This is a genomic window from Oceanobacillus polygoni (assembly GCF_008304605.1).
Taxonomy (GTDB): Bacteria; Bacillota; Bacilli; order Bacillales; family Amphibacillaceae; genus Oceanobacillus; species Oceanobacillus polygoni.
Map to the genome: position 1 here is coordinate 1 of NZ_PIJY01000002.1, position 57,671 is coordinate 57,671.

50 protein-coding genes, 4 pseudogenes and 1 riboswitch (1 of these 55 running past the window's edge) are annotated in these 57,671 nt (G+C 38.4%); of the genes and pseudogenes, 44 read left to right on the forward strand and 10 right to left on the reverse strand.

Annotated elements, in window-relative coordinates; genetic code table 11:
- The first annotated feature begins 244 nt into the window (after positions 1-244).
- The 10 genes and pseudogenes from F1560_RS00720 to F1560_RS00765 form a co-directional block, all read left to right on the forward strand.
- Entirely contained in the window at positions 245-1,480 is a 1,236-nt protein-coding gene (locus F1560_RS00720; RefSeq protein WP_149472770.1) for a hemolysin family protein, read from the forward strand.
- 185 nt (positions 1,481-1,665) lie between these two features.
- Positions 1,666-1,773, forward strand: a riboswitch (SAM riboswitch).
- A 152-nt stretch (positions 1,774-1,925) separates the two neighbouring features.
- Positions 1,926-3,116, forward strand: a complete 1,191-nt coding sequence (locus tag F1560_RS00725) for an acyl-CoA dehydrogenase family protein (protein ID WP_149472771.1) — start codon at positions 1,926-1,928, stop codon at positions 3,114-3,116.
- Positions 3,117-3,128: 12 nt separating this feature from the next.
- Positions 3,129-4,463: an LLM class flavin-dependent oxidoreductase gene (locus F1560_RS00730; protein WP_245347856.1), complete on the forward strand. Its 1,335-nt coding sequence runs from the start codon at positions 3,129-3,131 to the stop codon at positions 4,461-4,463.
- Positions 4,464-4,506: 43 nt separating this feature from the next.
- Positions 4,507-5,319 (forward strand): MetQ/NlpA family ABC transporter substrate-binding protein, encoded by an 813-nt coding sequence (locus F1560_RS00735; protein ID WP_149472772.1) that lies wholly within the window; start codon positions 4,507-4,509, stop codon positions 5,317-5,319.
- 12 nt (positions 5,320-5,331) lie between these two features.
- A complete protein-coding gene (locus F1560_RS00740) occupies positions 5,332-6,384 on the forward strand; it encodes a methionine ABC transporter ATP-binding protein (RefSeq protein WP_149472773.1) in 1,053 nt (350 codons plus the stop codon).
- A complete protein-coding gene (locus tag F1560_RS00745; protein ID WP_149472837.1) occupies positions 6,384-7,046 on the forward strand; it encodes a methionine ABC transporter permease in 663 nt (220 codons plus the stop codon). The genes F1560_RS00740 and F1560_RS00745 overlap by 1 nt, the downstream gene beginning before the upstream one ends.
- A gap of 189 nt (positions 7,047-7,235) precedes the next feature.
- A complete protein-coding gene (locus F1560_RS00750; RefSeq protein WP_149472774.1) occupies positions 7,236-7,778 on the forward strand; it encodes a GNAT family N-acetyltransferase in 543 nt (180 codons plus the stop codon).
- Between the two features lie 497 nt (positions 7,779-8,275).
- Positions 8,276-8,647, forward strand: a complete 372-nt coding sequence (locus F1560_RS00755; RefSeq protein ID WP_149472775.1) for a PepSY domain-containing protein — start codon at positions 8,276-8,278, stop codon at positions 8,645-8,647.
- Between the two features lie 353 nt (positions 8,648-9,000).
- Positions 9,001-10,019 (forward strand): annotated as a pseudogene (locus tag F1560_RS00760) (RNA-guided endonuclease TnpB family protein).
- A 157-nt stretch (positions 10,020-10,176) separates the two neighbouring features.
- Positions 10,177-10,329: pseudogene (locus F1560_RS00765) on the forward strand (YdeI/OmpD-associated family protein); the annotation flags it as partial.
- Between the two features lie 23 nt (positions 10,330-10,352).
- On the opposite strand, the gene F1560_RS00770 reads toward F1560_RS00765, so the two are convergent.
- From F1560_RS00770 to F1560_RS00790, 5 genes are all read right to left on the reverse strand, one after another.
- Complete coding sequence (locus F1560_RS00770) at positions 10,353-10,676, reverse strand: nucleoside triphosphate pyrophosphohydrolase (protein WP_149472776.1); 324 nt, start codon at positions 10,674-10,676, stop codon at positions 10,353-10,355.
- 245 nt (positions 10,677-10,921) lie between these two features.
- Positions 10,922-12,217, reverse strand: coding sequence for a TRAP transporter large permease (locus F1560_RS00775; protein ID WP_149472777.1), 1,296 nt, complete (start codon positions 12,215-12,217; stop codon positions 10,922-10,924).
- Positions 12,217-12,702, reverse strand: coding sequence for a TRAP transporter small permease (locus F1560_RS00780; protein WP_149472778.1), 486 nt, complete (start codon positions 12,700-12,702; stop codon positions 12,217-12,219). Before F1560_RS00780 ends, F1560_RS00775 begins: the two co-directional genes overlap by 1 nt.
- Positions 12,695-13,702 (reverse strand): TRAP transporter substrate-binding protein, encoded by a 1,008-nt coding sequence (locus F1560_RS00785; RefSeq protein WP_149472779.1) that lies wholly within the window; start codon positions 13,700-13,702, stop codon positions 12,695-12,697. The genes F1560_RS00780 and F1560_RS00785 overlap by 8 nt, the downstream gene beginning before the upstream one ends.
- 350 nt (positions 13,703-14,052) lie before the next feature.
- Complete coding sequence (locus F1560_RS00790; RefSeq protein ID WP_149472780.1) at positions 14,053-15,225, reverse strand: DUF418 domain-containing protein; 1,173 nt, start codon at positions 15,223-15,225, stop codon at positions 14,053-14,055.
- Between the two features lie 152 nt (positions 15,226-15,377).
- Here F1560_RS00790 and F1560_RS00795 point away from each other — a divergent pair, with 152 nt between their 5' ends.
- From F1560_RS00795 to F1560_RS00805, 3 genes are read left to right on the forward strand one after another with little or no spacing between them, the layout of a single operon-like run.
- Positions 15,378-16,097: a response regulator transcription factor gene (locus F1560_RS00795; RefSeq protein ID WP_149472781.1), complete on the forward strand. Its 720-nt coding sequence runs from the start codon at positions 15,378-15,380 to the stop codon at positions 16,095-16,097.
- Positions 16,094-17,860 (forward strand): sensor histidine kinase, encoded by a 1,767-nt coding sequence (locus F1560_RS00800; RefSeq protein ID WP_149472782.1) that lies wholly within the window; start codon positions 16,094-16,096, stop codon positions 17,858-17,860. The genes F1560_RS00795 and F1560_RS00800 overlap by 4 nt, the downstream gene beginning before the upstream one ends.
- A 24-nt stretch (positions 17,861-17,884) precedes the next feature.
- Positions 17,885-18,400, forward strand: a complete 516-nt coding sequence (locus F1560_RS00805) for a sigma factor (RefSeq protein WP_149472783.1) — start codon at positions 17,885-17,887, stop codon at positions 18,398-18,400.
- Between the two features lie 74 nt (positions 18,401-18,474).
- Here F1560_RS00805 and cax read toward each other — a convergent pair whose 3' ends face one another.
- A complete protein-coding gene (gene cax, locus F1560_RS00810; protein WP_149472784.1) occupies positions 18,475-19,533 on the reverse strand; it encodes a calcium/proton exchanger in 1,059 nt (352 codons plus the stop codon).
- Between the two features lie 361 nt (positions 19,534-19,894).
- On the opposite strand from cax, the gene F1560_RS00815 reads away from it, so the two are divergent.
- Together F1560_RS00815 and F1560_RS00820 are read left to right on the forward strand one after the other, a co-directional pair.
- Positions 19,895-20,818: a LysR family transcriptional regulator gene (locus tag F1560_RS00815; RefSeq protein WP_149472785.1), complete on the forward strand. Its 924-nt coding sequence runs from the start codon at positions 19,895-19,897 to the stop codon at positions 20,816-20,818.
- 108 nt (positions 20,819-20,926) lie between these two features.
- Positions 20,927-21,349: pseudogene (locus F1560_RS00820) on the forward strand (uroporphyrinogen decarboxylase/cobalamine-independent methonine synthase family protein); the annotation flags it as partial.
- 147 nt (positions 21,350-21,496) lie between these two features.
- Here F1560_RS00820 and F1560_RS22705 read toward each other — a convergent pair.
- A pseudogene (locus tag F1560_RS22705) lies at positions 21,497-21,631 on the reverse strand (CysS/YqeB C-terminal domain-containing protein); the annotation flags it as partial.
- 272 nt (positions 21,632-21,903) lie between these two features.
- On the opposite strand from F1560_RS22705, the gene F1560_RS00825 reads away from it, so the two are divergent.
- From F1560_RS00825 to F1560_RS00940, 24 genes are all read left to right on the forward strand, one after another.
- Entirely contained in the window at positions 21,904-22,590 is a 687-nt protein-coding gene (locus tag F1560_RS00825; protein WP_149472786.1) for a YetF domain-containing protein, read from the forward strand.
- 62 nt (positions 22,591-22,652) lie between these two features.
- Positions 22,653-22,739: a hypothetical protein gene (locus F1560_RS22340; RefSeq protein WP_245347860.1), complete on the forward strand. Its 87-nt coding sequence runs from the start codon at positions 22,653-22,655 to the stop codon at positions 22,737-22,739.
- Positions 22,740-23,175: 436 nt separating this feature from the next.
- The gene (locus F1560_RS00835) at positions 23,176-23,835 is read left to right on the forward strand and encodes a cysteine hydrolase family protein (RefSeq protein ID WP_246811892.1); all 660 of its coding nucleotides are present in this window, start codon (positions 23,176-23,178) and stop codon (positions 23,833-23,835) included.
- A 28-nt stretch (positions 23,836-23,863) separates the two neighbouring features.
- Positions 23,864-25,288: a cytosine permease gene (locus tag F1560_RS00840; protein WP_246811890.1), complete on the forward strand. Its 1,425-nt coding sequence runs from the start codon at positions 23,864-23,866 to the stop codon at positions 25,286-25,288.
- Positions 25,289-25,718: 430 nt separating this feature from the next.
- A complete protein-coding gene (locus tag F1560_RS00845) occupies positions 25,719-26,858 on the forward strand; it encodes an ABC transporter ATP-binding protein (protein ID WP_149472788.1) in 1,140 nt (379 codons plus the stop codon).
- A complete protein-coding gene (locus F1560_RS00850; protein WP_149472789.1) occupies positions 26,855-28,327 on the forward strand; it encodes a CehA/McbA family metallohydrolase in 1,473 nt (490 codons plus the stop codon). The genes F1560_RS00845 and F1560_RS00850 overlap by 4 nt, the downstream gene beginning before the upstream one ends.
- 140 nt (positions 28,328-28,467) lie before the next feature.
- Positions 28,468-29,328, forward strand: coding sequence for an ABC transporter permease (locus F1560_RS00855; protein ID WP_149472841.1), 861 nt, complete (start codon positions 28,468-28,470; stop codon positions 29,326-29,328).
- A 16-nt stretch (positions 29,329-29,344) separates the two neighbouring features.
- Complete coding sequence (locus F1560_RS00860) at positions 29,345-31,045, forward strand: extracellular solute-binding protein (RefSeq protein ID WP_149472790.1); 1,701 nt, start codon at positions 29,345-29,347, stop codon at positions 31,043-31,045.
- A gap of 69 nt (positions 31,046-31,114) precedes the next feature.
- Positions 31,115-32,014: a carbohydrate ABC transporter permease gene (locus F1560_RS00865; protein WP_149472791.1), complete on the forward strand. Its 900-nt coding sequence runs from the start codon at positions 31,115-31,117 to the stop codon at positions 32,012-32,014.
- 17 nt (positions 32,015-32,031) lie between these two features.
- The gene (locus tag F1560_RS00870) at positions 32,032-32,913 is read left to right on the forward strand and encodes a metallophosphoesterase family protein (protein WP_149472792.1); all 882 of its coding nucleotides are present in this window, start codon (positions 32,032-32,034) and stop codon (positions 32,911-32,913) included.
- The gene (locus tag F1560_RS00875; RefSeq protein WP_149472793.1) at positions 32,894-34,297 is read left to right on the forward strand and encodes an MATE family efflux transporter; all 1,404 of its coding nucleotides are present in this window, start codon (positions 32,894-32,896) and stop codon (positions 34,295-34,297) included. Before F1560_RS00870 ends, F1560_RS00875 begins: the two co-directional genes overlap by 20 nt.
- The gene (gene hisJ / locus F1560_RS00880) at positions 34,294-35,160 is read left to right on the forward strand and encodes a histidinol-phosphatase HisJ (RefSeq protein ID WP_149472794.1); all 867 of its coding nucleotides are present in this window, start codon (positions 34,294-34,296) and stop codon (positions 35,158-35,160) included. Before F1560_RS00875 ends, hisJ begins: the two co-directional genes overlap by 4 nt.
- Positions 35,141-35,794: a YesL family protein gene (locus F1560_RS00885; protein WP_187773591.1), complete on the forward strand. Its 654-nt coding sequence runs from the start codon at positions 35,141-35,143 to the stop codon at positions 35,792-35,794. The genes hisJ and F1560_RS00885 overlap by 20 nt, the downstream gene beginning before the upstream one ends.
- Before the next feature lie 82 nt (positions 35,795-35,876).
- Positions 35,877-36,641 (forward strand): DeoR/GlpR family DNA-binding transcription regulator, encoded by a 765-nt coding sequence (locus F1560_RS00890; protein WP_246811891.1) that lies wholly within the window; start codon positions 35,877-35,879, stop codon positions 36,639-36,641.
- A 200-nt stretch (positions 36,642-36,841) separates the two neighbouring features.
- Positions 36,842-38,197, forward strand: coding sequence for a cyclic 2,3-diphosphoglycerate synthase (locus F1560_RS00895; protein WP_149472797.1), 1,356 nt, complete (start codon positions 36,842-36,844; stop codon positions 38,195-38,197).
- Positions 38,198-38,700: 503 nt separating this feature from the next.
- Positions 38,701-39,717, forward strand: a complete 1,017-nt coding sequence (locus tag F1560_RS00900) for a glycosyltransferase family 2 protein (protein ID WP_149472798.1) — start codon at positions 38,701-38,703, stop codon at positions 39,715-39,717.
- The gene (locus F1560_RS00905; RefSeq protein WP_187773592.1) at positions 39,714-40,076 is read left to right on the forward strand and encodes a GtrA family protein; all 363 of its coding nucleotides are present in this window, start codon (positions 39,714-39,716) and stop codon (positions 40,074-40,076) included. Before F1560_RS00900 ends, F1560_RS00905 begins: the two co-directional genes overlap by 4 nt.
- Positions 40,076-42,670, forward strand: coding sequence for a YfhO family protein (locus F1560_RS00910; RefSeq protein WP_149472800.1), 2,595 nt, complete (start codon positions 40,076-40,078; stop codon positions 42,668-42,670). Before F1560_RS00905 ends, F1560_RS00910 begins: the two co-directional genes overlap by 1 nt.
- A 22-nt stretch (positions 42,671-42,692) precedes the next feature.
- Positions 42,693-43,283, forward strand: a complete 591-nt coding sequence (locus F1560_RS00915) for a glycerol-3-phosphate responsive antiterminator (protein WP_149472801.1) — start codon at positions 42,693-42,695, stop codon at positions 43,281-43,283.
- 329 nt (positions 43,284-43,612) lie between these two features.
- On the forward strand, positions 43,613-44,425 hold the full coding sequence (locus tag F1560_RS00920; protein ID WP_149472802.1) for an HAD-IIA family hydrolase: 813 nt from the start codon (positions 43,613-43,615) through the stop codon (positions 44,423-44,425).
- A 391-nt stretch (positions 44,426-44,816) separates the two neighbouring features.
- Positions 44,817-46,121: an ABC transporter substrate-binding protein gene (locus F1560_RS00925; protein WP_245347858.1), complete on the forward strand. Its 1,305-nt coding sequence runs from the start codon at positions 44,817-44,819 to the stop codon at positions 46,119-46,121.
- A 72-nt stretch (positions 46,122-46,193) separates the two neighbouring features.
- Positions 46,194-47,285 carry an ABC transporter ATP-binding protein gene (locus tag F1560_RS00930; protein WP_149472804.1) on the forward strand — a complete coding sequence of 364 codons (1,092 nt, stop codon included), beginning with the start codon at positions 46,194-46,196 and terminating at the stop codon, positions 47,283-47,285.
- Positions 47,282-48,151 carry a carbohydrate ABC transporter permease gene (locus tag F1560_RS00935; protein WP_149472805.1) on the forward strand — a complete coding sequence of 290 codons (870 nt, stop codon included), beginning with the start codon at positions 47,282-47,284 and terminating at the stop codon, positions 48,149-48,151. The genes F1560_RS00930 and F1560_RS00935 overlap by 4 nt, the downstream gene beginning before the upstream one ends.
- A 6-nt stretch (positions 48,152-48,157) precedes the next feature.
- Positions 48,158-48,991 (forward strand): carbohydrate ABC transporter permease, encoded by an 834-nt coding sequence (locus F1560_RS00940; protein ID WP_149472806.1) that lies wholly within the window; start codon positions 48,158-48,160, stop codon positions 48,989-48,991.
- A 149-nt stretch (positions 48,992-49,140) separates the two neighbouring features.
- Here F1560_RS00940 and F1560_RS00945 read toward each other — a convergent pair whose 3' ends face one another.
- The gene (locus tag F1560_RS00945) at positions 49,141-49,977 is read right to left on the reverse strand and encodes a metallophosphoesterase family protein (RefSeq protein WP_149472807.1); all 837 of its coding nucleotides are present in this window, start codon (positions 49,975-49,977) and stop codon (positions 49,141-49,143) included.
- Positions 49,978-50,433: 456 nt separating this feature from the next.
- On the opposite strand from F1560_RS00945, the gene F1560_RS00950 reads away from it, so the two are divergent.
- The 5 genes from F1560_RS00950 to F1560_RS00970 all read left to right on the forward strand — a co-directional run bounded on the left by F1560_RS00950 (position 50,434) and on the right by F1560_RS00970 (position 55,931).
- A complete protein-coding gene (locus F1560_RS00950) occupies positions 50,434-51,417 on the forward strand; it encodes a LacI family DNA-binding transcriptional regulator (RefSeq protein WP_149472808.1) in 984 nt (327 codons plus the stop codon).
- A 138-nt stretch (positions 51,418-51,555) separates the two neighbouring features.
- Positions 51,556-52,956: a sucrose-specific PTS transporter subunit IIBC gene (locus tag F1560_RS00955; protein WP_149472809.1), complete on the forward strand. Its 1,401-nt coding sequence runs from the start codon at positions 51,556-51,558 to the stop codon at positions 52,954-52,956.
- A gap of 12 nt (positions 52,957-52,968) precedes the next feature.
- Positions 52,969-54,432, forward strand: a complete 1,464-nt coding sequence (locus F1560_RS00960) for a glycoside hydrolase family 32 protein (RefSeq protein WP_149472810.1) — start codon at positions 52,969-52,971, stop codon at positions 54,430-54,432.
- A 24-nt stretch (positions 54,433-54,456) separates the two neighbouring features.
- The gene (locus F1560_RS00965; protein WP_149472811.1) at positions 54,457-54,951 is read left to right on the forward strand and encodes a PTS sugar transporter subunit IIA; all 495 of its coding nucleotides are present in this window, start codon (positions 54,457-54,459) and stop codon (positions 54,949-54,951) included.
- 23 nt (positions 54,952-54,974) lie between these two features.
- Complete coding sequence (locus tag F1560_RS00970; protein WP_149472812.1) at positions 54,975-55,931, forward strand: carbohydrate kinase family protein; 957 nt, start codon at positions 54,975-54,977, stop codon at positions 55,929-55,931.
- 457 nt (positions 55,932-56,388) lie between these two features.
- Here F1560_RS00970 and F1560_RS00975 read toward each other — a convergent pair whose 3' ends face one another.
- Both F1560_RS00975 and F1560_RS00980 read right to left on the reverse strand, forming a co-directional pair.
- Positions 56,389-56,628 (reverse strand): hypothetical protein, encoded by a 240-nt coding sequence (locus tag F1560_RS00975; protein WP_149472813.1) that lies wholly within the window; start codon positions 56,626-56,628, stop codon positions 56,389-56,391.
- A gap of 350 nt (positions 56,629-56,978) precedes the next feature.
- Positions 56,979-57,671, reverse strand: the 3' portion of a protein-coding gene (locus tag F1560_RS00980; protein WP_149472814.1) for a diaminopimelate dehydrogenase. The gene runs 294 nt beyond the window's last position; only the last 693 of its 987 coding nucleotides appear in the window; its start codon lies beyond the right edge, outside the window; its stop codon occupies positions 56,979-56,981.

A 57,671-nucleotide genomic window follows, 5' to 3' on the forward strand; every position in this document is an offset into this window, starting at 1 on the left:
ATCGAAACTTTCGGTTACGAAGGTGTTCTTAGGAATCTCCATCTTCAAATTTCGTAGGAAATTAAGGTGGAGTAGTTCAAGTGGCTATAATCGATGAAAATAGAAAGTTTTATGGATTAAAAAGGCTGTTAATTCAAAAAGGTAGGATTCTTCTCATTCTGTTATGATAAATGTAAGTAAGGGGAACATAGGAATTAGGATTAAAACATAGAGAACAACAGAAGTAGAGAAGGGTGAAAAAGGTTTGAGCCTATTAATTATTTTCATCATTTTATTATTCATCGCCTCCAGTTATTTTTCTGGGAGCGAAACAGCGTTGACGGCAACAAATGAAATGAAGTTGCGACTAAAAGCAGCAAATGGTGATAAAAAATCAGCACGCTTATTAAAGCTAGTCGACAATCCTGACTTGTTTATTCCAGGTATATTAATTGCAAATAATGTGCCCAATATTGTGCTTCCTTCGTTGGTTACGATCGTAGCACTTGAGTATAGTTGGCCTATAGGCATAACTACAGCTGTGTTAACGGTATTGATTATTATTTTTGCGGAAGTGATGCCTAAGTCTATTGCAGCAGCATTTCCTGAAAGAATTGCGCATATCGTGTATTATCCAACCATGATTATCCTCTTAATCTTGAAGCCGTTTATCTTCTTATTGAATTTGTTGACAAGAACAGTCATTAAATTTTTAGGACAAGATCCAGATAACCAAATAACGATTTCAAAGGCAGAGATGCGAGCAATGGTGGATATTGCACATACGGAGGGGACGTTTAAAAATGATGATATGTACCGCTTAAAGTCGGTATTAGATTTCAAAAATTTAAATGTTGCGGACGTGCTGCAAACGCACCGTGTCGAGATGAAATCCATCCCTGTTGATATGTCATTTGATGAAGCACGCGAATTTTTATTAGCAAATCATTACACGCGCTATCCTATTTATGATGGGGACGTTGACCATATCGTCGGTGTATTTCACTCGAAATTTATATTAGCATGGGCAAATAATCCTGAGAAAGGCATTCGAGACTATTCAGACTTGGATCCATTGTATGTTCACGAATTTAATCCGATTGATACAGTTTTTAAACGGATGATGAAAGAAAAGAAACATATTGCAATTGTTTTAGATGAGTATGGGGGAACGGAAGGATTAATTACCCATGAAGACTTAATTGAAACGATGATAGGCCAAGATATTGAAGATGAGACAGACGAAGGAGATTTACTAATCCACCGTCAAACAGATACACAAATTATTTGTGATGCAAAGCTATCCTTGCATCGATTAAACAATGTTTTTCAAACGGATATTCCAGAGGAAGCTGATAACTTGGCTGGTTTTATTATCAATAGGTATAAGTTCTTGCCTGAAGCCGGCGAGACGTTCATCTATGATAACTTAGAATTTAAAGTGCTGGAAGTAAATGAACGAAGAGTCAATCGTGTGGAAATTAATAAGCTGGAAGATTGATTATATAATTTCACTTCATTACAGAGAAAGCCACATAAAAGATACCCACTAAATCATTTGTAATAATTGGTGAGGTATTTTAGTGGTTCTCAATCAAATCGCCCAATATAAAAAATTCTAAAAATTCACTTGACAATGAAAGTAAAATGATCTAAAGTTTACTTCAACAATTTAATCTGAAATTTTTCTTATCCAGAGAGGTGGAGGGACTGGCCCATTGATACCTCGGCAGTAGACTATTTAGTAGTACTATGCCAATTCCAGCAAGCTAACGAAGGCTTGAAAGATAAGAAGAGATACAACAAATTTGTAACCCTCTTCTTATTTTGAAGGGGGTTTTTTTATAGTTCTAAACCAAGTAATTTCATAGGGTAACTTATTTTGCTGATTCAAAAATGAAAGACTGCAATAATGCCAATAAAGTACAGAAATGAGGCGCTTATCCATGCATGAACAAGATTATTATATTCGAAATGCTAAAGACGAAAAGCTTATACAATACGGAAAAAGACTTTCTAATGAAATTCAATTAACTGCTGCGAAATACGATGAATCGGGTGACTTTCCTTTTGAGCATTTTGAGCTATTGGAAAAGGAAGGATATTTTAAGTTAACCATTCCCAAAGAATATGGTGGGGATGAGCTTTCCCTATATGAAATATTATTGGTTCAGGAACAATTGGCTAAAGGATCTGGTTCAACAGCTTTAGCTGTTGGGTGGCATTTAATGACTTTCTTTAGTCTAAGCAATTATCGCCCTTGGAAGGAGGAAGTTTTTCAGAGGCTATGCCAAGATGCCGTACAACGTGGGAGCTTGTTGAATGTTTTTGCCACAGAAAGCAGTGCTGGGAATATTGTGAGAGGTGGTAAGCCAACAACAATTGCCAAGAAAACGGCAGGTGGCTTTGTGATTAATGGCAGAAAATCATTCGCCACTCTATCACCGATCGTAAAACATTTTACTGTTTTAGCTTACGTGGAAGAGGAAGACAAAGTAGCTGAATTTCTAATCGAGAAGGATGAATCAGTAAGTGTTATTCACACGTGGAACGCATTAGGAATGAGGAGTACTGGCAGTCACGATGTGGAGATGAATCAAGTTTTTGTACCAGATGACGCACTTCTTTCCTATTCCGAAAAGGAAAATCGGTTTACCGGAAATAGCAGTGCCTATACCTTACAAATTCCAGCAATTTACCTTGGTGTCGCCACTGCTGCAAGGGACTTCATTATCGATTATGCGGAAAATAAATATTCGCCAAGTCTTGGAAATGTGATTTCCGAAGCTGCACATGTGAAGCAGAAAATTGGTGAAATCGATATTCATTTAAGTGTTGCACGTAGTTACCTTTACTCACTAGCGGAGAAGTGGGATAGCCCGCTGGGCTTGAGAAATAACTTATCCAATGAAGTGGCTATTGCAAAATATACGGTGTGCAATAACGCAATAAAAATTGTTAAGTTAGCCATGAATATTGCAGGCGGAAATGCGTTATCGAAAGACCTTCCATTGGAACGGTATTTTAGAGATGTGCAATGCGGGCTTTATAATCCGCCGCATCCAGATATGGTTATTAATCAAATTGCTGCACATGCCATCGAGGACTATCGAAAAAAACAAGTAGTTCATCAATAGGGGGAGATTTTAATGCGAAACGATCACATGCATTTAGGTTCTTTTTTTACAACTTACTTGGGGCATCACCTTGCCGCATGGCGCTATCCAGAAACGAAAACAGAAGAAGTGCTTGACTTGAGTTTATATAAAGAGGTCGCAGAACTATCGGAGAAAGGGAAGTTCGATATGCTTTTTATCGCAGATGTGCTTGCACACAACGAGGAGGATATCGAATATACACCGCAAATAAGGCTGGAAGGCCCTACGCTAATGGCAGCTCTTACTGCTGTAACAAATAAAATTGGTTTAGCATCGACCTTATCGACGACCTATCATCATCCATACAATGTCGCGCGGGAGTTTTCAACGCAGGATCACTTAAGTGGTGGACGTACCGCGTGGAATATTGTAACTTCAGCACATGATAATGAAGCGCAAAATTACGGGAAATCGCAGCATTTGGATCATTCATTAAGATACGAGAGATGTGAGGAATTCGTTCAAGTTACAAAGGAACTTTGGAATAGTTGGGAAGATGATACATTATTATTCGATCGAGAGAAGGGGAAGTTTTTGGATGGCAGTAAAATCAGCCCAATTCATTTTGAAGGAAATTACTATAACGTACGAGGACCTTTAAATATTCCTAGGTCACCTCAAGGAAATCCAGTGCTTATATCTGCTGGTGCCTCTCCAAGGGGGCAAGAATTTGCGGCAAAAGTAGCTGATGTATTTTTCACAATTGCATCTTCAACCGTTGAAGAAGGTAAAGCCTTTTATATAGAAATGAAGCAAAAAGTAAAAAGCTATGGGAGAGATCCCAATCAATTTAAAATTATGCCCGGTGTTGTACCTTTTGTAGGTCAAACGCAAAAAGAAGCAGAAGAAAAGCTGGAACACTTTCAGGAACTTATTTTACCAGAATTAGGTATTGGCATGTTATCAAGGTATCTCGGTATCGATTTAATTGAACATTCACCTGACACCCTGCTTCCTGAAGTACCAAGCTTAGATCAATATAACGGAGAAAAAGGCAGATTTAAAATCTTATCAGAGCTATCCCGCAAGGAAAATTTAACGATTAGACAAATCGCTCGATTGTTCGCTAGAGGGCAAGGTCATTTATTTGTTGTCGGATCAGGAGACCAGGTTGCAGACAAATTAAGCGAGTGGTTTCTCGGTGAGGCATGTGATGGTTTTAATGTGAAAATCCCTTATTTACCGGGTGGGGTTTCGGATTTTGTGGATTATGTAACACTTGAATTGCAAAATCGCGGACTTTTTAGAACAGATTATGAAGGAACAACACTGAGAGATCATCTTGGGTTGGAATATCCAAACGTAAAGTTAAAGACAAATGCTTAACATGCAATCAACAAACATTTTAAATGGGAAAGGAAGAAGTTGAATGAATAAAATCCTATTAAATCTATTGGTTTTATCAATTTTTATAATACTTGCTGGCTGTGCAAGCTCAGGTGCATCGGGAAATGAAACAATTAAAATAGGAGTAACTGGAGGCCCGCCTGAGGAAATTACGAATATCGTCCAAGAGGAAGCTAAAAAAGAAGGAATTGAGTTAGAAATTGTAAAATTTAATGATTACATTACGCCAAATCGTGCTCTGAATGGTGGGGAACTAGATTTAAATATGTTCCAAACCAAACAATTTCTAGCTCAATATGTGGAAGATCGTAATGACCCTCTTGTGGCACTAGGTACAACATATAACAGTACGACAGGCATCTACTCTGAAAAGTACGAGAGTGTGGATCAAATCCCTGATGGAGCGACATTAGGAGTAATAAATGATCCTGTTAATACAGGGCGCTCCCTGCTTCTCTATGAAGAAGCAGGTTTAATCACGGTAAAATCAAAGGACGGACTTTTAACCTTAAATGATATTGATGAAAATCCAAGAAACTTCAAGTTCACCGAAATAGAGGGGCCATTAATGCTCAGAACATTGGGGAGCATTGATGTTGGAACAGTGGCTAGTACACATGCTTTTGACCAAGGTATGGAACCAGCAAAGGACGCGATCTATTTAGAAACCGGAATGGAATTTCCGATGGTAGTAGCAGCTAAGGAAGAGGACAAAGATAACGCCGATTATAAACGAATTGTAGAATTGTATCATTCCGATGCAGTAAAAGAATTTATTGAAGAAAGATACAAGGACGTCATTATTGTCACAGATGATCCCTTTCAAATCGATTAGGAGGTGGCTTCGTTGATCGAATTAAAAAATATTAATAAGACGTTTAACGTTGGAAAAACGAAAGTAGAAGCTTTAAAAAATATAAATCTTAACGTATCAGAAGGAGAGATTTTCGGAGTTATTGGTTTTAGCGGAGCAGGAAAAAGCACGTTATTACGTATGATTAATCTTCTTGAAAAACCAACAAGTGGGGAAGTAAATGTTAAGGGGAAGAATCTATTGACATTGAATGAAAGGGAATTGCGAAACGTACGGAAAAAGATTGGCATCATTTTTCAGCAATTTAATCTCTTAGCTTCTCGTAATGTGTTTGATAATGTAGCGGAAATTCTTCGCATGAATCACGTTCCGAAAAAGGAAATCGGGCAGAAAGTGGAAGAATTGCTGTTGCTTGTTGGGCTAGAGGATAAAGCGAATCAATATCCTGCTAATCTATCTGGCGGACAAAAGCAGCGTGTTGGTATTGCTCGTGCTTTAGCAATGGATCCCGAAATTTTATTATGTGATGAAGCAACTTCTGCTTTAGATCCGCAAACGACAGATTCAATACTAGAATTGCTGTTAGATATTAATAAAAAGCTAGGATTAACGATTGTTCTCATTACGCATGAAATGGATGTCATCAAAAAAACATGTGATCGTGTAGCTGTTATGGAAAATGGAGAGGTAATTGAGCAGGGAACTGTGATCGACGTATTCAGTAATCCATTAGAAGCGACTACGAAGAGCTTCTTAAGGAATTTATATGATGATACGATTACGGAGGATATGCTGGTAAAATTACGAGAATCTGGTCATTCCTATATTTTGCGCTTAGCTTTCCGAGGTGAATCAGCTTTAGATCCTGTTTTAAACGTTATTTCATCCAGATATTCCGTCATTACAAATATTGTACATGGATCCATTACGTATTTAAAAGGGACGCCATTAGGTATTTTATTAGTCCATATTTCTGGTGATGAAGCTAATTTAAAACAGGCAATCTCTTATCTAAAGGATGCGGTATACCATGTGGATGTAAGCTTGGAATTAGATGAAAGGCATAAGGAGGTATTAGCTCAATGATGGAAAGATTTGATGAACTGCTCCCGTTATTTTCTATATCTTTATATGAAACGATTTTAATGGTAGCCATTTCACTTGTGATTGCGACAATCATTGGGGTACCTTTAGGAGTATTGCTTGTTATTACAAGAGCGGATCACCTTGCCCCGAATAGATGGGTGTTTCAACTATTAAATACAGTTGTTAATATTATCAGGTCGCTTCCATTTATTATTTTAATGTTAGCTATCATCCCTTTTACGGAATTAATTGTAGGTACATCAATCGGAATTCGAGGAGCGATTGTTCCGCTTATCGTTTATATTGCTCCCTTTATTGCAAGGCTTGTTGAAACGGCTTTACTCGAAGTGGATTACGGCATTATTGAAGCATATCGAGGTATGGGAGCATCGCGTGGCCAAATTGTTACACGTATTATTCTTAGGGAAGCACGTTCCGGAATTCTACTTTGTATGACGATTGCCTTGATTGGCTTAATTGGTGCGACAGCAATGGCAGGTGTCATTGGAGCAGGAGGTCTTGGTGACCTTGCTCTCCGATATGGGTATCAGCAATGGGATTTACCAGTAATGTTTGGCACGGTTATTATCTTAATTGTCCTCGTTCAAATCATTCAGTCTCTTGGGAATTATGGTGCGAAGAAGTTGAAGAAAACGGCTTAAGAGGAGCGCTGTTGAGTGGTGTATGAAGCTTAATACATGCACTAGAAAAATAGAAGTATTCACCTAGATATATTGAAGTCTTTCAAAGCAAGCCCTATAATAAGGCTATCTACTGTTGAAGGGACTGAATTATGCGCAGATGGCAATATTTTTTCATCCAGCTAATTTAAATTTTTGGAGGTAAAAGTATTGAAAAAAGAACTATTCACTAACAGACTGCATTTACGTAAAATGAAAGTGTCCGATTCACCAGCCTTATTTAACATCTGGTCTGACCCAGACGTTACAAAATTCATGAACATCTCTCGTTTTACAAACGAATCACAGGCAAAAGAAATGATTGAATTACTCGATGAATTGTCTCAGACAGGTAAAGCAATACGTTACAGTATGATAGATTTAAAAACCAATGAAATTATTGGAACGTGCGGCTTTAATTATATTGATTCTGAGAACGCCCGAGTAGAAATAGGATATGATATCGCTAAAAGCAAATGGGGTATGGGCTATGCTCCAGAAGGAATTCGGGCATTAATAAACCTTGCTTTTGAAAACTTACAGCTCAATAGAGTAGAAGCAAAGGTAGAAGCCGGAAACGTAAATTCCATACACGTACTGCAAAAATTGAACTTCACATTTGAGGGGACATTAAGACAATACGAAAAATCAAAAGGAAACTTTGTTGATATTAATATTTATTCGCTGTTAAAAACAGATTTAGTCTACACATAATTAGGGAAAAGTGGATTTGAACATGTTCAAATCCACTTTTTTGCGCTTATTAATAAGCTGGTCTATTTTATTGTGTCTACGTTCAAAGAAATCTTGTATGTTTTTCATATTTGTTACGTGCTGATTGCATTCCTGGCTATTTGCGCAAATGTAATTACTCTGATTTTGAAAGTGCCAGCGACTTGTCCTTTTACAGTTAACTTCGTTTGTTCTATGATATTTGCTGCTATTTAAAGTTGAATGCGCAACAAGAAAATCTACTACTCGATTTATAATACTTATCCGTTATCCTATTGAAATATCCTACCATCCTGAATTCCTGCCTTAAGCTTATATGTTGCTTCATTAATAGGAAATATGGCCACTTACACTAGTGGTTATACAATTAAAACAACTGTAATAATCTTTAATCGGATTAACATCGATAATTCAAACTCTCTTTACATTCATAGATTAGGATAGGGGTGTAACAAAATAAAACTTAGGAGGTATTCAAAATGAAAAAGTGGAAGAAGCATGCTATTCCATCAATCGCTGTTTTAATGATTGGAACTGCAACAACTGGTATGACTGTGTCGGCTGATTCGGATGATCGCTATGAGGAATTGCAGGAAGTCAATATAACGGTAGAGGAAAGTAAAGAGATTGCATTGGAAAGAATACCTGGAACGATTGATGAAGTTGAACTGGAAAATGAGGATGGCTACCTTTTCTATGAAGTGGAAGTAGATGCAGCAGGTGGCGATGAATATGAAATCTTAATTGATGCACAAACAGGAGAAGTCATTGATGTTGAGGGAGACGACGAAGATGATGATGACGACGGTGATGACAACGACGATGACGATAATGAGCGTGATGATGATTAACGAGCAGAGCTAAAATTAAAGCTCTTCAGAAGTCCCTTATGTAAATAGGGGGCTTCTTTGTTTCTGTACATATCTATTTTACATTACAGATTTTCCGAACGAGAAAGCCCACTGTCTTTAGACGTGGGATGAAAGTGAGGTCAAATACGGAGTGGTAATAAAAAGCGAAGGTTTGTACCACTTTAAGTATTTGAAAATGTTTTCTTAATCTTAACCTAAAAGCAACACTAAAACAGAACAAGAGTTCTAATTTGTGTTATAAATAGAAGCAGGAGGTGAACAACGTGCAAACGATCACACTGAAGCTGGAGCTTCAAAAACCGACAAAAGAGAAAATGGCAATATACTGAAAGATGACAGCGATTAATACTGCTTTTTCGAATTGGTTATTGCATTTTGAGGGACTTCAAACAGCTACTTCGAAAGTGTTTAAACGTTATTCGGATGAGCGATTTCCTGCAGCTGTCGTCAATCAAACAATTCAAACCGTAAAATCCAAAAAGAAAAAACAGAAAACGAAACTTTTTCGCCGTATGTGGTGTGGCTTCAATAATCAAAACTTTAAGGTGGAGAGAGAAAACGGATTATATAAAGTCTCTTTTCCAACACTAGAAAAGCGGATTGGTGTCCGAGTTGTCTGTACAGATCGCGGGAAGCCATGGCTGGACAAACTTTTGTCTAGTGAGGTTAAACAAGGCACGACAGAACTTTTTGAAAAAAGAGGGCGATGGTTTGTCGCAATCAGCTTGTCCTTTGAAGTAAAACAAAAGCAACCCGATCAAGCTAAAACCATGGGTATTGATATCGGTTTGCGCCAGCTTGCCGTCTGTTCTGTTGGGACGACTACCCTCTTCTTCTCTGGGAAAGAACTCGCATATCGAAGAAAAGGTTTCACTTCCCGTAGACGAAAGCTTGGCAGGTTGAAGAAGCTTGAAGCTATTCGTAAATCGAAAAACAAAGAATCCGACTGGATGAAGGAAGCAAACCATAAGATAAGCCGTCAAATTATCGAATTCGCATTGAAGAACGGTGTTCATCTCATTCGAATGGAAGATTTGACAGGTATCCGACATTCTAGGAATACAACAAAAGAAGCAGGGCGTAATTTGCATCGTTGGTCCCTTTATCAATTGCAACAGTTTATTGCATACAAGGCACAAATGGCAGGACTCATGGTTGAGTATGTGCATCCAACCTACACCTCCCAAATGTGCAAATGTGCAAATGTGGATATGTTGACAAGCGAAACCGGAACAGAGATGCTTTTTGTTGTAAGAAGTGTGGCTACCGAAGCCATGCAGATATAAATGCCGCCATAAATATTTCAAAAGCAGTGAGCGGGCTATCCGAGGAGAAGATGAAAAAGAATTAGTGTCGTGGTAACAGCGAAACAGGGTGGGGCAATGAGATGCTCCTTAACTTGCAGGCTGTTCAAAACAGAAATGGACTTCGAACGGTAAGTCATGCAAGAATCCCACTCGTTAAACCTTTAGGTTTCGAGCTAGCGGCTTTAGCCGTGGGAGTCTCAAAAGGGACTAACCCCGGGCTATCAAAAAGATTGGGCTCGCTATATCTTTTCTGAGAAACAACAGAAAACACGGGATAAACGCCAGGCGCAAATGGCTGATATATTATCTCAAGGATATAAGTCGATTTATTTATTTCGTTTGAAAAAGAAGTAGTGGGGGCAGATCTGTCCCCACTGTTAGTCTTCCACCTCGATTAGAAAGGTTTTTTCATCAAAACCTCCACGCTCAGCAGCTTTATGAGCTCGAATTTGTTCTAATTCTTCAAAAGAAGCCCCATGTACACGTAGAAGGGAATGCACTAATTCCAAAATATCTGCCAGTTCCTCCAACTCCTCTTCTTTCGTTGAAGCACTCTGATATTCTCCAACTTCCTCACTTAACTTTTTCTTGAGTTCAAGAATATAGCGATCATGATTTAGTGTTTCTGTTTTTAGATCCTTGCCAGCGTTTTTCAAGATTTCAGGGATTCGATCACGAACTAGTTTGTTATATGTTGGCATGTGAGCACTCCTTTTGTAATTTTTGTCCACTTACTCGTTAGAACTATTAAGTATCCGTTTCCCTTTCCTCTTAATGACGAAACTTTATGATAAGTTAAGTGAATTATGGTGGAAAGGTAAAAACATTCTAAAAATATACAAAGAAAAATTACATTTATAGAAGGAATTGAACATGAACAAAGGGGACAGGTAATATCCCTGTCCCCATCTCTCCTTAAAAATCACAGCGTTACAACCTGGAACAATTATAGATTGAACAGGTTTGGTAAGAACAATGACAGCTGTGGAAAGAACGTTACAAATAACAGTACTATAATAACAGCCGCAAAATATGGGAGTAGTGGCCTGATTACTTGTTCAATTCTTACGTTCGCTACTGTTGCACCAACAAATAAGGCACTACCAACAGGTGGTGTCATATTACCAATACATAGTCCGAAGCAAAGAATCATTCCAAAATGAACCGGATCCATTCCGAAGGTTTGTGCTACAGGTAAAAAGATTGGTGTAAAGATTAATACTGCTGGTGTAATATCCAAAAAGGTTCCAGCCAAGAGCAGGATCGTAATCATGATTAAAAGAAAACCAGTTTGACTCTCTGTAATCGATAATAATGATTCACTAATAGCTGCTGGTAAGCCTAAATACGACATCACTAAAGAGAATAAAGCAGACGATGTAATTAAGAATAGAATCATCCCAGTAATTTCAATTGTTTCCTTCAGTATGCCAGGGATGTCCTTCCATTTAAGTCCCTTATAAATAATTGCCAAAAGCGTTGAGTAAAGCACGGCAACAGCTGCCCCTTCTGTCGCGGTGAATATCCCTGCAACGATACCACCAATAACGATGACGATTAAAAATAGACTAGGAATCGCACTACCAATAATATATAAAATATCTTTTATATTAGGTAATGGGGAAACTGGGTATTTTTCCTTTTTGGCCATAAAAAAGGCAACAACCATAACTGCTAGTCCCCACAGAATTCCCGGGATATAGCCAGCCATAAATAATGCAGCAACTGATGTCCCACCACTCACAAGTGAATAAACAATCAATACAGAGCTTGGTGGGATGATTAATCCAGTTGGAGCGGATGCGATATTTACCGCAGCTGAGAATGTCTTCTTATATCCTTGTTTTTGTTGCATTGGACCCATAATCCGTCCCATGGCTGCAGCGGATGCGACACTAGAACCGGCTATGGAGCCAAATAACATATTCCCAACAGCATTCGTTTGAGCTAAGGAGCCGGGTAATTTTCCAACGAGTACTTTAGCAAAGTTTACAAGACGAAATGCAATCCCACCGTTATTCATAATGATTCCGGCTAATACAAATAATGGGATGGCCAACATCGTAAAGTTGTCAATTCCAGTAATCATTCGTTGAGCAGAAGTCATCAGTGCGACGTCAAATGGTAAAACGGTGAAGAAAGTAAGAACAGAGCTTAGGATAATCGCAACTGCGATAGGAGCCCCAATTAACATGAGTAAAATAAAACTGATAAAAAGTACCGAACCTGCTATTGCGATCATTAGACTCCTACCTCCTCTTTTCCTGTAATTTTATTCGTTAACATGCCATGGATGGTATAAAAGATGACAAATAATCCGCATAGTGGCAGCGACAGGTAAACAAATGCCATCGGAATACCAGTTGCTGCTGCCATTTGAGCAGAAGTAAGGATAACAACTCGAATTCCGCCAAATACCATAAGGACGGAAGCAACCAAGATAACAAGCATGTCGGTTAATCTCTCCTGGGAAAGTTGCGTTTTCCAACTGAATTTTTCTCTCAAGAAGAGAATAGCGATATGTTTCTTAGCTCCAAATACGTAAGCCGCGGAAATTAAACCAAACCATATAAGCATAAATCTCGTTAATTCCTCCGTCCCTGGGGAGGCGATGTTCAGTACATACCTTGCCAGCACTTGCCAGATTGATAGAACCACCATGGCAATAAGAAGGATCGAAGAGAGACTTAATAAAAACGTATCAACCCATTTCTTTGCTTTATTCATCTTTTTTCGCCTCCTGTATTAGTTGATAAATTTCCGCTGTATTTTCGTTATTGGAATAGTTTTCATGAAGCGGTTGCACGGCTTCAATAAATGGGGATTTGTCCACATCGATAAAATTTACACCCATTTCATTTTTTGCAGTTTCTGTCTGTTCTTGAACGGTTTTTGCCCATACATCTTCATGAAAAACGGTGGATTCCTTAGCAGCCTCTTTAATAATCTCCTGATGTTCCTCGGATAGTTGGTTAAATCGATTTGCATTCATGATAAACATATCAGGTACAATTTGATGTCCTGTGTACATGTAATATTTTGCAACTTCACCGTGGTTGTTGCCTACTAATGCGGTTTCATTATTTTCAGCTGCATCGATAACACCAGATTGGATAGCGGTATATACTTCACCATACGCCATCGCAGTTGGTATTCCGCCTAAAGCTTCGATCATTTGAACACTCGTTTGACTAGGCTGTACTCTAACTTTAAGCCCTTTCATATCAGGTATATCATTTACTTCTCTATTTTTTGTATAAAGATGTCTTTCCCCTGCATTATAATAAGTTAACCCAATAAATCCCATGCCCTCCGTTTGGTTATACAATTTATCGGTTACATTTTCATTGTTCATGACTTTTTCGAACATGTCGTAATCCTCAAAAACATATGGAAGACTAAAGATAGAGTAGTCGGATTCAAACGCTTCCAAAGCACTTGCACTTACTTTGGCTAAATCTACTGCACCTGTTTGTGTTAATTCCGTTACTTCTCGTTCACTGCCTAATTGAGCATTCGGGTAGATTCTAATTTTGATATCCCCATTGGATTTTTCCTCTACTAATCGTCCAAATTCTACTAAAGAGATGTGAACAGGATGATCAAGCGTTTGGTTATGAGCTAATTTTAGTTCCATCGCTCCAGATTTTTCGGCAGCAGCTTGACAACCTGCAAGTATAAACAATAGTAATAATGTAAATAACGTGATGACTGATTTCTTCACCATATACCCTCCTTGAGTTTTTTCGTGTTGTATATTCTCTAATTGCCGGTGTTTTTCATGCTTTTGTTAGTTTGATTAACGAAAGCGATCACAAATTTATAGTTTAGCGCTTACATACTGTGGATTACAAATCCCTGTATGATGTTAATTCACTATTAGTTTGACTACCAAACAAACTATATAGTAATCATACTTGTATATCGAAAATATTTCAACCATGTTTTCACAGAATAAAGACAAAAATAAAGGAGGTTCCCTACCTAAAAGGAAATCTATATCAAACTTTTATAGGTGTTGACTAAATAAATAGGCTTGGATAACCCAAGCCCTTTATAACCATTCAATTAATTTTATTAGGCTACGCTTTCGCCGTTCTCCTGCTTTACCTGTCCTTTCCAAGACATGTGGGTACCAATTCGCATCACCTTCTCAAACGGCCCGATTCTAAAGAACTTCAAGTAAAACTGACTAAAAAGAATTTGCACCACGAAAATAACGATCGCTAACAAAATCCCCAAGGACACTCCCAGCTTGCCAAAGAGTCCTAAGCCATATCCATAAAAAATAGCCGTACAGATAATACTTTGCATTAAATAATTTGTCAGCGACAATCGACCAACTTGTTCAAAGGAGGATAGGATTTTCCCTGTTTCCTTTGTATAAAGGATAGAAAAGCCGAAAATATACCCAAGTGCTAAGAAGATTGCTCCGATACTGTAAGCACCCTCCGTCCAACTCGGATCATTGATTATATAATGGGAGCTCTTGAGCAATAAACCTGTTAACCCAAACCCAAATGCACCTCGAATATACCATTTTCTCTCCTGTTTCGGATTCGAAAACCAATTGCTCTTTGCGGCGTACATGCCAAGTAAAACGAGTGGCGCAATTAAAAGAGGAGTGAAAATAAGCATTAGCACATAAAAGAATTCCGGTAAATCAAATGGCAATTCGCCACTTTTTCGAAATGCGAGTGCATCGGCATAATTCTCGCTTGAATAAGCATCCGTTTCCTCCTGAATATAGGATTCCATCAGTTGAATGTCTTTTTCCGTTTGTACAACCTCACCAAATCCCATGAGAGAGGTTAAAACGAACAAGATAATTGCCCAAACGAGCAGGGTTTTCTTTTTTCGGTTCATAAAAAGAAGCATTACGAATCCTATTAAGCTATATGCCAGCAAGATATCTCCTTCCCAAACGAAAATGGAATGGACCAGTCCAAATACAAAGAATAAGAGAAACCGTCGTACGAGATGTCTTTTTCCTTTCAACTGATTTCTTTCCAGCTTTTCTTGAAACTTGATCAAGGAATAGCCAAATAAAAACATAAAAATAGGTAAAAAACTAGATTCTACAAAAATCTTTGTCCAAACATAGGCAACGGTATCAAGTGAAGCTAGTTGAAAATGCTCAGGACTATCTTTGCCAAATATCCCGTATTGGAAAATCAGCATATTTGCGATCAGAATTCCGAGTAAACTAAAACCTCTTAGTCCATCAATTGTACGTATTCTTTGTTTCATGCATGTACTTCCTCTCTGTTCGTTGTACATCTAAGGTACCAGCCGTAAATTTCCCGTAATTGAACAGAATCTTAACAATTTATAACGTATTCCTTCATATTGTTCAACTAATCGTAAACTTTCCATGGTAGAATGGCGTTGAGGTGGAAAATATGGGAAATGAGGCGCATATTTTAATTGTTGATGATGAAAAAGCCATCGTAAAAATGTTGGGGTTAATGTTAAGAAAAGAAGGATTTGAGCATATATATACAGCTTTTACAGGGAAGGAAGCACTAGCGTGCGTATCCGAACATCCTATCGATATTATTATTCTTGATGTGATGCTTCCTGATGGTAGCGGGTTTGATCTAAGTCCAAAAATGAGGGAGCTTACTAGTGCGTATATTCTCTTTTTGACGGCGAGAGTTTCTGACTTGGATGTCCTTACCGGATTTGCAACAGGTGGGGACGATTATGTAACAAAGCCGTTTAATCCGTTGGAGGTCGCAGCAAGAATCAAGGCGCATCTTAGAAGAACTGAATCTCATCCAAGAGCAGAACAACGTACAAAGCCAACCAAACGGTATGACTTTGGTCGCTTTGCCGTTGATGAACATGCGGGTGAGCTCATCGTGAATGGAAAGGTTGTTCCCTGTCCGACACAGGTATATTTGTTACTGCTTTACCTCTGCAAGCATCCGAATCGGGTCTTTTCAAAAGCTGCACTACTTGATGCGGTATGGGGATTTGATCACTATGTCGATGAAAATACGGTATCCGTACATATTAGAAGAATCAGAGAGCGAATTGAAGAGACCCCGAGTAAACCAACTTATTTGACGACGGTTCGAGGTTTAGGATACAAGCTAGTGAAGGAACATGTAAGATGAAAAAGCTTAGAAGACGTTTGTTTATGCACTTTTCCATTCAATTTATTTCGATTGCCATTTTAATGGTACTTGTTGTTGCGATTACGTTAGTACTTACCATTGGATTGATGACAGAGGATCAAGCTGGACACAATTATTATCAAGCGAAACTTGAGGAAATATCGATGTTGGATGCTGGCGACTCATTTCGGGAATTAAAGATGCGTGAGGGCTGGAGTGAAGGGCTAGACGAAGATATTTGGGTGCAAATTATTAATGAACAAGGTGACGTGATGGATGCTGGAAATGCGCCGGATGATTTTCCTGATCATTATAGTATGCATGATTTATTGCTCATGAAGGAAAATGAGTCCTATAAGGGGTATGAGCTGACTTTTTATTTAGAAACGTTCTATGAAACCGATTATTTATTTGTTTTAGGGCATGAGACTGAAGCAGGCCTCTTGCTGGATGAACTTGTTGGGGCATATAACGAGAATGGAATGATTGCTAAGCAGGACGTTTCCGCAGTAAATGAAAAATTACTAGAGGTTGAAGGAACACTTGAGATTTATGGAAGTAACGGGGAACAGAGGATGTCCCTTGGGAAAGCAGAACGTGAAGAAGAAATACCGTTAGATGCTTTTAAACGAAGTATATCCCCGGATATGTATTCGACCAAGCAACAGACGTATCGTGATGCCGAGACAGGTGATTTATGGGTGCTTTATACACCAAATATACATAAAGGAGAAATCAATTTAGAAACCTACCAGGCAACGTTAATCGGTCTATCCATTACGGCAGCAATTGTACTACTCCTTACAATTGTTATTTCCGTTTGGAATGGCTTCAGGTATGGGAACCCATTATTGGTGTTTGCCAATTGGCTAGGCAGAATGGGCAATGGCCAATATGAAGAGGTTTTAACAGAGCGCGAGAAGAAACATATCTTTCGGAAAAATGGAAAGATCAAGTGGCGCTACAGGTTGTATCGAGAGGTTTTCTATGCCTTTTATGAGATGGCACAGAAGCTTGATGCTTCGCGAAAAGAACGAGAGCAATTGGAAAGGACGAGAGAGGAATGGATGGCAGGGATTTCTCATGATCTTCGTACCCCGCTAACGACAATGGAAGGGTATGGGAGATTATTAGAAAGTGGAGAATACGAGTGGTCCGAGCAAGAGCTAAAGGATATTGAGAAAACAATCTATGAAAAAAGTGATTACATGGTGAAGCTGATTGAAGACTTTACCCTTAGCTTTCAATTGAAGAATAATGCTGCTCTCGTTTCACTCCAAGCTGTGGAGATGAATTCTTTTTTGGAAAGGGTCATGAAAAAGTTTACGAATGATATCACGTTCCAGGACTATATCATTTCCTTTGAGCCATTTGAATCGAATCGTGTCGTACAGCTCAATGAACGATTATTTGAACGAATGATGGACAATCTGATTTATAATGCGATGAATCATAACCCGCCAGGAACCTCTGTCGTTATTCGGGTGGAAGAGACAACAAATAATCAAGAGCTCAAAATAAGTGTAATCGATAATGGTGTTGGTATGGATGAGGAAACGAAGGATAATCTATTTAGTCGGTATTACCGAGGGACCAATACAGAGGAAAGTAAGGAAGGGACGGGTCTTGGCATGAGCATTGCCCTGCAGATTGCTAAGCTGCATCAAGGTTCCATCCTTGTTAAATCCAAAGAAAATATAGGAACTACTGTAACGGTAGTATTTTCGGAAGTAGATGGCCCGGAGAAGCGGGAAGTTTCATAGGACTAGGAAAGCGAGGGGAGAAGGTTGAAAGAGATTGGAAAACGTACCATGAGGCAGGTAAAGAAGGGGAATGTGAAAGCTTTTCAAAAGATTGTTGAGCACTATCGGCAATCGGTATATAACATTTGTATCTTGATGATCGGTAATGAGGAGAAAGCAGAAGAGCTTGCTAGTGACACATTTCTGTATGCTCATGCTCATATGAATGATTTTTTAAAATCCAATAAAAGGTTTTCGATATGGTTGTATCAATCAATGGTAATTCTTGCGCAAGAAAGGTTAAAGGAAGGCTTAAATCTGGATGAAGTGACTTCTGCAAAAGGTATTCTCCCCTTGCTGCTGAATGTTCCTTTTAACAAGCGGGTGGCTATCATTATGGATGCGTGGTATCACTTATCCGACCAGGAGATTAGTGAAGTTCTCCATACTACTAAATCCGAAGTACAGACTTTTATTTATGAGGGGAGAGAGAAGTTTAGCGAGGTTCTAAGGTGCATGGATTCTGTTGAAAAAGAGAATCTGCTTCGTCGGATTGGATAGGCGAGGCGCTTGCCGCCCGTAAAAGAAGGCCGGTATTCTTATGCGATGAAGGATACTGGCCTTCTGCTTGATATTTAAATAAAGTAAAATCCAATCCCCATAATCACATATGCCGCCAGTAAAGCAAGCCCATCAAACCAATTGGAATCCCCATCATTCGATAGTGTAATCATTAGTAACACAGCTGTTACCATACTAATTAATTCCGGCCATGTGAAGACAAGTGGCATGGGTGTAGGAAAGAAGAGGGATAGCAATACAAGAATTGGCAGGACAAACATGGCTACTTGTAGTGTGGAACCAACGGCAATTTCAACCGCGACATCCATTTTATTTTTATATGCCATGATGATCGCGGATGCATGCTCTGCTGCATTTCCAACAATCGCAACAATAATGATTCCAATAAATAATTCGGACCAGCCAAATGTTGCCCCGACGATATCGAATGTGGCTACTAAGTGCTCCGAAACATAGGCAACAGCAACGGTTGCAAGTGCTAAAATCAAGAGTGCTTTTGTTTTCCCCCATTCCGGCTCTTCCTCATGAGCAGCTTCGTGTTGTGTTTCATCTACTTGGTAAACCCCGCGATGGGTAACAAATTTAAATAATAACGCAGCTAAATATAACACGATTAAAATAATCGAAATCCCAACGCTTAAAACCATCGTTTCGTGTTGATTCATCGTATGTGTAAACACCTCAGGAATAACAAAGGCGACAATAACCGCAAACATCAACAGCCCAGCATTGTGACGCGCCTCATAGATATTAAAGGATTGTCGTTTATATTTGAGGCCGCCAACAAAGAAGGATAATCCACCAACTAGCAGTAAATTTCCTAATACAGAGCCTGTTAACGAAGCGAGCACAATTCCAATAAGCCCGGCTTTTAATGCGAAGATAGAGATAATAAGTTCAACTGCATTTCCGAAGGTTGCATTTAGCAGGCCGCCTGCTCTTGGACCTAAAACAATTGCTAAGCTCTCCGTAGCACGACCAATAAAGCCAGCTAAAGCAACGATTGTTAAACAATAAATGATAAACATCATGATGGCAGACCAATGAAAAATGGAGCCGATGATGGAGAGTGGTAATCCAATGAAAACGAAAATCGCAAATAATTTATTCATCGTTTATACGTATACCTCCGTTTCTATATCCGGATAACTATAGATTACCCGGCCTTGTTGGATATTATTATTAAAGGAGGGATTTTCTGTTTTTGGGTGAGTAGATGATCGGGAGAGCTAATGGTTGGTTCGGTGGGGACGGGTACACTGTCGTCCTTTAACTCAGCTTTCTTTACATATTTTACACCGCGGTTCATCCTAGGAAAATGAACGGATCATCGTTGATTGTCTAGGAGAATCAACTAGCCCCTTGTTCCTAAAGAATAATTCATCGTGTTTGCTCTTATTTTTTGATCGATACAACAAAACTAAAAAGGGTGTATAATTCTGAATAATACTATTAAAAGGAATTGGGATGAAGATGACATTACAACAATTAAAATATGTGATTGAAGTTGCAAGGAGTCGTTCGATAAGTCATGCAGCACAGAATTTGTTTATAAGTCAACCAAGCCTTTCAAATGCAATTAAAGAGCTTGAAAAGGAAATGGGGATTACGATTTTTTCTCGAACGAATAAGGGAATTAGTATTACACAAGATGGATCAGAGTTTTTAAGCTATGCGAGGCAGGTTGTTGAACAGGCAGACCTGCTTGAAAATCGCTATGCAGATACACAACCGAAGCAGCAGCATTTCTCCGTGTCCGCTCAGCATTACGCATTTGCAGTCAGTGCTTTTGTTCGATTGCTAAAGGATTATGATCGGGAAGAATATGAATTTACGTTGCGAGAGACAAGGACCTATGAAATTATTGCAGATGTAAAAAACCTGCGCAGTGAAATTGGCGTGCTCTATCTCAATGCGTTTAATAAGAAGGTAATTTCTAAGTTTTTAAGGGAAGGAGATTTAGTTTTCCATGAGCTATTCGTAGCCAAGCCACATGTTTTTATTAGCTCAAGTAATCCACTTGCGACAAGAGATTATGTAACATTAGCTGATTTAGACCCTTATCCATACCTTTCCTATGAGCAAGGAGATTATAACTCCTTTTACTTTTCAGAGGAGATCTTAAGCACCCTTTCCAGACCAAAGAATATTAAGGTTAGCGACCGGGCCACGTTATTTAACCTGTTAATTGGATTAAATGGCTATACGATTTCAACTGGGGTTATTAGTCATAAACTAAACAGCAAAGACATCATTGCTGTCCCGTTGAAGGTAGATGAACGTATCCATGTTGGTTATATTACACATAAACATGTAACAAACTCAAGGCTTGCCGAGATTTATATTGACTATTTAAGAGAATCCATTGACGAGGGACTACGTCAGATTCAGCTATAGTTTAAAGCTATAGCAAGTGAAAGATTTTAAGTGTTACCTTATAAACAATTTCCCATGCTACACTTACCTTTAAATAATAAATCAAATAAAAGGAAGTGGTTTTCATGGGAATCGATGCCAGAGGATTTGGTAGTAACAACCCATGTTTGTCGTGGAAATTATCATTCTACTTGGGCCTCTTCTGGCGGGTACGACCCAATCGCAAACACTTTATTTGCAAAAGAGAACGTTTCTGCCTATTACTTAGAATACGATACAGATCGTGCTGGAGACTTTGCTCCTCTAGCGCATGTTGGAGAGGGAAAGTGTGTTGTTTTAGGATTATTCTCATCCAAAACGGGTGAACTAGAAGATAAAGAAGCGATTAAAGCCCGGATTGAAGAAGCGACACAATATGTGGATATTAACCGACTATGCATCAGCGCACAATGTGGATTCGCATCAACCGAAGAAGGTAATGTTTTAACGGAAGAACAGCAATGGGAGAAGCTCCGTTTAATTAAAGAGGTAGCGGATGAGGTTTGGGGTTGAGTATAGTAAGTAAAGAACACGCCATCGAAAGTGGGAACTTTGATGGCGTGCTTGTAGTATAAATTAGTTTAAATAAATAGACATGCAGATTGTAGATAGGCTCTATTTGTAGCTTTGGCGCCAATGAGGCTTTTTTTCTCTTGTCTTCTACAACTTGATCGTACGGACATGCTGTTCTTCCCCTTGATCTATTACAAATACGCCTAGTTCATTTAAATCATCACGTAAGTTTACTGCTTTCTTCTTGTCACCCTCACGCAAGGCATTTCGTCTTTCATATAACTATTCTTTAGGTACATCTTTTTTTACTCATCTGTTTGGACTGCAATCTTGTCCCAATTCGACGGGTCTATTTCCTGTTCAATCTGATCAATTGTTCAAAGAAATTATCTCCTCTGACTTGATTGGTGCAGCTAGCATAATAGCTAAAAATGCTAAAAGGATTTTTATCTTTTTCATACCTAATTGCCCTCCGTATTTGATGAATGGTTATACATAGATTGCTTCATAATACGAATATATAGTTGAGCTATAGAAAGGTGGGCGATTGAATAATGCCTGAGGTTCTCTTGATTCTGATGCGATCAATAGCTGCGTTCTTTTTATTATTGTTGATGACTCGGATTATGGGGAAGAAGCAAATTTCACAACTTACTTTTTTTGATTATTGTGTGGGAATAACGATTGGGTCAATAGCTGCAGCCTTGTCAATTGACCAAAACATTAAAATTATGAATGGATTAGTTTCACTAATTATTTGGGGTTTATTTCCAATCATTTTAGCTTTCATTGGTATGAAATCAATGATCTTTTCTAACATTACAGACGGTAAAGCAACTATCTTAATACAAAACGGAGAGGTATTGTATAAGAATCTAAAAAATAATTTAATAACAATCGATGAATTATTATTGTTATTAAGAGAAAAAGGTACTTTTAAAGTTTCCGATGTAGAGATGGCTGTTTTGGAAACGAATGGTAAGCTAAGTGTATTGTTGAAAACAAACCAACAGACAGTTACACCGCAAACACTAGGAATTCCATTGGAACAGGAGCATGGACCGACCGTCTTAATAATGGATGGAAAGATATTAAAAAAGAGCTTGGAGAATCTTGGGTATTCAAAGGAATGGTTAGAAGGAGAAGTGCAGAAGCAAGGAGCTAAAAGTATTAAGGATGTCTTCTTAGCTCAAATAGATTCGCGTGGCAATATGTATGTGGATTTATATGAGGATCAATAAGAAAATCTGTTATAGAAGCAAGACCGCTCGTTGCTGCAACGCTCCAAAAGATTCAGGCAGATTTGGAGAGTTTTTCTCTGGAAGCAGATAATCCCGTGGCGAAGAAGCTATACGCTCAACAGGCATCAAAGCTAAAAATTTGGATATGATTTTGCCTTTTTGAAGTAGGAGGGACTGTTTTAGGAGGCAGATGCACTGTCCCATTTTTATCTATATACATAGCAGAACTAGTACTTGTTCCTCTGGCTCACATTTAGAAGCTAGAGTTAGACAATTGGAAGAAAGAGGCTAGTAATCTTATATTGCAGATCGTCATTATTTTGCGATACAAAGCGTCTAGTCTATTGGGTGTCTTTTTCTATCCTAGTGAAGTGTACGTAAGAATAACTGGTGCGGCTATCGTTAACAAAATAGATAAATAGCAAGATTAAACCATTAAGTCATTTGCCCTTAATGGTTTTTTGCGTTATGATCATAACCATGTTTAAAAAGCGATTCGGTTATTTTGCTTCGTAATGTATTAACTTTACGATTTTTAATTGGATCTTTTCTATAATTTAAAGAAAGGAGTAAATGTGATTGGATGTGAAAAAAACAGCTTTATTGCTTATTGATTTACAAAAAGAGGGCGGCACTTCCGATGTGGTAGGAATGGATGGAATTCTGCAGAACACAGCGGAACTTATCCGTGCATGCCGAACTATGAAAATCCCCGTTATCTACACGCGTCACATCAACCGAAGCGATGCAGTTGGTTTGGCAAATGGAGAGCCTCTGAACGAGGATGGAACACCTTCCTATTATAATTCCAATACGGATTCTATTGAAATCCCTGACATGATCAAACCGGAAGCAACTGACATAATTATTGATAAATATCGATATAGTGGTTTTTATGAATCGAATCTAGATCTGATGCTTAAAGGTTTGGGTGTGAAGCATTTAATCCTTGGCGGTGTACTCACGGACGTCTGTGTTCTTGCTACAGCAATGGATGCCTATTACCGTGATTACCAGATTAATATAGTGGAAGATATGTGTGGTACAACGACAGAAGGCGCACATATGGCTGCCATGTTAATGATGGCGAATTGGATATATGATATAAAGATTTTTGAAACAAAGCAATTACGTAAGAAGATGAACGGAGAAAATTATCAACTATGGGAGTCAACAGCCCCTGATCAATTACAATTCTCACCAGAGAACATAAAAGAAGTGTTTTCGAAGTTAAAGTCTAATTGAGTAATCGCAAATATGAAGGAGTGGAAGTGTGGAAGCAAGCAAAGGAGAAATACCCAGGTCGCACGAACAAGGTGACAGTACAATAGACCAAATGGATGAAAAATCAATTGAATATTATGCAACCGAAGAGGTCCCTATGAGTCAACGAAACATGGGTTTTTGGGACATGGTGTTTTTATGGATTGGTGCCAATTCAAACAATGCATCTTGGTATTTAGGTGGATCGGTTGCCGGCGCAGCATTCGGTGGTGCTATTATTGTTGCATTGGTTGCCAACCCGATTGCATATATAATTCTTGCTGTTGTAGGATATATGGGATATAAAATCGGTGTTTCTACGATGGCATTGACCAGGCCAGCTTTTGGAATCAAAGGAAGTATGCTGCCGACCGTTTTAAATATGATTGTATTTATAGGCTGGGCAGTTGTTAATACATTTATTGCAGTTATATCCATGAGTTTTATCTTTGGTGATTTATTTGGCTGGGCCGCTTTTGGTGAAGCTGGCAGTACCGGACCAATGATCCTAGGAATTATTGTGATGAGTCTATTAAACTTAATTGCCGTTTCCCTAGGTAGAAAATCGATTAAAATAGTTGAGAGAATCGGTATCGTCATCATCCTATTTTTGGGAATGTGGATGACGGTCATCGTATTTCAGACACATTCCATCACAGACATTATGAGCTGGGAACCGCCAGCCGAAAATAGAATGCCAATTGGTACTGCCATCGATATAATGGCTGCATTCAGTCTGGCATGGGTGCTGGGAATTGCTGAATTCACACGTTATACAAGAACACCAAAAGCGGCGACGGTGGCACCATTATTAGGAGCAACTACGGCATTGATCTGGTTTGTCTTTGTTGGTGTCGTTGCAACGATTGGTGTCGCAATAACAACAGGTGAATTTAACCCGGACAATTCTGATCCAAGTTCTCTTGTAAGTAACTTAGGACTTGGTTGGGTAGCATTAGTAATGATTATCGTGGCATGTGTCACTACGAATGTGGTCAACTTAATGGCAGCGGGAGTTTCCATGACGAATGTTACAAAGAAAATAAAGCCGTTGCATTCCATTTGGTTAGTTACTATTCTTGCAGGTTTTCTCATGCTTATTCCTTTATATATGTCTAGTTTCCTTGATGCCTTTATGGGCTTTCTTGATTATATTGGAATGGCCTTAAGTGCCTTGTTAGGTATACTGATGGCGGATTATTTCTTTGTACGTAAAAGAAAATATGAGGTTTCGGAACTAGAACGAGAAGGCGGAAAGTATTGGTACGTTAAAGGAGTAAATATAAAGGCAATCGCAGTTTGGGTTGTTGGAATTATTTTTTACCTGACCATTAGTCCATTACCCTTATTTGCAAATACTGTGGGGGCTGTATACCCTACGATAATTTTGACAGGAATGCTTTATTCTATCGTTTCATTGGCAAGAAGGAATTAGATAGAGTCGTACCATTTTATTTCGATGGTTGCAGTTAATAAAAAGGAACAAACCCCGGATAATTTTTTATTCGGGGTTTGTTCTGCGTTGTAATGAAAAATTTGGCTGGGGGCTGAACACCATTAATCCCCAATTACAAGTGCCAATCTTCTTTATTCCTTAGGCTTGGTAACCGTCCTAACGAATTTACATAATATTTACGCCCGGTTAATCATTGTTTAATGATTGTTTTATATAATTAAATCGAAATCAAACATAAAACAAAAATAAAAAGCACTTAAATTATGTTTAGATGGAAGTTTTTAAAGATGTAAATGTACAGAAGTTCTAGAGGTTAAAGGTGTATAACAAACACGGAGATTTGATGATGTGCAATACGATGTTTGTTTATATTTTTCAAAACGAAATCAAAAGCTGGAGGAGATATAAATTGGCGAGGATACAGTTAAAGCATCTATATAAAGACTATATAGATTCGGTTCGTGCAGTAACAGATTTTGATTTAGAAATTGAAGATGAGGAATTTATTGTTCTTGTTGGTCCATCAGGGTGTGGGAAGTCAACAACGTTAAGAATGATTGCGGGCTTAGAAGATATTTCTTCCGGTGAGGTCGTAATTGATGGTAAAGCGCAAAACAACTTACATCCGAAAGATCGTGACATTGCAATGGTATTTCAAAATTATGCACTTTACCCACATATGAGCGTCTATGACAATATTGCCTTTGGTTTAAAAATGCGAAAGACATCCAAACAAGAAATTAAGGAACGAGTAACTAGAGCAGCGAAGATACTAGATATCGAAAATTTACTAGAACGTAAACCAAAGGAATTGTCCGGTGGGCAACGACAACGTGTGGCGCTTGGTCGAGCAATTGTACGAGAAGCAAAGGTGTTTTTAATGGATGAGCCATTATCTAACTTGGATGCAAAGCTCAGGTTTCAAACAAGGGCGGAAATTACGAAATTGCATCGTCGTTTAAAAACAACAACGATTTATGTAACACATGATCAGACAGAGGCAATGTCAATGGCAACACGGATTGTAGTCATGAAGGACGGAATTATACAACAAGTCGGTACACCGAAAGAAATCTATTTGAAGCCAGCAAATATCTTTGTTGGAAAGTTTATCGGTTCTCCTGCAATGAACTTTTTCGATTTAAAGGTAAATGATAATGGAATTACGTTAGGAGATTCGAATATTGAGTTGCCGTCGTCCTTTATAAAAGAAGCATGGTCGAGCTTTGGTAAAAAAGAACTAGTAGTTGGGATTCGTCCAGAGGACATTCAATTATCGGATGATTTAGAATCTAGTCGATATACGTTCCAGTTATCAACGAAAATTGATATGGCAGAGCTAATGGGCTCAGAAACATTATTATATTTCACAGTGGATAATCAAACCGCTATTTCTAAATTAAATACAATGGAAGACTTTAATATGGGACAGCTTGTCCGCTTAAGTATTGATTTAGAAAAGGTTCACTTCTTTGATAAGGAAACAGGGTTGAGATTGGATCTTCAGGAAGTTCAAGAGGCTGCCAAAAAGGAAACCATTATAGCATGAGAAAAGCATTATTCTATCAGCGTTTTACCGTAAACCAAACGGCTCATCAGTCACATCTTGTGTATCGAGTTTACATGCCAGAACGAATGGAATCTATTCAAATCCATTTTTCTTATGGACCGGTACTAGAAGTAGACAAAGACAGTATCAAACAAGCGGTTTGCAGAGAAGGTCTTAATGAATCAATTATTCAAGAAGATACAGCGATTCGAAATTTATTAACCGTGTCTGTTCATGATCCATACAATTATCGTGGATCACATCACTTTTTTGGGGAAGATCAAGTGATTGAGCTTAGTAATACAACAGCTAGTGAGGGCTTTTTTCCTGGAAGCATTCATAGAGGACATTGGGAATTTATTGTAAATTGCCACGGTGTGTTTTCTGAAAAGGTTCACGGACAAGTGGAAGTTATTGGTGTGACGAGTAATAATCTCGAAAGAACATACCCGCCTCCCCCATTAGAAGGAATTAATTTGGAGCAAGAGAAAAAGGGTCGCAACACTACTGTAGACAAAAACTATCAAGTGAAAAAAGTTGAATTGCATACACATACGCTACATAGTGATGCACTGCAGACGGCAGAGGAGTTATTAGAACAGGCAGAGAAGGAACATATTGATTGGTTGGCAATTACAGACCACAATACGACAAGTGCACTAATGGAAGCAGGGCAAGCGCATTGCTTTGGAAAGCGAGTAAATTTGATTCACGGAATAGAGTACACAACATATCATGGCCATTTTCTTGTACATGGCAGTTTGGATGCAATTACCCAGGACTGGACAAAAATCTCAAAAAATAACATTCAAGCATTCTTTAAAAATTTGAAGGAAAAGGATACGTACCTTACAATAGCACATCCATTTGACGCAGGTAATCCTTTTTGTACAGGTTGCAGGTGGGAATATGTCCTGGAAAATGTAAGGTATGTCGATGCAATTGAGGTTTGGAATGGGACAAATCCTCATCAATCCATTTCAAATGAAGATGCGTTTCAAAAATGGACACAGCTTTTAGCGCAGGGCTATGAAATTGCTGCATCCTGTGGTAGGGATTGGCATCAACTTCATCCAAATGAAGCAATTGCATACACCTATCTCATCCTTCCAGAACAAGCAAAGGAAAAAGATGTTATTGCAGCATTAGCGCTCGGAAGAAGCTATTGCTCGATTCGTCCGCAAATCGATTTCAAAATAAACGGTTCTTATCAGATAGGAGATCGTTTAAAGGGTCAGCCTGATCAATTGTCGGTGATATTAGCGGTAACCAATCTTAAAGGAGGTGATGAGATTCGTATCTACACGGAACGACACCTTCTATACAAAGCGCACATAACGGATGGCTCTGCTTGGGGGGAAACAATTCAACTAAAAAATGATCATTACAAGTTAGTAAGAGTAGAAGTCCATAATGAGAAAAGTGAGAGAGTTGCATTTACAAACCCAATCTATATCGATTGTGACTAAGAAAAAGGAATGAGTGCATATTGGAAAATTTAGTCGTTCATAATGGCGTATTGAAATCAAAAGAAGAGCTTGAATTACATTATCAACCTGTGAAGGATAGCTTTTGGACACAAATAAAGAAACATCATGTTTTCTATATCATGCTTTTTCCATGTCTACTCTTCTTTTTAATATTTTCATATTGGCCAATGGGTGGTTTAGTTTTAGCGTTTAAGGAATATGGGTTTCAAACAGGGATATTTGGAGGGGATTGGGTTGGACTTCAATATTTCCAACAATTCTTCTCAGATCCTAGAAGCACGATCTATATTAACAATACAATAATTGTGAGTTTTTTAAAGCTATTTATTGCTATGCCTTTTCCAATTATATTGGCTTTGATGTTTAATGAGGTACAAAATAATAAATTACGAGGAACCTTCCAGAGCATCTCATATCTTCCCTATTTTATTTCTTGGGTTGTCGTTGTTGGACTCATGAACCGATTATTGGCGCCTGATACGGGACTAATCAATCAAATGATTGCGGCTTTTGGAGGAGATGGCAGCACATTCTTCATGATGGAAGAGGGATTGTTTTATCCATTGGTATTTATTAGCTATATCTGGAAGGGGATCGGCTGGGATTCGATTATTTATTACGCGGCAATCGTAGCAATTGCTCCAGCCTTATATGAAGCAGCAGCAATTGATGGTGCCGGGAAATTAAGACAGATTTGGCATGTTACACTACCAGGGATTGCAGCAACAATTATTATCTTATTTATTTTATCCTTAGGAGATATTTTATCATCAGGATTTGATCAGATTTATTTAATGCAGAATCCAGGGAATGCGGATGTGTCGGAAACAATTGATACATATATCGTTCGTACGGGGCTGCAAGGAGGGCAGTTTGGTTATGCAACCGCAATTGGATTAATGCAAGGTGTTGCGGGGTTGATTTTAACGATAATTGTTAACAGAATTACGAGTAAAAAATTTGGATCTTCACTATGGTAAATGGAGGAATTTAAAAATGAAAAGATCACTTAAACGAATAGTAGTAAGTATGATTCTCTTGTTAACTGTTACTGTGATTGCAGCTTGCTCAGATAATTCTGCTGGTATTAATACGGAAAAGCCAGAGGGAGCACCGGATACCTGGATTGCTGATCGAACAATTACTGGTCTCGTTTTTCAATCGGCAAATGATGCATCTGTCGATATGAATCCAGAAATTAAAGCGTACATTAAAGAGCGTACAGGGATAAATTTTGAATTGCAAACTGTCACTGCAGAGGATTCAACGGAGTCGTTAGCATCTGGATTAGCGGCTGGTGACCTTCCTGATTTTATTGCATTCTACCTTAATAATAGTGGTAGACCAGAAATGCAATTATTGTTAAAAGCAGCAAATGAAGGGATGTTTACGGATTTAACTCCATTAATGGAAGATACGGAGACGTACGCAAAGTATCTAGAAGAAGATTATTTACCTGCAGATACACGTGACAATATTATGTTTAGAGAAGAATGGGATGGCGCATCTTACCTAGTGCATATGGCGATTAATCGTGAAGGTGGATACGTAGGTCGAAAAACTGTTGGAGGATTGTATATTAAGAAAGATGTTGTAGAAGCGTTGGGGATTGATCCACAGGAAGTAAATACAACAGAAGATTTATATGAGTTAGCTGTTCAAATTAAAGAAGGGAACTTCACAGATCATAATGGAAATCCAATAACAGTAATTGGGCCAACTGCATGGGGCGGATCAGACCGCGAATGGTTATACAATGACCTTGTTTGGACAGGTGTTAGCGGTGAGAAGTTTATGAAGGATGAATCAGGAGAAATCTTACATGAAGCACAAACAGATTATGGCATGAAACGTGTTGAACACGTACATCAGTTGTTGGATGAAGGCTTAATGACTCCGGAATATTATACAATGGAAGAAACAAGAGCAAAAGAAGGGATTGTGAATGGATCTTTTGCGATTGTCTCCGATATGCATAACTATATGCCTGAAAATAAAGAGCTTACTTACATTCCACTTGGACCAATTGAACGTGTCGATGGAACAAATGACATGGTTATTCCTTATAAGTCTGGTTATGCTGGATGGGCGATTCCATCTACAACCGAACAACCAGAGCATGTGATGCAATTTGCAGATTGGTTAGCAAGTGAAGAAGGTAAACGATTATACTTCTACGGTCTTGAAGGTAGAGACTATGAGTTAGATGAAAATGGTAACCCGGTTGTAAAACAAGAAGTGCTTGATTTACTAGAATCAAATCCAGAAGAAGCGAAAAAGCTAGGTTTCCGTGGTGTTCGTGCATATTGGGGTGAGCATTTAGCTTACACAGATTTGTACAATGAGGCAGATTTTGGTGAGCTGGAGTACGGCGAAAGTCTACGTGAAGAAGATACAATAACAGCAACTCAAATCCTAGATTACTATAACTATGATGAACGATTAGAAAATGCGAGAGTAATAGATGGTATGACGGTGCAATCCTTCTTATATGAATTTGAGGGGGATAATGGTAGATTGACGACTGCACTTAGCCGATACAATGAGGACATTCTTCGTGCATACTATGCTGATTCTTTAGAGCAAGCACAACAAATTATGAATGAATCATTTCAAAATCTAGAAAGCAGCGGCCTACATGAATTTTTAGACTTTGTGGAACAAAAAGAAGCAGAAGGTACGAGCCTTAAATTTTAACGGGACTTAACAATTCCTCACCTATTCTGTAGAAGAGTAGGTGAGGGCCTAATAAAGGAGAATAAGCAAATGAGTAACAGCATGGCAGGCTCAAAATGGATGAGAGTACTGAATATCACATTAATTGTTTCATTGAGTTTAATGATTATTCTACCTTTTATGCATGTGTTAGCAATCTCATTAAATAGTGGTATTGATGCACAAAGAGGTGGTATTACGTTTTGGCCGCGTGAATGGTCGATTGAAAACTATATAGAGGTTTTTAAACAAGAGAATTTAATGAACGGATTGTTCATCTCTGTCTTTCGAACGGTTGTAGGTACTGTTGTGGGTGTTGGATTAATGGCAATGGCTGCTTATGCTTTAACGATTAAAACACTGCCTGGAAGAAAGTTTATTACATTTTTTGTTTTCTTTACGATGTTATTTAGTGGTGGAACAGTGCCTTATTATTTGGTTTTAAATGAGCTGAATCTAACGAATACGATTTGGGTATATATTGTACCGACATTGTATAGCGTGATTCATATCCTGTTACTGCGTACATCCTTTAGCCAATTACCATTTAGTGTAATAGAAGCAGCAAGAATTGATGGATGTAGTGAATTTAAGATTTTTAGAAGTATTGTCCTGCCAATGAGTAAACCAGTGCTTGCAACAATTAGCTTGTTTACAGCTGTAGGTCATTGGAATGATTGGTATGCTGGTACGTTTTTTGTCAGAGATCCAATGTTAAAGCCTTTGGCAACGTTACTTCAGGAAATGCTAACAAGACAGGCGGCATTGTCAGATATTCTTTTACGATCTTCAGGCTCGTTAGCATATGAACAATTAGATAAAGTGACCGTTACGGGAGAATCATTACAAATGGCAACAATCATTGTTGTTATGATTCCGATGGTCTTAGTCTATCCATTTATTCAAAAGTATTTTGTTAAAGGAATTACAGTTGGTTCTATAAAAGAATAATGACCCGAGGTGAGAAAATGAAACTAACCTATCGAGAAGATGGTACATTCCGAATCGTTCAATTAACAGACTTGCATATTGGTTCCTTGCCACATCACGAGGATGATTATAAAACATTTGAACTCCTTGATAAAGCATTTGAAAAGCTAGATGCAGACCTTGTTATGATTACAGGAGATTTAATCTGGAGTGAAGGTGTACCAAATGCAGATCTTGTTTTCAAGGAATTACTAGAGCGTATAAACCAGCATGCTATCCCAGTAGCGATCACATACGGAAATCATGATTCAGAAGATGCATTTACACGTTCTGATTTAAGAAAGATGGAACAAATCTTAGATTACTCGGTTGAAAAGAAGAACGCATTTATAGTTGATGATCGAGAAAGTTATACGATTGAAATTTATGATGCGGCTGGTGAAACAATTAACCATGTACTGTATGTTATGGATTCGGGTGCAGAAGCCCCACTCCCGATTGGTAAATATGAATGGGTTCATCCAGAACAAGTAAATTGGTTCCGGGAAATTTCTGAGCAATACAAGCAAAAGGGAAGAAAGCAAACGGATTTGATGTTTATGCATATTCCGCTTCCAGAGTATTGGCAGGCATCGGAAAATATCTTATCAGGTGAATGTAAGGAGACAAATGATATGATATCTGCTCCTTATATGAATACCGGATTATTCGCATCTGTGGTAATGAATGGGCAAGTTGCTGGTGTGTTTGTTGGACATGACCACGACAATAACTTTGTTGGCGAACATGTAGGTGTGAAATTAGCATATGGCCAGGTTAGTGGATATCAGTGCTATGGTGATTTTGAACGGGGAGCAAGGCTAATTCAATTAACAGCTGAGGGGATGGAGACGAGAACGATTGTTGAATCTCAAATCTGAATTCGTTCCAGAAGCAAATACGAAGGCTGAAACAATCCCTAAATTCCGGTTGCTTTTTTTCCCGATATTAATGGAGCAATTCTTTGGAATGCTGCTTGGAAATATCGACGTACTAATGCTAAGTCAATACAATGATGACGCTGTTGCTGCAGTCGGGCTATCTAATCAAATTATCATGGTTGGCTTGATGATTTTGGGTATAGTCTCCTTAGGAAGCTCGATACAACTTATGCAAATCGTTGGAACCTCACGAGATGCGTATATCAAGTCAATTATTCGACATGCGGTTTATTTAAATATCATCGTATCAGTTGGTTTAGCAATTATCTTTTTCTTGTTTGGTCGTACGCTTTTAACATGGATACAAACACCTGAAATGTTATTGGAAAGTGCATATTTGTACTTGGTTATTGTAGGATGCAGTCTTATTTTCCAATCTTTGATCACAAGCTTAGGTACGGTTTTCCGAAGTTTTACGTTCGTAAAAATAGTGATGGTCATCTCTATCATTACAAATATCATTAATGTCATTGGAAACTATATTGTTATTTTGACTCCATTCGATTTTCTAGGAGCAGGGGTCCAAGGTGTTGCTATATCGACCCTCATTGCACGGAGTATTGGAGCAGTCTTACTTATGCTTTATTTTATCAAGCTTCTGCCACAGTATATTTCTTCGTTTCAAACGATGAAGATGGAAAAATTAACGATTCGTTCGATCTTTCGACTTGGTTTTCCTTCTGCAATGGAGAATATTTCGTATACGACATCACAGATGATTATTACTGGTATTATCGCAACATTTGGTGCTGCAATGATTACATCGAAGATATATACCCAAAATATAACGGCCGTCATTTTTACGGTAGCGGCATCCATATCACTAGCAAATCAAATTATCGTTGGTCGATATATTGGATTGGATTTAAAGCATCAAGCTAAATCAGCAACGAATACATTGATTCTTAAATCAGCTGGTATAGGGGTGGTAATTGCTACAGTACTTGCCTTGTCATGTTCATTTATTATCTCTATTTTTACTGATAATCCACAAATTCAACAAACCGTTTTAATCTTAGTGTGGATGGGGGTACTACTAGAACCAGCCCGGATGATAAATGAAATAACGATTGGGGCATTAAATACTGCTGGTGATGTAAAGTTTCCAACGATGATAAGTATCATCGTCACCTATTGTTTTACAGTACCAATGAGCTTTGTTATCGGTGTTTATGCTGGATATGGCCTTGTTGGTGTTTGGATTGTGTTTATTCTAGATGAATGGATAAGGGCGATTATCTTGTATATTCGTTGGAAAAAGGAGTCATGGAGAGACATTCGAATCTTTGACAGCAAGGAATTAACAAAAGGAGAATTGAAATGAAAAAGGACGGTCATACACATACAGAGTTCTGCCCTCATGGTTCTGGAGAAGATGTGGAGCTTTTTATACAAAAAGCAATTGGATTGGGGTTTACAGATTACAGCATCACGGAGCATAACCCGCTACCTCAAGGATTTACAGAACTGGCTGCAGGGGAAAATGAGGCAATTGCGACAGCTGGAATGAGCATCACGGATGTGGAATATTATTTGAACAAAATGCATCGGTTAAAAAAGAAATATGAAAATGAGATTCGAGTCCATGTCGGTTTCGAAATAGATTATGTAACAGGATTTGAAGGATATACTACGGATTTCTTAAATGAGTATGGGAAATGGATGGATGATAGTATATTATCGTTGCATTTTTTACAAGGAAAGGGTGGATATCGCTCGATTGACTTTAGTCCTCAAGATTATCAGGACGGTATCATAACGCATTACGGAAGCTTTCAAAAGGGACAGGAAAACTATTTTCAAACGTTACTGCAGCTTGTCGATGCTGATTTAGGAAAGTATAAGCCAAAGCGGATTGGTCATATCACGTTATGTCAAAAATTCCAAAACTATTATGAGAATGAGGAAACCCGGTTATCAAAAAGGGCATTACAGCTTGTTGATGAGCTATTAGATAAGATAAAAGGGAAGAACTATGAATTAGATTTTAATACGGCTGGTATGTTTAAACCTTATTGTGGAGAGCCGTACCCATCGCTGCCAATTATGGAAAAAGTGATAGAAAAGCAGGTTCGCTATGTTTATGGTTCAGATTCACATCATGTAACCGATGTTGGTAGAGGTTATCCGATTGTTCCTCACAATAACGAACGAAAGAGGGAAATATATGCAGGGTATAGGGAGTAAGATTAATCAGGTAGGAGAATGGGTGTATCGCTTACTTATTTTAAATGTCCTTTGGTTAGGCTTCGCTTTATTAGGGCTAGGTCTACTGGGGATATTTCCTGCAACACATGCACTATTTGCAGTCCTTCGTAAATGGACAAGAAATAAACGAAAGATTCATATAACAAAAGATTTTTTCTGTTTTTATCGAAAGGATTTTTGGAAAATCAATGCACTTGGCTATGTACTCGTATTAATTGCAGTGATTCTGTGGTTTGATTTTCGCTATTTTATGTCGATTACAAGTTTCGGGATGTTTGTGTTGGGTCACTTCATGCTACTATTCTTTGTCATAGTTCTCTTATCTATATGTGTGTTGTTTCCTGTTTTCACACATTACGAGCTATCCTTTGCACAATATATAAAACATGCGTTGCTTTACCCGATTACCCATATGGGAACAATGCTTTTGCTTATTGTGTCTTTTTTGTTCTATTATTTTGTTGCCTATCAAATACCTGGATTGGTGCCGTTCTTAGGCATGAGCTTACCTTGCTTTATTATGATGAAAATCATTTACCCAACCTTTCAGCAAAAGGAGAAAAAAGCAGAAGGATGGTTTCGTAGTCAGAAGGCTAAGCGTATCTATTACTAGTAAAATAGTGTTGAGATTATGTAAAATAAGGGAAAGACTACAGAAGGGTATCCGAATTAGGAGCTAGATTGGGAGGATAATCGTGAATAAAGATGATCGGCATTTGCAAATCTTAAATCAGTTGGAAGAGAATGAGAAGGTTTGGGTGATGGACTTAGCGCAAACATTAGGTGTCACGCCAGAGACCATTCGAAGGGATTTGGCAGAGCTTGAAATGAATGAGAGATTAACACGTATTCATGGTGGAGCAGTACCGTTTATCCAAACGCATAGGGAAATGACATTTGAGAAAAAAATGTCCTTACATATAGAAGAGAAGAAACGGATTGCTAAACGTGCTGCAGAACTTATTCAGCATGGAGATACGATTGCTGTCGATGTTGGAACGACAACCGTACATTTAGCGGATATGCTTGATGATGTACAGGGGTTAACAGTTGTAACAAACTCCCTAAGTGCGGCAAGTCGTTTTAATTATGCGATTGAAGAACAGCGGATAACAGGACAAGTTATTATGTTACCCGGCATTACAAATCCATATCAAGCATCGGTAAGAGGAACCTATACCGTAGAATTTTTAAAACGATTTAGCTTTAACCGAGCTTTTATATCTTGTGGTGGTGTGAATAATTCATCGATCTATGATTTCGATATGGATGAATCATTGGTTTCAGAGTCAATGATTCATTGCAGTCAAGAATCGATTTTACTAACGGATGCATCGAAATTGGATACAAAGTCATTATTCGAAATTGGTCCGATACGAAACATTTCAAAAGTATTATGTGATGAAGAAAAGCCAGCTCATTGGTATGAGAATGGATATGAATGGATGACCGTGAAATGAAGATAGAGTTCGTCCATTAGAAGAAAGAGGCTAGTATTCTTACAAACCCATATATTTATCCCCCTGATAGAGGAGTGTTCATTCTATAGGGGGATTTTTTGAGTAAACAATTTTCGAATAATTTTTAAAAACGCTATTGTATAAATATACATTTTTAGTTATAATTATAACTACTTAATGTAATTATAGGAGAGATTGCTATGGAAAAGAAGAATATTATAATTATAGGTGCGGCCGGAAGAGATTTTCATAATTTTAACACGTATTATCGTGATAATGAAGCATATAACGTTGTTGCTTTTACAGCAGCACAAATTCCAGATATTGATGGAAGAAAATATCCAAGTGAATTAGCAGGCGAATTATATCCAGAAGGAATCCCGATTTATTCACAGGATCAATTACCATCGCTGATTAAAGAGTTCGAAGTGAATGAATGCGTTTTTGCATTTAGTGACATTAGTTACGAAGATGTGATGGGCATCGGGGCGATTGTGAATGCAGCGGGTGCTGATTTCAAATTGCTCGGTCCAAACAGCACGATGTTAAAAAGCAAGAAACCAGTCATTTCTGTGTGTGCGGTAAGAACTGGAACGGGAAAAAGCCAAACATCACGGAAAATTATCGAAACGCTATTAGAGCATGACCTCAAAGTCATTGCAGTGAGACACCCGATGCCTTACGGAGATTTAAATGCACAACGTGTGCAGCGTTTTGCGACAGTTGAAGACTTAAAGGAACATCATTGTACGATCGAAGAAATGGAAGAATATGAACCGCATGTGTCACGAGGGAATATTGTATATGCTGGTGTGGATTATGCAGATATTTTGGCAGCGGCAGAAAATGATCCTGATGGTTGTGACGTAATTTTATGGGATGGGGGAAATAATGATTTCTCATTCTTCGAGCCTGATTTAGCTGTTACGGTCCTGGATCCACATCGCCCAGGTCATGAGCTGAAATACTATCCTGGTGAAGTGTGCTTACGAACAACTGATGTGTCTATCATTAATAAAGTGGATAGTGCATCAGAGGAAGCTGTTCAAATTGTAGAAAACAATATCAAATCTGCAAGTCCAACGAGCACGATTATTAAAGCTGAATCAACGATTACAGTCGATTGCCCTGAGCTAATTGCTGGAAAGCGTGTGTTAATCGTTGAAGATGGTCCGACACTTACTCATGGAGAAATGAAGCTTGGAGCAGGTACGGTTGCAGCGGAACGTTTAGGTGCTGCGGAAATCATTGACCCACGTCCATTTGCAGTTGGTACACTGAAAGAGACATTCAAGAAATACCAACATGTTGAAAATGTGCTACCAGCGATGGGATACGGTGAACAGCAATTGAAGGACCTGGAAGAAACAATTAATAATGCTGACTGTGATGCGGTGATTATTGGAACTCCAATCGATTTGACTCGTGTTATTTCCATTAACAAACCAAGTACACGTGTATATTATGATTTAGATGAGATGGAAGGTCCGAATTTGAAGGGTATATTAAAAGGTTTTATTGAGGAGCATAAGCTGGATAAACAAACGGTAAAATAGACTAAAAGGAAAAGACTAGCGACAATTGTTGCTAGTCTTTTTGGATGGGGATCGTCAATCATCCTTCGTATGTCAATTAATTATATTTTATATACGTTATGCTAATGTCAACCAAAAGAAGCTCAATTGCCAGTACGCTTACGATTGGTAAAACCGATATAAATCGTCAAGAGTATAATTGAAAGGAATGCTGCAAGGCGATATAAATAATGATTAACATAACGGCAGTTGCAGGAAATCCAACAAGTACACCTAAGGAAATTTTGCTTAAAGTTGCTGCCTGCTCCCCCTGAGTATATAACCATAATAGATTTCCAGGAATTTGGCCATACTTTCCTTTCACATTAGTAAGATGTTATGACCCAAATCCATTCGATTTAAGTGATTTACAAATGCTTTAGACTAATTTTATGTTTCCTCAATATTTATCCTATACAATCTGAAGATAAAGTATAGTGGATGGTTATTGTGAGGATCCAATCCTAAAGGGGATTTGTAAAGTGATGGGAAAGCCGTTAATTACATTTTTACTTCCTGCGTATAATGAGGGGGAAAATATTAATGAGTTGTATGAACAATTAACCTCAGAAACGAAGAATTTATGTTACTCCTTTGAGTTTTTATTTATTGATGATGGCAGTACGGATGACACGTTGGAAAAAATTAAACATCTTACATATTACGCTGAAAATGTAAGCTATGTTTCCTTCTCTCGGAACTTTGGTAAGGAAGCTGCAATGTATGCTGGGTTAGAGCATGCAAGGGGGGAAGCTGTCATTATTATGGATACTGATTTACAACATCCGCCACAGTTGATCTCCTCTTTAATAAAAGGTCACGAGGAAGGCTATCATCAGGTAATTGCGAAGCGCAATCGAAAAGGGGAATCAAGGTTTAGCCAATTCCTCACGGGAAGCTTCTACCAGATGATGAATAAATGGAGTGCAGTCAATCTCCAGGATGGGGAAGGAGATTTCCGTTTATTAAGTAGGAAAGCGGTAGATGCGCTTCTGAAGCTGAGTGAAGGGAATCGGTTTTCAAAAGGACTCTATTCATGGATAGGCTTATCCCAAGCTACTGTGACGTATGAAAATGTAATCCGCAATAAAGGAGAAAGCAAATGGAAGATGTCTTCCCTCATTACATATGCATTGGATGGAATGCTTTCATTTAACACGAAACCTTTAAGGTTGTGTTGTTATTTAGGACTCTTTACGATTTTGATTTCATTTCTATATATTCTAATAACGTTTGTTTCGATTGTCTGGAATGGTGTGGATGTACCAGGTTATTTTACGACGATTTCTGCCGTTCTTTTTCTCGGCGGCGTTCAATTATTCTGTTTAGGAATTATTGGGGAATATATTGGTCGGATTTACAATGAAACGAAAAAACGCCCGCACTATATTATTGACGAAAGTAATGCAATGAGAGCCGATTTAGAAGTAAGAACTATTATTCCATCAACACGAACATGGGGATTATCAGAAAAACAGGAAAAAGAGAAAGTGAGTTCATGAATAAAGAATTTGTCCGTTTTGTCTTTGTTGGGATAATGAATACCATCAATTATTATGGTATCTATTTAGTTCTTATGCAGATCTTGGGAGTACATTATTTATCGAGTCATATTGCAGCAACTATCATCAGTATGTATATTTCCTATTTCCTGAATATTTATTTTACATATAAAGTGAAGCCGTCATTAAAAACATTTTTGATGTTCCCGCTCACTCAAGTTGTGAATATTGGTCTACAAGGGATATTACTCCTTATTTGTGTTGAGTTTTGGAATATTCCAAGCACCTATGCGCCCATTTTCGCAGTTGTTTTCACAGTACCAGTTACATTTTTCGTTACGAGGAGAATCTTACATTAATGCAAAAGCAAAATAGGAAGCAATGGATGATTATTGTGGTCGTTGCGTTAGTTATTTCAATCGCATGTCATCTATTCTTTATCGTTCAAAAAGAAGAAGGCATTCTTATGACGGGCTATAATGATGGGCTTTCTCAGATGCTTCCTTTTAAAAAGTTTATTTATGATGAATATACGAGCGGTAATTTCTTTTATTCGGATTCGTTTGGTCTTGGGGGCGGATTTTATTCCCAACTCAGCTACTATTACACGACTAATATCTTCTTCATTTTTCATATTGCTTTCATTTTTATACTGGAAACGTTACATATTATCGATCACCCAGATTTAGCATTTTGGGCCTCAGCAATTTTACCAATGAGTATTGTCAAGCTTGCAGCAATCATCGTTATGACAACCATCTATTTTAAAAAAATAAACTTTCGGTCTGCTGCTGCACTTACAGGTGCCATTGTTTATGCAACAAATGTGCTGTATTTTAGGCATGCCATGTATTGGGATTTCTTCACGGATGCGATGTTTTGGCTGATTGTATTACTAATCGGTGTGGAGAAAATAATTCGAAAGGAATCCAAGGGAGTTTTTGTAGTTGGTGTAGCGGTAAATCTCATTAGCAATTTCTATTTTGCCTATGTAAGCTTCCTTTTAGCATTCTTTTATATTTTGCTTCGATTTGTAATCAAGTTTCATAAAAATGAAGAGAGCCCAGTAAAGCAAATTACGCAATATCGTTATTTAGGGTTGATTGGGTTTCTAATTAGTGCGTTCGCATTTATTCCGAGCATCGTTGCATATTTGGGGAATTATCGGCCTGAATATACGGATATCATTCCGCTATTGGATTTTACGGATAATATTTTGTTTAACAGCCGAGTGTTCTTTCTGCCAGTTTTTGTTGTCATGATGGTTTGTTTTATCCGTTTCTATAAAAACCCTATTTTTCGCTTTTTTGCTGTCATTTCCATAATAGGAACGTTGCTGCATTTTGTTCCTTATGTTGGAAGTATGTTTAACGGTTTTTCGGCACCACAAAATCGCTGGGAATATATTGTCTGTCTCGCATTTGGGGGAGTAGCGGCGTTTGTTTTCCAGCATATTAAGGAAGTAAAAGCAAAAGACGTTTTGATTGGTGCTGTTGTTTATATCTTTTTGGCTATTGGTTTTAACGAATATGATGCGTATTCTTTTGATCAAACGTTTGATTGGATTATCCCGATTGCATCTGTTTGTTTCATCATGATCTTCCTTTTACAAAGGAATAAAATGACGATTTTTATTAGTATTATCCTAGTTATGAGCATTTCCGCAAATATATTTCAAGCAGTGCGATTAATGACTCCACCAAAAGACGGGGAATTGGCTAGTGAATCGGTTTTACTAAACTCGGACACCTATAATTCTTCAGAGCAGCGACAGCTCATTGAAGAAATGAAGAGAAATAAAGATGCCGAGCATAGTCGAATTGATTGGATGGTGCCAATGCGCAACAATACTCCAATTGTACAGGACTATGATGGGATGAGCGTGTATTCGAGTATATTAAATAATAATCTGCTTTTTTTCTATTATAACTATGCCGAGATTAGTATGGACCGTGAGAGTGTAAGTAGATATGCAACGATGGGAGATAGGGCTAACCTTATGAGTCTATTTGATGGGCAGTTTTATATGAGAGAAAAGGAAACAAAGATTAATCCATATGGATTTGTGCCAGTGTCCGAGAGTGAGCATTACGTTGCTTACGAAAACCAATTGCTGCTTCCTTCTTTTCGGAAAACGAATGTAAGGTATGATGCAAATGAATTATTGCGGAAGTCTGTATTAACACGGGAGCATGCGATGCTTTCAGGAGTAATTGTGGAAAAGGGCAATGATAGATTAGATGAACAGCTAGAGGCTATGGAGCTTGATGATTACTCGATTCAAGCAGTAAAAGCAATATATGATGATGAGAAGCTTCGTGTAGAAGAAGATGGTGGTGGACTGGAGATTTCAATGAAACATCCAATGAAAGATGGCGATCTTTATGTATCCTTTTATATCGATGGGATTCGGAAGCAAGATGAATTTCTGCTAGAGGTGAATGACTACCAGACGTTAAGGAAAGAGTCGGATTCCATTTATCGGACAAATATCAATGACCTCACGATTCGGATTGAAGCGGATGATACCATTAAATTAAGGCTTCCAAAGGGAAATTACGAATTAAGAAATTTGCAGATTTTCTATGACGATTATGCGGTGTTGCGGGAAGCTCATGAGCGATACAACGAGGAAGAAACCTTACCTTTAAAATGGGAAAACGGCCTTGTGGAGGGGAAGGTTGTTAGCGTAGAGACAGATGAAATGATTGTAACTCCAATTCCATATGAGAAGGGTTGGAGCTTGAAAATAAATGGAGATAAAGTGCCAATTGAAAAAGTTAATTATGCGTTTATCGGTATCCCGTTAGAAGTAGGTGTTAATGAGATTGAAATGACCTACTATCCTCCGTATTTTGGCTGGGTAGTCGGATTGACTGTTTCTGGGATTGGGATGCTTGGCTTTCTCATTTATAGAGAGAGAAAGGGAACTGGTAAATTACAGCAGCAATGACAAAGGGGGATAATCGACACACATGAATGAAAATATCTTACTAGAGAACTTACAAAAGAAAAAAATGGTTGCTGCCTTGAAAGAGCCAAAGTATATTGAAAAAGTGGTTAAGTACAAACATAATTTAGGTGCCGCGTTACTAATGACCGGCACGATTTTAACGGTGAAGCGCTACGTCGATTTTCTTCAAGAAAACGGGCTTCCCGTTATTTTACATGTAGAACGAATAGGTGGCCTCGAAATGGATAAGGATGGCATCGACTTTGTGAAAAAATATGTAAAGCCAACGGCGATTGTTTCGACGAATCAGGGGATTATCAAGCGAGCCAAAAAGGCCGGACTATTCGTGGTGCAGCGTGTCTTTCTGATCGACACGGATGTGTATCTTCACCTTGTTCAGGATCCTCGTAATATCCAAGCTGATATAATAGAAATAATGCCGAGCAGGGCTCCGGACTTTATTGAAAAACTATCCAAAATATCCCCTGTTCCTATTATTACTGGAGGGCTTTTGTCATTACCAGAGCATGCGAAAAGTGCATTTGATCATGGAGCTGCAGCTGTATCAACGTCTAACCCGGAAATGTGGAAGTTGGACTTGAATCAATTATAGATTGGAGACAAGAAAAAAACCTTTCAATTTTAAACTATACGCAAAATTAACTTCTTCTTCACAATGATTTAGCATTTATACTATACAATTAGGTGTGAAGTGAATAGCTCATTGGTGCAAATAAAGAGAGACCACAAATATTGAATGCTGTCTGAAGCATTTAAATTATTTGTGGTTTCTTTTTTATGGAGGTGTTAGGAAGCAAAACTTCTTTATTAAAAATCTTAGAAAACTTGGCATTCGCCAAGCCCTTAGGCGAATGCCTTAGTTGCACTTATGCAAGTAGAAAAGTTTTATACTTTCCTACTTGCCAGAAAAGGAGAAAACATGTGATTAAAATTGAAGATTATGATGTGTATAGTTTTGATTTAGACGGTACGATTTATGTTGGAGATACGCTATTGCCCGGAGTTGTGAAAACACTTGAATACATACGAAGCAAGGGAAAGAAGGTTCGCTTTATTACGAATTCCTCGAACTTATCAAGAGAGGAGTGTAAGGAGAGATTGGAAAGGCTAGGTCTCTCCATTCAACCGGAAGAAGTGGTTACGGCTCTTTATTTAACCGCTCTATATTTTAAAGAACAGCATCCAGCAGCACGGGTTTACGTTGTTGGCGATGGTCAGGTGAAGACAGAGTTACATCGTCAAAGTATTGTAACAACAGATGAACCAGTTAAAGCAACCCATGTTTTAGTTGGACATGATCGAGCTTTTTCCTATGATAGAATTCAACATGCAATGAATGCAATCTATCAAGGGGCTAAGCTTATTGTGATAAACCCGGACCCGGTTTGCCCCGTCCCGGATGGATATATACCGGATACGATGGCCTTTGCAAAAGCAATTGAAGTTGCCAGCGGAAGAGCGATTGATCAGATTATTGGAAAACCAACCGACTATTATGCAGACAAATTGTTAGACATCAGTGAGACAGATTCCAATCGGATTTTGATTGTTGGAGATAGGCTGGAGACAGATATTATGCTTGGACAAGCTCACGGGTTTGCGACATGTCTCGTGCTAACCGGGGTAGCTAATAAACAGGATATTCATAAATCGATAATCAAACCGGATTATATGATAGAGAACCTAAGTGAGCTGTTTGCATTAGAATTATCTTTAGAAAAAAGCCATCTTTAAGTGTGTGTTCAAAAAGGAGGATAAAAAGGACCGAGAAGTTCGAGGCGGTGCAGCTTTGAGTACCGGAACGTATGCAATTAATACGAGAGGAACGGAAAAGCAAGCCAACGAAGAAATTCGATGTGTCATTTTTACCGGACTATTTGAACAACATCTTTAATAAAAGTTAACATTCGCTTCAAATCTAATTAATAGTAGTTTGATATAGTTAAAATTGTAAAGTGAATACATTCATGGTGCGATTAGAGAGACCTCAAAATAGGATATATGTGGGTATGCATATATATCCACTTTGGGGTCTTTTTTAGTATAAGAAATGGAGGGGTTCATGGGAAATAAGTATCGCTAAATAGGTAAATAGAATTCCAATTTAAAACATGGAGGAATGAAAATGAAGAAGCTTTCTTATTTATTAACGTTTACTGTAATGATACTTGTACTTGCAGCTTGTGGTAATAGTGAGGCAACAGGTTCAAGTGGGAACTCAGAGTCAGATTCTGAAGGTAATGGTCCAATTGAAATTACGTATTGGTATGCATGGGGAGATAAGATTGGAGAAAACAATGAAAATCTAGTAGAGCAATTTAATGAAATGCAGGACGAAATCCATGTTACTGCGGAATTCCAAGGTACCTATGATGAGCTGCATTCAAAGACTCAGGCGGCGATGGCAGCTGGTAATGCTCCAGAAGTAACACAAAATGAAATTGCTTCGATTGAAACATTTGCAAAAGCTGGTATGACACAAGATTTAACAGCCTTTGTGGAAGAAGATGCGGAAGAAATTGCTATGGATGACTTTAATCCTGGTTTAATGGGGAACTCTTATGTAGATGACAAGCTTTACGGCCTCCCTTACTTAAGAAGTACACCAATTGTTTACATTAATAAGACAATGTTTGAGGAAAAAGGGATTGATCCAGCATCGATCCAAACTTGGGAAGATTTCCAATCAGCAGCTCAAAACTTAACAGATGACGAACATGTTGGAATTTCTATGCCGGTAGATATTTGGTTCTATGAAGCATTTGTTGCTCAAGCTGGTGGAGAAATGGTCGGTGAAAATGGCGAGATTACTTTTAACGGAGAAGGTGGAGTGGAAGCACTTAACCTTTGGAAGGAAATGGTGGAAGCAGGAACAATGCGTGTTCCTGGTGGAGAACCACAACAAGCATCAGATATGGCAAGACAGGACTTCGCAACGGGTCGTGCTGGGATGTTTTTCTCTTCTACAGCTGACTTAACCTTAATGTTGCAACTAGCGGAAGAAAATGGTTATGAATTAGAAACGATCATGTTCCCTGAAAATGAACAACGCAGTGTTCCAACTGGTGGGGCGAATTTAGTAATGACTTCTGGATTAGATGGAGAAAAACAACAAGCTGCATGGGAGTTTATTAAATTTATGACTGCTCCGGAACAGACTGCTTATGCTAGTGCGTATACTGGATATTTACCAAGCAGACTTTCTGCCGTAGAATCAGACACCATGCAAGATCTTTATAAAGAAAAACCACAATTTAAAGTTGCAGTAGATCAATTGCAATATGGAAATGCTCGTCCAATGATTGAAGGATACCCTGAAGTAGTAAAAATCCTTACAGAAGAAATTCAACGTTTAATGCTTGATCCAAGTTTGGAAGCTGGGGACGTATTAGATCAAGCGGCAGAACGTTCAATGAGTGCGATTAAATAAGTGTTTTTACATAGGAACGTGGAGTTTTGTGGCACGTTCCTATGAATCAATTTTAACTTTAAGGAGTATATCATGGCTAAAATTCAATTAAAGAGTGTGTCGAAAGCGTATGGGAATAATAAAAAGGTAATTGAGGATATGAATTTGGAAATCCAAGATGGTTCGTTTACTGTTTTAGTTGGTCCTTCTGGTTGTGGTAAATCCACGACATTGAGAATTATCGCCGGTTTAGAAGAAGTCTCCTCAGGTGAAATTTGGATTGGAGATCGATTAGTTAATGATGTGGCACCTGGAAAAAGAGGCATTTCTATGGTCTTCCAAAATTATGCGTTGTATCCAACGATGTCTGTAAGAGGCAACATTGAATTTGGCTTGGAAAATATGAAAATACCCAAAGCAGAGCGGAAAAAGATGGTAGAGGAAATAGCTGAGGTTGTGGACCTTACTGAATACTTGGATAAGAAGCCGCAAAACTTATCTGGTGGACAGCGGCAGCGTGTAGCGTTAGCACGCGCAATGGTGAAAAAACCAGATGTTTTTATTTTTGATGAACCATTATCCAATTTAGATGCTAAATTACGCGGTCAAATGCGAACGGAATTGATCCAATTGCATAAACGCTTGGGAACAACTTTTATCTATGTAACCCATGATCAGGTAGAAGCAATGTCGATGGGAGATGAAATTGTCATTTTAGATAAAGGTCATATTATGCAGCAGGCAGCACCAATGGAAGTGTATCATAATCCAGCGAATCAATTTGTAGCGAATTTTATCGGTACACCATCGATGAATGTTCTGCCAAAATCAATGGTAGAAGGAAAAACTGGAATGATTACAGATGAGCGGATTTCCTATATAGGTTTTCGACCAGAGCATGCGGATATGCAAATGGAGAAGCTAGATACTTCTGGAATAAATCTCTCATGTGAGATTATTACAATGGAAACGCTAGGTTCTGAAACACTATATTTGGTGAACAGCGATGCAGGGCAGTTTCAAGTGAAAAGCTTCCACGCCCCGTTAATAGATACGAAAAAAGTTCATGTCACCATTCCAATGGATAAATTGTATTACTTTGATACGCAAGGTAATCGGGTTTTTGTGGAGGAGATTCCATTTCAGACACCTGTCCGAGAGGCTAGAGGAGAGGTGCTCGTATGAGGTCAGTGAAGTGGCGCCCATATCTTTTTGTTGCGCCCGCAATTATCGTTTTTCTAGTATTCTTCATTCAACCAATCTTTTATATGATTTATTTAAGCTTTCATGATTGGAACTTTATTAGCCCGGATAAAACATTTGTTGGACTTGGTAATTTTAAAGAATTGCTGTCTGACCCTATGTTTTTAGAGGTAATTCGCAATACGCTGATGTATACCTTTTTTACCGTGTTATTTTCGATTAGCATTGCGCTCCTAATGTCTATTTGGTTGAATAAGCAAGGTTGGATGTACAGCTTTGTTCAAGGGGCTGTATTCAGTCCACATATTATTTCTCTTGTATCCATTGCAATGCTATGGATGTGGATAATGGATGCTGATTATGGTTTATTAAATTGGGTTTTAAGTTTAGTCGGGTTAGAAAAGGTTCCGTGGCTAACAGATCCCAACACGGCCTTGTCTTCGCTAATTATTATAGCGGTTTGGAAAAACATAGGTTATTTTACGTTAATCATTATAGCGGGGCTGCAAAGCATTCCAAAGCATTTATATGAAGCAGCTGCCTTAGATCGCACACCACCCTGGCGGCGATTTGCAAAAATCACTTTTCCAATGTTATCGCCTAGCTTATTTTTCTTAACGATTATAGGGATTTTGGATTCCATTAAGGTCTTTGAAACGATCAGTATTATTACAAAGGGTGGACCGCTCAACTCAACAAACACGCTTGTCTACTACATATATGAAAATGGTTTTATATTCTTTAAAATTGGCTATGCTTCAGCAGCCGGTGTTATTTTATTAGTCATTTTAAGTATTTTAACATTGCTTTATTTTAAAGTTCTAAGCAAGAGAGTTCACTATCAATAGAAGGGAATGCGTACTTTGAAAACATCCTTGCCTTTAAAAGTATTAAATGTGGTTGGTTTAATTATTATGGTTGCTATCTTCGCTATGCCGTTTATCTGGATGATTTCCACGAGTTTAAAAACATTAGGAGAAACAATGGTGTTCCCGCCCAAATGGATTCCAGATGAATTAATTTGGGAGAACTTTGTGTCAGCATGGAATTCTGGACCATTTTTACAATACTTTATTAATAGTGTCCTTGTATCGGTTGGAATTTTAATCTTTCAATTTATTACCGTTATTCCTGCAGCATATGCATTTGCAAGGTATGAATTTCGCTTCAAAAATATGTTGTTTAGCTTAGTTATGGTGACCATGATGATTCCAGCTCAGCTTATTTTCTTGCCGGTGTTTTTAAATTTAAGTGACTGGGGACTTCTTGATACCTTATGGGGCTTAATTTTACCATTTGCTACGAGTGCATTCGGGATTTTCATGTTACGTCAAACGTTTAAACAAGTTCCAGAAGAATTATTAGAGGCTGCGCGTTTGGACAATTCAACTGATTTCAAGATTATGATGAAGATTATGGTGCCAATGGCAAAACCAACGTTAATTACATTGGGTCTATTCAATTTCATTACGCATTGGAACGATTATTTCTGGCCACTCGTTATGACAACTTCAGAAAAAGCTCGTACCCTTCCTGTTGGAATTGCACAGCTACGGCAGGTAGATGGCGGTGTCGCGTGGAATATTTTAATGGCGGGTAACGTTATTCTCGTCATACCAATTTTAATTATCTTCTTCTTTGCACAACGCCATATTATTAGAGCATTTACGTATACGGGAGTTAAATAAATACATATTCGGAGGATGGGCTTTGGGCTCATTCTTTTTTCATTTTAAGGAGGAAAAGGGCATTTGAGGATATAATGACCCCATTGAACCAAAAAAGAAAGAGGACGAAAAAACAAGGAACCTCTATTAAGGGTCCTTGTTTTTTATTCTTAAACATATAAATTTCTTTTAATTGACTTTTCTCGGTTAGGTGTAGTGCCTATACCAAGTGGGTTCAATTGAAAATGATTAATATTGGACCCAATGATTTGGGCCATACTCTTTAATTCTGGACTTGCGACATTAAGCGATTGAATCGAAATTTCGTTATCATTTACTTCTAGTATGCGGATACTTTGATCATCAAGTACAGCATTCGCTTGAACAAAAGTCCAGTTATCTATTGTTTCAATGGAATCTTTGTGATTATGGCCATTTATGTAAATGCCGTTTCCTTTCTTCTTACGCAAAACGTCAAGAATTGGTACCTCAGGTTGTATGGATAAGTAAGGGAAATTGGAATTTGCTGTTGTATCATATACTGGATGGTGAGCAAAGATAATTACAAGCTTTTCGTCGCCGCTTTCTGCAATTTCGGTTTCCAGCCATTGTAATTGCTTATCGCTTACGTAACCACTATAATCCTCATGATCATGGTCCCGGGCTGTTTCCAGAGAGATAATGTTTACTTGGTCTGTTGCAATTGAGATATTTTGTTCACTGTTAGAGATGTTTAGAACTTCATCTCTTGAGACACCGTATAGGTCATGGTTGCCAAATGTATGGATAAAAGGTTTATCGTACTTACGTATAATTTCATAGACTTCGCGCAACTCGTCTTCTCTGCCAAAGTTGGTTAAGTCACCAATGGAAACATAGTAATCAGCTTCTATTTCAAAAAAAGTATGAAGAAATTTAGTATAAAATGCATTCCTTGCTTCTTTTACTTTCTCATTTTTACCAATCATAGTTGGATAATGTAAATCTCCAATAAAAGCAATTCTCAAATGTATCCACTCCTTATTGTTAATACCTTCATTATGCCAGTGGAATATTAACGGAGATTGGAGAGAGTGTTAAGATTTGGTGAAATAAATCAAAAAATATAAAGAAGGCAAGATTAACGAGAAAGCTGCTAGACGGGGGCTATATGTGAAAGCAGTGTCAAGTAAACATATAAGAATGACAATATACCATGGCATAAGTACGGAGGATGTAGAAAAGCAGCGGTTATTTTCAATCAGTACTGTCGTGAAGTTGATTCTGACATAGAGTGAGTAGGGGCTGGTTCTTATAACCAGCCTGTAGCGAGAAGGGATTCCATTTCAACGAACTGTTCCTATTTCTCATCTATTTATCGTGGTATAATGGGAAACCGAGGGACTGTTTGGATGTCCCTTATCGAAATGGAAGATAAAGAACGATAGATAAGGATCTGTCTATCTCTCCTAGGAGGATTTGATTTGATAACGATTAAAGATATTGCAGAGATGGCGAATGTTTCTAGGTCCACGGTTTCCAGAGTGTTGAATGATTCTGGTTATGTAAGTGAGGAAGCGAGGAAGCGCGTAGAGAGTGTGGTTAAAGAGACTGGTTATGCCCCGAGTGAATATGCGAAGTCGCTAAGAACGAAGAAGACGAAGGTCATTGGGGTGATTTTGCCGACGATTCAAACGGAAACGCCTAGTAGAATCGTGACTGGTTTAGGGCGAGAGCTTTCAAAGCACGGCTATCAAATTCTTTTGGCAAATACCGATCATGATAAAGTAAAGGAACTGGAGTATTTGGATTTGTTGAAAGTACGACAAGTAGATGGGATCGTCTTGATTGCTACGAATACCGATGCGAAGCTAATGAAAAAGATAAAAGAAATCAATATTCCATTAGTCATGATTGGGCAGGAAGCAGAGGATGTCATGCATGTTACCTATGATGATTATCGTGCAGTACGAGAGTTGACAAGGCTTTTCATTCAAAAAGGGCATGAGAAAATTGCCTTTATTGGTGTGGATGAATCGGATCGGGCAGTCGGATATTATCGGAAGAAGGGTTTTTTAGATGAAATGGCTGCACAGGGATTGTCTGTCGAACAGGCATGGGTTCAAAAAGCGATTTTTGATATTGCCTCTGGCCATGAAGCGATGGAAAAAATCCTAAAAAATACGAACAAGCCGACTGCAACTATTGCTGTTACGGATCGTTTAGCAATTGGAGCGATGAGTTACTTAAAGGAGAAAGGAATGAAAATTCCAACAGACATGGCGATCGCGGGGATTGGGGCATCGGAAATGTCGCAGTATATGGAGCCGCCTTTAACAACAGTTGATTATCAAAATGAAAAAGCCGGTGAAGAAGGGGCTAAGCAAATTTTAGCCAGCATTGAATCCAGACCACTTCAGGAAAAAATAGTGATGGACTATAGACTAATTATTCGGGAAAGTGTATAATTACAATTGGAAACCGATTTCACGCCAAGCGGTGTGGAATCGATTCCATATATCTTTTGTCATGACTTGTTATATGGATTCTATTTTATGAACAATGTGGAATCGATTCCACAATTGATAAAGGAGAGTGAATAGTTTATGTCTGAAAATAAAAGAATAGCAGAAGAGCTCATTAAGTCTGTTGGGGGTCCTGAAAATATTGAATCCGTTACCCATTGTGCGACGAGAATGCGATTCATTATTTTAGATGAAGAAAAAGTTGATAAAGAAAGTGTAGAGGAAATTGACAAGGTAAAAGGGGCTTTTTTCAACTCTGGGCAATACCAAGTTATTTTTGGAACAGGTACGGTGAATCGAATTTATGAAGAGATAGCTAAATTTGATTTGAAAACGTCTACAAAGTCCGAGCAATCGAAAGAGGCTGGTAAGAAAGGCAACAAGCTACAACGAGCCATTCGTACGTTCGGAGATGTGTTTGTTCCAATTATTCCGGTTCTTGTTGCGACAGGTCTATTTATGGGGCTTCGTGGACTCATCATGCAGGAAGAAATCTTGGCTCTTTTTGGATTGACCACAGATGATATATCCGCTAACTTCCTATTGTATACGGAAATCTTAACGGATACAGCGTTTATTTTTTTACCAGCATTAATAGCTTGGTCGACCTTCCGTGTGTTTGGTGGGACACCGATTATTGGTGTTGTACTTGGGCTGATGCTTGTTAGTCCTGCATTACCGAATGCATGGGGTGTTGCTGCAGGTGCAGAGCCACTGATGTTCTTTGGATTTATTCCAGTTGTCGGTTATCAAGGTGCAGTACTACCTGCATTTATCGCCGGTATAATCGGTGCGAAATTAGAAAAGGCGATACGTAAGCGAGTACCGGAGACGTTTGATTTAATTGTGACACCTTTTCTTACGTTATTACTCATGAGTATTGCGTCCTTATTCATCATCGGACCAATCTTTCATATTGTTGAAACGTATATTCTTGATATTGCGTTGTTTGTACTGGGATTACCGTTTGGTTTAGCAGGAATTCTGCTAGGCTTCTTTAATCAAATTATTGTTATTACCGGTGTTCATCACATCTTTAACATGTTGGAAATTCAGTTGCTAGAAAACCTTGGAAATAATCCGTATAACGCTATTATTACTTCGGCTGTTGCAGCACAAGGTGGAGCAGCGCTAGCAGTTGGTTTAAAAACAAAGCGTAAGAAACTAAAAGCGTTAGCGATGCCTTCATCTTTATCGGCATTCTTGGGAATAACGGAACCAGCAATTTTCGGCGTTAACTTGCGCTATGGAAAGCCATTCTTAATGGGACTAATTGGCGGAGCTGCTGGTGGTTTCCTTGCAGCGATTCTGAAGCTTGCAGGATCCGGTATGGCAATTACCGTAATACCTGGTACGCTTTTATACTTGGATGGACAGCTATTGCTATATATCTTAGTTAACCTCGTAGCGATTGCGGTTGCTTTCGTTTTAACGTGGATGTTTGGTTACTCAGATAAAGACACACAAAAGGAACATGCATAATAGGAGATGTTTATGAAACAATCATTTAGTGAATTAAAACAGCGTGCATACAAAAATATAGATGATAGGAAAAAGACTGTCGCTGGCGACCCTTATCGGCTGCACTTTCATATCATGCCACTAGTTGGGTTATTGAATGATCCGAATGGCTTTGTCTTCTACAAGGGAAAGTACCATATGTTTTATCAATGGAATCCGTTTCAGACAGAGCATGGAGCTAAATTCTGGGGGCATGCTGTATCTGATGATTTGGTCCATTGGGAGGAAGCTCCGATAGCATTAGCACCAGATCAGGACTATGACAAGAACGGTTGTTATTCCGGAAGTGCAGTCGTTTTTATGGAGAAATTATATGTTTTTTATACAGGCAATGTAAAAAATGAACATGGGAAAAGAGAATCTTATCAGTGTCTAGCGGTTTCAGAAGATGGCATTCATTTTGAAAAAAAAGGACCGGTAATTCATGTTCCAGGGGGCTATACAGCGCATTTTCGTGACCCAAAGGTGTTTGAGAAAGACGGTCAGTGGTACATGGTGTTGGGTGCACAAACAGAGAATGAGCAGGGTGAGGCAGTTGTCTATACGTCTTCTGATTTGGAAAATTGGAGCTTTCAAGGTGCCTTAGCAGGAAGTGGTCATAATGGTCTGAAGGATTTTGGTTATATGTGGGAATGCCCAGACTTATTTGAACTGAATGGGCATGAAATTTTGGTCGTATGTCCACAAGGACTGTCGCCAAAAGGTTTTGAGTACAATAATATCTTCCAATCAGGCTATTTTACAGGAAAGGTTGATTATGAGAAAGTTTCATTTGAACATCGTAATTTTGTAGAATTGGATCGGGGATTCGACTTTTATGCTCCGCAAACGACAGAGGATGCTTCGGGCAGGCGAATTTTAGTTGGATGGATGGGAAATGCAGACGATGGGGAGTCCACCCACCCAACTATAAAATATGAATGGATTCATGCACTGACATTGCCGAGAGAACTTCAATGGAAGGAAGGAAAACTGCTTCAACATCCTGTGGAAGAACTTCAATTGTTGCGTGAGGATGAGATTCAGCATACTGGCGTGGTCGTTTCGGAGGAGGCTGTGGTCCTTCCACGTGTAAATGGTCAGGTGTTCGAGTTGGAAATAGCTATCAAGAACTTAGCTGCGGCAAGTTTTTCCGTGGAAATAGGTGAGAAGAGTACCTTCCATTACGATGCTAAAGCACAGGTTTGTACGTTTCAACGAGGAGCATTTTCGGGGAATAGTGTAGAAAGTAGACACTGTGTGTTAGAAAGCTTGCAAAATATCCGTATATTTAAAGATACTTCTTCCATTGAGATTTTTATCAATAATGGAGAAGAAGTGTTTACTTCGAGAGTATTTGAAGACCCAGCAATTGAAAGAGTCTATTTCTTTGCTAAGGATGGACATGTTACGATGGATGTACAGAAGTGGAGTATAAGGAGAGTTACGGAATATTAAAAGGTCTAGGTTGGAGGTTTGATTATGTTTGGAAAACTATTTAAGAAAAAAGAGGAAGTAATCGATGTTTCGCTAACTGCCCCTGTTAGCGGCGAAGTTGTAGCATTAGAGGAAGTTCCGGATCCCGTATTTTCTGAAAAAATGATGGGAGATGGAGTTGCGATTAAACCGGCAAATGGGGAGGTTGTTTCTCCTGTAAATGGGGAGATCATTCAGGTATTTCCAACAAAGCATGCAGTCGGAATTCGCGCTGAAAATGGAGCGGAAATTTTAATTCATATTGGTCTTGAAACGGTTAGCCTAGATGGAGAAGGCTTCACTTCATATGTTAAAGAAGGTGATCAGGTGAAGCAAGGGGATAAGCTGATTCACTTTGATATGGATATCGTACATGAGAAAGCCAAAAGTACCGTAACACCGATTATCATTACGAATACTGATGATATGAGAAATATTGAAGCTAAAACGATAAAGCAAGTAACAGCTGGGCAAGATGAAATTTTACAAGTGACGAAATAATATAGAAATGGATGTTGAAAAATATGAAGAAGGTCTATACGATTGGGGAAGCGTTAATTGACTTTATTCCACATGAAATAGGAGTTCCTATTGAAGAGGTTGTGAGTTTTAAAAAGATGCCAGGAGGAGCTCCTGCTAATGTTGCTGCCGCCGTTGCCAAGCTAGGTGGTCGTAGTAGTTTCATTGGCCAGGTTGGCGAGGATCACTTTGGATACTATTTAAAGGATATGTTATCTAAAAACGGTGTGGATGTGAGCCATGTGCTTCAGACAAATAAAGCAAATACCGCACTCGCATTTGTCGCGCTGAAAGAAGACGGGGAAAGAGATTTTGTCTTTTATCGAAAACCGAGTGCGGATATGCTGTTAAATAAAGCGGATGTGCAGGGATTGGAATTCTCTTCGGATGATATCTTGCATTTTTGCTCCGTTGATTTAATTGAAGCAGATGTGAAGTATGCGCATATAGAAGTCATTCGTAATATCAAGGAAGCTGGTGGAACGGTCTGTTTCGATCCAAATGTCCGGAAAAATTTGTGGGACGACCTGGATGCCTATCAAAAGACGATCCAGCAGTTTATCCCTTATGCAGACATTTTAAAAGTGAGTGAGGATGAACTAGCTTTTATCACTGGAGAGGAAGAAGAAACGAAAGCAATTCGCTCGCTTTTAGCAGAGTCTGCTACATTGCTAATCGTTACCCGTGGGAAGGATGGCGTAAGCTTTTATACGAATACCGATGACGTATCTGTGGAAGGGTTCAAAGTGAAAGCTGTTGATACAACTGGTGCAGGGGATTCCTTTATCGGTGCTTTCTTATATCATTTCGCAAGAATGGAAAAGGATGTTACCAAGCTTTCTGTAGAGGAATTGGCTGAAATGGGCAGGTTTGCTAACGCGGCAGCAGCTCTAGTTACTACGAAGCAAGGTGCGATTAATGCGCTGCCTGACTTAGAAGAAATCCAAGCGCTCATGGATTAGCGAATGATAGATGGCAATTGATTGATAATATGTTTTAAAAGGAAATAGATGCATAATGAAGTCCCCTGTTCCATTATAGTAGTGATGTAGCAAGGGATTTTTAACATGTTGGGGATTAAGTGACAAGGAAAGATCATTGTTATTCAGAATGACGTTATGAAGTATTTAATATTTCTTTTAGCATTGTTTCTAGTTCTACGGTTTTCACCTTCTTTGTATGTGGTTGGTTATCATACAGATTATCCTGTTTGTCTAAAATAGGTCACCATGAGGGGTTAGTTCATAGCCTTAGAAAAGAACCGGGCTGGTTGTTGCCCGGTTTAACTTGTTTACAAAAGGGTTCTAAATGTTACAACACATAGTTTCCTTGTTGGTTGGAAATATCTTTAATAAATAAGTTTAGAGATATTCGTGATTGGATATAGCTTGCTTGATCCATTAGCTTTCTCCAGTCAAACTAAGATTCCCCCTGGGATTTTTCCTGCTGTTCATTATAATACTGTACACTTGTCATGGCACCTTCATCCACCATTTTTGCATCATCAATATTTGAAGGTTTACCTAAATTTTTCATATAGGATGAATTGAATTTTTCTATTGCTTTATCAAATTGTCCTTTGACTTTCTCGCTTTTGGATAAATACGTTACTCCGGCAACTGCTCCGGCCACACCAACTAATTTTGTAAGTTTCCCCACTCGAGATCAGCTTCCTTTCGTTAGATTGTTTAACTAATGATCGTAAGCCTATTTACAAAAATGTCTTTACCACCATTATTAACTCATATATGCAGATTAAATTAAAATATTACTAATTTTCTATTTTATTTAGCGTGCTATATTATGTTAAATAGAAGGTGGTGATTATAAAATTCAAACACTAACAAATACCGATCGATAAAAAATTGACAATAGATCGCAATAAAAAAGAATCTTCCTCTGGTCAAAGAGAAAGATTCTAAGAAAAAATACGCAATGAAAAAAGGAGGAGAGCCCCCGATTCTCACTATTATTTAATACGTTGTTAGAAATAAAACCACATCTACGTTTTACAAATAATCTCTACGCAATTCTTCAGCTGATTTTGGTGAGATATAACCTGGCGCAACATCATACACCGTTTTTGCACCGGTCTGTCCTTCTTTATTCAAACGGTATGCAGCACGTGCATAAGCTGTTAGCACACTCGCTGTAAACTCTGGATTGCTGTCTAATTTTAAGCTGTATTCAATGATTTGGTTATTGCCTTCTCCAGTTTGACCACTGCGAATAACAAATCCACCATGTGGCATTGCAGAATGGTCGCTTTTCAATTCTTGCTCTGAGATGAAATGGACTGTTGTTTCATATTCATCAAAGTAATTTGGCATCGTTTTAATTGTGTGTTCGATCTTCTCTTGGTCTGCGCCTTCCTCAGCAACAATATAGCATTCACGAACATGGCGATCAGTTTTCGATCCTGCTGGATGTTCGCCATTTCTTACTTGCTCAATTACTTTTTCGGAAGGGATGGTATATTGCACGCCGTTTTTTACACCTTCGACTCTACGAACAGCATCGGAATGGCCTTGGCTTAAGCCTTTCCCCCAAAATGTGTATGTTTCACCCACTGGCAATAGTGCTTCTGAAAGTACGCGATTAATCGAAAACATACCTGGATCCCAGCCTACGGAAATGATACTTGTTTTTCCACTTTCCTTGGCAGGCTTATCAACAGAGGCAAAGAATTCAGGGATTTTTGC

Coding starts and splice junctions, on each gene's coding strand:
- F1560_RS00725 (WP_149472771.1), top strand. CDS start 1,926: ATGCATGAACAAGATTATTATATTCGAAATGCTAAAGACGAAAAGCTT.
- F1560_RS00730 (WP_245347856.1), top strand. CDS start 3,129: ATGCGAAACGATCACATGCATTTAGGTTCTTTTTTTACAACTTACTTG.
- F1560_RS00735 (WP_149472772.1), top strand. CDS start 4,507: ATGAATAAAATCCTATTAAATCTATTGGTTTTATCAATTTTTATAATA.
- F1560_RS00745 (WP_149472837.1), top strand. CDS start 6,384: ATGGAAAGATTTGATGAACTGCTCCCGTTATTTTCTATATCTTTATAT.
- F1560_RS00755 (WP_149472775.1), top strand. CDS start 8,276: ATGAAAAAGTGGAAGAAGCATGCTATTCCATCAATCGCTGTTTTAATG.
- F1560_RS00770 (WP_149472776.1), bottom strand. CDS start 10,676: ATGCCAACATATAACAAACTAGTTCGTGATCGAATCCCTGAAATCTTG.
- F1560_RS00775 (WP_149472777.1), bottom strand. CDS start 12,217: ATGATCGCAATAGCAGGTTCGGTACTTTTTATCAGTTTTATTTTACTC.
- F1560_RS00780 (WP_149472778.1), bottom strand. CDS start 12,702: ATGAATAAAGCAAAGAAATGGGTTGATACGTTTTTATTAAGTCTCTCT.
- F1560_RS00785 (WP_149472779.1), bottom strand. CDS start 13,702: ATGGTGAAGAAATCAGTCATCACGTTATTTACATTATTACTATTGTTT.
- F1560_RS00790 (WP_149472780.1), bottom strand. CDS start 15,225: ATGAAACAAAGAATACGTACAATTGATGGACTAAGAGGTTTTAGTTTA.
- F1560_RS00795 (WP_149472781.1), top strand. CDS start 15,378: ATGGGAAATGAGGCGCATATTTTAATTGTTGATGATGAAAAAGCCATC.
- F1560_RS00800 (WP_149472782.1), top strand. CDS start 16,094: ATGAAAAAGCTTAGAAGACGTTTGTTTATGCACTTTTCCATTCAATTT.
- cax (WP_149472784.1), bottom strand. CDS start 19,533: ATGAATAAATTATTTGCGATTTTCGTTTTCATTGGATTACCACTCTCC.
- F1560_RS00815 (WP_149472785.1), top strand. CDS start 19,895: ATGACATTACAACAATTAAAATATGTGATTGAAGTTGCAAGGAGTCGT.
- F1560_RS00825 (WP_149472786.1), top strand. CDS start 21,904: ATGCCTGAGGTTCTCTTGATTCTGATGCGATCAATAGCTGCGTTCTTT.
- F1560_RS00850 (WP_149472789.1), top strand. CDS start 26,855: ATGAGAAAAGCATTATTCTATCAGCGTTTTACCGTAAACCAAACGGCT.
- F1560_RS00855 (WP_149472841.1), top strand. CDS start 28,468: ATGCTTTTTCCATGTCTACTCTTCTTTTTAATATTTTCATATTGGCCA.
- F1560_RS00860 (WP_149472790.1), top strand. CDS start 29,345: ATGAAAAGATCACTTAAACGAATAGTAGTAAGTATGATTCTCTTGTTA.
- F1560_RS00865 (WP_149472791.1), top strand. CDS start 31,115: ATGAGTAACAGCATGGCAGGCTCAAAATGGATGAGAGTACTGAATATC.
- F1560_RS00870 (WP_149472792.1), top strand. CDS start 32,032: ATGAAACTAACCTATCGAGAAGATGGTACATTCCGAATCGTTCAATTA.
- hisJ (WP_149472794.1), top strand. CDS start 34,294: ATGAAAAAGGACGGTCATACACATACAGAGTTCTGCCCTCATGGTTCT.
- F1560_RS00885 (WP_187773591.1), top strand. CDS start 35,141: ATGCAGGGTATAGGGAGTAAGATTAATCAGGTAGGAGAATGGGTGTAT.
- F1560_RS00895 (WP_149472797.1), top strand. CDS start 36,842: ATGGAAAAGAAGAATATTATAATTATAGGTGCGGCCGGAAGAGATTTT.
- F1560_RS00900 (WP_149472798.1), top strand. CDS start 38,701: ATGGGAAAGCCGTTAATTACATTTTTACTTCCTGCGTATAATGAGGGG.
- F1560_RS00905 (WP_187773592.1), top strand. CDS start 39,714: ATGAATAAAGAATTTGTCCGTTTTGTCTTTGTTGGGATAATGAATACC.
- F1560_RS00910 (WP_149472800.1), top strand. CDS start 40,076: ATGCAAAAGCAAAATAGGAAGCAATGGATGATTATTGTGGTCGTTGCG.
- F1560_RS00915 (WP_149472801.1), top strand. CDS start 42,693: ATGAATGAAAATATCTTACTAGAGAACTTACAAAAGAAAAAAATGGTT.
- F1560_RS00925 (WP_245347858.1), top strand. CDS start 44,817: ATGAAGAAGCTTTCTTATTTATTAACGTTTACTGTAATGATACTTGTA.
- F1560_RS00930 (WP_149472804.1), top strand. CDS start 46,194: ATGGCTAAAATTCAATTAAAGAGTGTGTCGAAAGCGTATGGGAATAAT.
- F1560_RS00935 (WP_149472805.1), top strand. CDS start 47,282: ATGAGGTCAGTGAAGTGGCGCCCATATCTTTTTGTTGCGCCCGCAATT.
- F1560_RS00940 (WP_149472806.1), top strand. CDS start 48,158: ATGCGTACTTTGAAAACATCCTTGCCTTTAAAAGTATTAAATGTGGTT.
- F1560_RS00955 (WP_149472809.1), top strand. CDS start 51,556: ATGTCTGAAAATAAAAGAATAGCAGAAGAGCTCATTAAGTCTGTTGGG.
- F1560_RS00960 (WP_149472810.1), top strand. CDS start 52,969: ATGAAACAATCATTTAGTGAATTAAAACAGCGTGCATACAAAAATATA.
- F1560_RS00965 (WP_149472811.1), top strand. CDS start 54,457: ATGTTTGGAAAACTATTTAAGAAAAAAGAGGAAGTAATCGATGTTTCG.
- F1560_RS00970 (WP_149472812.1), top strand. CDS start 54,975: ATGAAGAAGGTCTATACGATTGGGGAAGCGTTAATTGACTTTATTCCA.